Genomic DNA, 46369 nt, shown 5'->3' on the forward strand with positions numbered 1-46369 from the left:
GTGTAGAGCACCGGTGGGGGCAGCGTCGCGACGACGGGCAGGTGCTGCCCGGCCAGCTGCACATCCACCCCGGCATCTGCGGTGACGGTCTGTTCTGACACCCACACCGGACCGGTCGTCGGCCCGTTGATGGTCAGCGCATCGACGTGTGGGATCGTCTGATCGGCGTTGAGCTTGGTCCACACGTCGAGCTCTTGAGGCGTGGGAAACCGCTTCGCGGTCTTGATGTCCGCGGGGTGCTGCCTGCCCGCGCCGACCGTCCAGTCGCCGCCGGCGAGCCCGGGGAACCGGGCAGCCAATGTTGTCACCGTGGCCGTCACCGCGGTGTAGTCGGCGGTGTCCGGGAGGTCGATGGCGCCGCCGCTGAGATGGCCGCCGTCGCGGTTGGCACTCGGGTCGGTGCCGTGGCTGACCGTCGCGTGCAGTCGGACCGTCGATCCGGGAAACTGCGTGCGCATTGCCACCCAGTCGCGCGCCTGCTGAACGATCTGGTCGCCGTTGGTGATCGCGCGGTCGTTGTTGTCGATCGCGAACACGTTCCAGCCGCTGCGGGCGTCGAATTCGGTCTGGTATCCGCGGTAGTCGACGCTGCGGAGATGATCCAGATACCGGGAGGTGATCGCGGCGAGCTGGTCGCCGGTGATGTGGTCGGCCACGTCGACATCCAGTTCGACGTAGACCCGTCCCTGCGCCACGTCGTCGGCCGTGGTGCCGGTGGCCGCGACCACGCCGGGCATGCCGCGAATCTGCCTGGTCAGCGCGTCGACCTGTGCGCGGCGGTCCGGGGGGTTCGCGTTACACGCGGCGGCCACCAGGGCGGCGGCCAGGACGAAGGCCAGGACGAACAAGACACCAAGCCGCGGCCACCGCGACACGACTACTGTGAAACCCGGCAAAATTTCAGGCGTCGAGTTCTCGGGCGACGGCCTTGACGACCTCGGAGACGCGACGCGCGGTCTTGCGGTCGGGATAGCGTCCCTTGCGCAGCTCCGGCTGCACCGCGGACTCCAGCAGCGTGATCATGTCCTCGACCATGCCGTGCAGTTCGTCGGGCGAGTGCTTGTGCTCGGCCGGCCCGGTGTCGCGCCGGGTCCGCAGCGGTGACGGCGGCGGGTCAATCAGCTTGAGACTGAGCGCCTGCGGGCCGCGCCGGCCCGACGCGACGCCGAACTCGACGCGCTGACCGGACTTCAGGCCCTCCACACCGGAAGGCAACGCCGACGACCGGACGTAGACGTCCTCGCCGTCTTCCTGAGACAGGAAGCCGAAGCCCTTCTCCGCGTCGTACCACTTCACCCTGCCGGTCGGCACTGGTCTCACCTGCTTGCCTTGATGGTTCCTCGAACAAAACGCGCCCCGCAGCGCAGGACGCGATCCAGGTGATCCTACTCGGCTCGCTCCCCGTCGAGCACCCCTGTTTACTCGGTAGGCTGAGCCAATCGCTGGAGGAACAATGCGCCTGATCCTGAACATCATCTGGTTGGTCTTCGGCGGCCTCTGGCTGGCACTGGGCTACCTTCTGGCCGCATTGGTGTGCTTCGTCCTGATCATCACGATCCCGTTCGGGTTCGCCGCGTTGCGCATCGCCTCCTACGCACTGTGGCCGTTCGGCCGCACGATCATCAGCAAGCCCGGAGCGCGTCCGGGCGCGTTGATCGGGAACATCATCTGGGTCGTGCTGTTCGGTGTGTGGCTGGCGATCGGGCACCTGGTGACGGCGGTGGCGATGGCGATCACCATCATTGGAATACCGCTCGCGCTGGCGAACTTGAAGCTGATACCGGTCTCGCTGGTGCCGCTGGGCAAGGAGATCGTGCCGGTCGACGAGACGAAGGTGGCCGCATGACGGTAACGGCGCTGGGTCTGCCGTCGGTGCTGCGCCGCACCAACGGGACGGAGCCCGCCGTGCCCGCCGACGGTCCGCTGGTGGACAGCTACGGACGGGTCGCCACCGACCTGCGGGTCTCGCTGACAGATCGCTGCAACCTGCGCTGCACCTACTGCATGCCCGCCGACGGGCTGGACTGGTTGCCCACCGACCAACTGCTGCGCCCCGATGAGCTGACCCGGTTGCTGCGAATCGCGGTCACCCGACTGGGCATCACTAGCGTGCGGTTCACCGGCGGCGAGCCGCTGCTGGTCAAGCGTCTCGAGGAGATCGTCGCCGCGACCGCGCGGCTGCGCCCCCGGCCGGAGATCGCGCTGACCACCAACGGGGTGGGCCTGGCGGTGCGCGCCGCCGACCTGGCACGAGCCGGGCTGGACCGGGTGAACGTTTCGCTGGACAGCGTCGACGCGGCCCGGTTCGCCGCGATCACCCGGCGCGACCGGCTGACCGACGTTCTCGAAGGCCTGGCGGCGGCCCGTGCGGCGGGCCTCGGCCCGGTCAAGGTCAACGCTGTCCTCGACCCGTTGACCGGCCGTGACGACGCGGTCGCGCTGCTGCGCTTCTGCCTGGAGGCCGGGTATCAGCTGCGCATCATCGAGCAGATGCCGCTGGACGCCGAGCACCGCTGGCGCCGCGGCGAGGCGCTCACCGCCGACGACGTGCTCGCGGCGCTGGCGCGCCACTTCTCGTTGCAGCCGGACAAGGCGCCGCGCGGCTCGGCGCCGGCCGAGCTGTGGCAGGTCGACGGCGGACCGGCGACCGTCGGGGTGATCGCGTCGGTCACCCACGCCTTCTGCTCGGACTGCGACCGCACCAGGCTGACCGCCGACGGCCAAGTCCGCAGCTGCCTGTTCGCCACGGAGGAGACCGATCTGCGCGGGCTGCTGCGGGCCGGCGCCGACGACGGAGCCGTGGAAGCCGCGTGGCGGGCCGCGATGTGGGCCAAGCCGGCCGGCCACGGCATCAACGCTCCGAACTTCGTCCAGCCGGCCCGCCCGATGAGCGCGATCGGCGGTTGAGATGGCCCGCGGGCGATGACGGATCTGTCGACGCGACTGTGGGTGACGGTGCGATACTTCGCGGCCGCGCGGGCGGCCGCGGGATCCGAGGCGCAGACATTGGTCCTGGGGCCCGGCGCAACCGTGTCCGACCTCGTCGGCGCGCTCGGCGAGGCAAATCCCCGACTGGCCGAAGTACTCACGCGATGCTCGTATCTGTGCGACGAAGTGGCGGTGCGCGACACGTCGATGCCGCTGAGGTCGGGCCAGACGATCGATGTGCTTCCACCCTTTGCCGGCGGCTGAGAGTGATTTGCATCACATAACGGAATGGTCACAAGCTGGCTACAGACCGGTGGAGTAGCAGCGACACCTGCGAAAACACGATCCCTTCTTGGGCTTTTAGAGCCCTTTTAGAGTTTGCCGTGAGCCGAAACGCCGTGTTTGGCAAAAGGTGACGGATGTGACCTGAACCATTACGGTCATCCATCAAGCCATCCGGCCCCATAACGGTTGGCCTTCCTTGCCTTTCGCGCCTAACTCCATCCGTTGGGCAAGGACAACCACGAACACCATGGATGGAGGCGGGGGACCCAACCCGGTCCACCGAACCAGGAACGACCAACCTGGGGCCGCTTTGCGGCTCCTCGGGGTGAAGCCGTGCTGAATTCACCCAGTGTATTCAGCCGGCCGGGCGGCCTCTCGTGCCCGAACCCGACAGCTGACCTCGCGGGCGCATACAGAGAGGACAGAGCAGACGTATGAGTGGACGGCATCGAAAGCCCACTACATCCTCGGTAAGCCTATCAAAACTTGCCTTCACCGGCGCGGTCATCGGGGGCGGTGGGCTCGCGCTGGCCGGCCACGCCAGCGCGGCCTCCGACGGTGAATGGGACCAGGTGGCCCGCTGCGAATCCGGCGGCAACTGGGCGATCAACACCGGCAACGGCTATCAGGGTGGCTTGCAGTTCTCGCCGGGCACCTGGGCCGCCCACGGCGGCGGCGCATTCGCGCCGGCCGCCAACATGGCCTCCAAAGACCAGCAGATCGCCATCGCGGAGCGCGTGCTCGCCACGCAGGGCCGCGGCGCCTGGCCGGTCTGCGGCCACGGGCTGAGCTCGACCACGCCGCGCAACGTCCTGCCGTCGGACACACCGGTCGGCAACCATGACGCACCCGCGCCCCCGCCAGACGCTCCGCTGCCTCCACCAGCCGACCAGGGCGTGGTCGAAACAGCAGCCCTGGACACACCCGCGCCCGACGCGCCGCCGCCGGCGCCGGACGCACCTCCCGCGCCCGCCCCGGACGCGCCTCCCGCGCCCGCCCCGGACGCACCGGCCCCGGATGACGTGGTGGTTCCGCCGCCCGCCGACGACCCCACGGTTGCACCGCCCGCCGGCGCGGTGATCGTCGACACCTCCGCTGCCGTGGACGCCCCGTTGGCGCCAGCGCCCGATGACCCGGCCCAGCCGCCTCCCGGGGCGCCCGCGCCCGACCCGGCCGGCGCGGTGGCGAACGCGCTGCCGAACATCCCCGGCCCGGTGTACGACGCCGCGAGCCAGGCGGCCACGACCGGCCAGGTGCCGAATCTGCCGAACGGTGTCCCGCACCTGCCCAGCCCGAACAACCTGCCACCCGGCACCACCGAGGACAATCCCAGCCAGGAGCCAGGTGGGGGTCCGAACATAACCTACCTGCACGAACTGTGGCAGGCGCTCAAGACGCAGCAGATCAGCCCGCACGACGCACTTCTAGGGATCAGTCAGCGGCCACTCGACTCGACGCCGCCTCCCGGTGAGGCCGCGGGTCCGCCGGAGGGCGGCCCGGCTCCGGGGACGGCGCCGGCTGCTGCGCCCGGGCAGTAGTCGCCGGGTCAGCCGATCGCGGCGTCGGATGCCCGTTGCCGGCCTTTGGCGGTAGTGGTTGCCGGCTGCCGTTGGCGCGACTGGCGGTAGTGCGCGAGCGGAGCAGCGCCGAGCGTGAACACACTGCGAGATTTCGCGAGAAATTTCGCAGTGTGTTCACGCTCGCGCGGGGTGAAGCCTTCACTTGAGCTCGGTCGAGGATGCCGTCGTCACAGCAGGCGCATCGTGCGTGCCTCGGGGTGCCGCGGCGTGCCAGCGACACGGTAGCTCGTACGCTGACCCACCTGGGGCACCCGGAGGGTGCCATTGGAGACCTCGGAGATGTGAAAGAAAACATCGGCACCGTCGTCATCGGGCGTAATGAACCCAAAGCCATAGTCCCTGTTGAACCAGGTGACGATCCCGTGGTCGATCGCGCCGAGCGATGGCCCCGGCTCGCCGACTTTCCTGCCCACTGCGCCCGTGGCTGCCCCGGCGGTCGTCATGGGTTGCACTCCTTGCCGGCCTGAGGCGCTCGACGCTGTTGAGCACCAACGTAAGTCGGCCGGGTACGAGGCGGTAGGGCCGTTAGGCCCATCCGGGTCACCATTGGACCCGGGCCGGCCCGGCGCCGCGGTCTTGATCGCGCGAGGTCAGCGTCGGCGCGGCCGCCGGGCGACCGGTGGGGTGGGCACCGCTGCGCCGATCGTGCCGAGCAGCCGCTTGAGCTGGCAACGCTGAGGCGATGTCAGGTTGGCCAGCACTTGGTCTTCGGCGCTCGCCACCGCTGTTTCGGCGCGCTTGAGCAGCGCGAGGCCCTGCCTGGTCAGCTGCGCCGGCAGGGAGCGACCCGAAGAAACCGACGCCGGCCGGGTCACCACGTCCATCTCCTGGAGGTGCTGCAGCACGTTGTTCATCGCCTGCGGCGAGACGTTGTTCGCACGCGCCAAGTCCGCGTTCGACAGTCCCGGAAACGCGAACAAGATCTTCATGCAGACCAATTCGGGCAAACTCAGCCCGAATGGTCGCAGCGCCGCGGCGACGGCGGGCTGCAGCACCGCCCCGGCCCGGTACAGCAGGTACCCCAGGGGCTGGTCCGCATCGTCAGACATGTCACACATCTTGACATATATCAGCCAGGTTGATCCAGTTGGCGCAATTGGCTCAGAGGACTTGCGGCTCATCGCGCGCTCGACGAAATCGCCAACGCGCACCGTTATTCATCATCGATGCCCAGGCCGGGAGGGCAGTGGTGACGGTTGGGAACCAAGCGAGGCATTCGCCTACGCCGAGCCGACCCATTCGTCGGTGCCGTCGGCGAAGAACTGGCGCTTCCACACCGGCAGCCGCGCCTTGACGGAGTCCACCAGACGCCAACAGGTTTCGAACGCCGTCCCGCGGTGATCGGCCGCCACGGCCGCCACCAGTGCGGCCTCCCCGATGGCGAGGGTGCCGACGCGGTGGCTGGCCGCCACCGCACGAACACCTTCGGTTGCCGCGACCTCCTGCAGGACCTCGGCGAGAACCTGCTCAGCCGCGGGGTGCGCCGAGTACTCGAGCCGCACCACCGACCGGCCGACGTCGTGGTCGCGGATCACGCCCGCGAACCCGACGACAGCACCCGCGGCGTCGCGAGCCACCAACGCCTCGTGCTCGGCGAGGTCGATCGGCTGCTCGGTGATCTCGGCCCGCAACACCACACTCATCTCGGGTTGTCGGCTCATCCGCGGTGGTCCTTGCCGCTGAGCTGGTCCAGCGCATGGTCGAGCACGCCGGCCAGCACGGTCAGCCCGTCGCGGACGCCACCCGGCGAACCGGGCAGGTTGACGATCAGCGTGCGCCCGGCGACGCCGCACAGGCCGCGGGACAGCACGGCGGTGGGGACTTTCGGCAGCCCGGCGCGGCGGATCGCATCGGCGAGGCCCGGAACCTGGTAGTCGAGCACGCGCGCGGTCTGCTCGGGCGTGGCGTCGGTCGGCGACAGGCCGGTGCCGCCGGACGTGACGACGAGGTCCGCGTGGTCGACGATTGCCCGGCGCAAGGCCAGGCCCACCGCGTCGCCGTCGGCGACGACCACCGGATCGGCCACCGCGAAATCGCGTTCGATGAGCCAGTCGACGAGGATCGGCCCGCAGCGGTCCTCGTATTGCCCGGCGGCCGCGCGCGTCGACGCGATCACGACCCACGCCGAGCGCGTCATCTCGTCCAAAGCCCGGCCTTGCCGCCCTCTTTGCGCAGCACCCGGACGTCGTCGATCCGGGCGGCCGGGTCGACGGCCTTGACCATGTCGTAGAGCGTCAGCGCCGCGACGCTGACCGCGGTGAGGGCCTCCATCTCGACCCCGGTGCGGTCGGTGGTGCGCACGGTTGCGGTGATCGCGACCTCGGCAGCGCCGACCTCGAAGTCGACGTCGACACCGGTCAGCGCGAGGTGGTGGCACAGCGGGATCAAGTCGCTGGTGCGCTTGGCGGCCAGGATGCCGGCCACCCGGGCGGTGGCCAGTGCGTCGCCCTTGGGCAGGCCGCCTGCCGAGATCAGCTCGACCACGTCCGGTGTCGTCAGAAACGTCCCGGCCGCTTGCGCGGTGCGCTTCGTGGCCGCCTTGCCGGTGACGTCGACCATGTGGGCCGCTCCCCGTTCATCGAGGTGCGAGAGCCGGCCGCTGTCGGACACCGGAAGCTACTTGTTGACTACCGTGACCGGGTGGGTGTACGGCAAGTCTTCGGCGGGAAGGGGGAACGTGATGTCCCCGTACGGCGACAACGCGCCGGTGCGGTCGGCAGCAAGTTCGCTGATGGCGTGCTCGTCGCCCTCTTCGTGCACGGGCCAGCCGTTGTCGACGTATCGACGCTTTTCTGATTTGTTGTCAGCCACGAGCACATTCTGACAGGCGCCGCGACCGGCCGCGAGCAGGCCCGACTGCTTTACGCTGGTCAGCGATGACCGCACACTCTCCGGGCACGTCGTTTCATGCCTGGCTGGCCGGCCTACCCGACGATCGGCTGGTCCGCCTGCTGGAGCTACGACCCGACCTCACCCAGCCGCCGCCGGGCAGCATCGCGGCGCTGGCGGCGCGCGCGCAGGCCCGCCAGTCGGTCAAGGCCGCCACCGACGAGCTGGACTTCCTCTCCCTCGCGATCATCGACGCGCTGCTGGTGCTGCACGCCGACACGACCGGGGTGCCGGTGGCCAAGCTGGTCGCGCTGATCGGCGATCGCGCACCGGAGGCCTTGGTCACGTCCGCGCTCGACGACCTTCGGGAGCGGGGCCTGGTGTGGGGTGACGCCGCGGTTCGGGTGGTTGCGGAGGCCGCCGCCGGGCTGCCGTGGCACACGGGTCAGGTCGTGGCCGAGGACACCCGACGCAGCCCAGAAGAGATCGCCGCGCAGATCGAGGCGGTCGACGATGCGCAGCGGGTGCTGCTGGACCGCCTCGTCGCGGGCTCCCCGGTCGGGCGAACCCGCGACGCCGCGCCCGGCACCCCCGCCGACCGTCCGGTGCAGCGGCTGCTGGCCGCCGGCCTGCTGAGGCAGGTCGACAACGAAACCGTGATCCTGCCGCGGCAGGTCGGGCAGGTGCTGCGCGGCGAGCAGCCCGGCCCTGTCAGCCTGGTGGCGCCGCAACCGCACACGACGAGCACCACGGCATCCAACGCCGACGACGCCGCCGCCGGCGCGGTGATCGATCTGCTGCGTGAGACGGAGCTCGTCCTCGAAACCCTCGGTGCCGCACCCGTTCCGGAGCTGCGCAGCGGGGGCCTCGGAATCCGCGAGCTCAAGCGGCTGGCCAAGCTCACCGGGATCGACGAGCAGCGGCTCGGCCTGATCCTGGAGGTCGGCGCCGCGGCCGGTTTGATCGCCGCGGGCGCACCGGATCCGGAGCCGCCCGACGTCGACGGGCCGTACTGGGCGCCGACCGTCGCCGCGGACCGCTTCGTCGAAACGACCGCCGCCGCGCAGTGGCAGCTGCTCGCGGCCACCTGGCTGGACCTGCCGGCGCGGCCCGGCCTGATCGGCCGGCGCGGACCCGAGCGCAAACCGATGGCCGCGCTGTCGGACGCGTTGTTCTCCGCGGCGGCGCCGCTGGACCGCAGGCTGCTGCTCGGCGCGCTGGCCGAGTTGCCACGCGGCGCGGGGCTCGACGCCGCCGAGGCCTCGCGGGTGCTGCTCTGGCGGCGGCCGCGCTGGTCGATGCGGCTGCAGCCGGCGCCGGTGAGCGACCTGCTCCACGAGGCGACCGTCCTGGGCCTGGTCGGCCGCGGCGCGGTGACCACGCCGGCGCGGGTGATGATCTCCGGCGCGGACGCCGACGCGGCGTCGGCGGCGATGGCCCGGGTGCTGCCCGAGCCGATCGACCACTTCCTGTTGCAGGCCGACCTCACCGTGGTGGCGCCGGGGCCGCTGAACCGCGAGCTGTCCGAGCAGCTGGCCCGGGTGGCGACCGTCGAGTCGGCCGGTGCCGCGATGGTGTACCGGATCAGCGACGCGTCCATCCGGCGCGCGCTGGACGCAGGCCGCAGCGCGGGCGCGTTGCACGCGTTCTTCCGGACGTACTCAAAAACTCCGGTCCCGCAAGGGCTTACGTATCTCATCGACGACGTGGCGCGCCGACACGGACAGCTGCGCGTCGGGGCGGCCAGCTCATTCGTCCGCTGCGAAGACCCGGCGCTGCTGGCGCAGGTGGTCGCCACGACGGTCGCCGAGGCGCTGGAGTTGCGCCTGCTGGCGCCGACGGTCGCGGTGTCACAGGCGCCGATCGGCGACGTGCTGGCGGGGTTGCGCGACGCCGGGTTCGCCCCGGCCGCCGAGGACGCGTCGGGGACGATCGTCGACCTGCGAGCGCGTGGCGCGCGCGTAGCCGCCGCGCCGCACCGGCGGTTGCAGCGGCTTCTCACCACACCCAGCACCCAGACGCTGGGGGCGATCGTCGCGATGCTGCGCCAGGTCGCCGCGGCGCCCGTCACGCGGGTCGACCCCGCGACCGCGGTTTTGCTGCTGCAACAGGCGGTCCGGGATCAGACCTCCGTGGTGATGGGTTATGTCGACCCCGCAGGCGTTGCCACCCAGCGCGTCGTCTCACCGATCGGCGTGCGGGGCGGCCAGTTGACGGCGTTCGATCGGGCGGCCGGGCGGGTGCGCGACTTTGCCATTCATCGCGTCACCTCGGTGGTGTCGGTCGACGACGGATAACGGTGTGCCACGTCGCACGTCTCCGGTGACCGATCAACTGCAATTTCAACTGGTCAAACGACAGGTCCAGTGGGCCGAGTGCTGACACGATGTGGCTGGCTCGTTTGTTCAGGCGGTGATGAAAATGGGTCATCGGGTACGGTCGGGGACGGCCGTCGCAGTCATCGTGGTGCTCGTGGCAGCGCTGTCGGCCGTCGCCACGATCGACACGGCGGCGCTCAGCCGGGCAGACGTGTGTGCGGACGCGGGCGCTCGACAGTTCGAGGCGGTTGGTGGGTGCGCGGGGGCGCCAGACGCTGTGCCACCCCCCGAATACGTTCCGCCGCCACCCGAATATCCGGCGCTGCCACCACGAGCACCGAAAAACATTCATCCCCGGGCCAATCCCGGCATTCATCCTGCTACCAATGCCGTATGGAGCACGACGGACCCGTCGAACCCGCAGCAGACCCTTCCATCCGGCGACTCGGGGAACGTTCACTGGGAGGTCGGAACGTACGAATCCGACAACCTTCTGATCTACGGGCTCATCTGCTACCCGGCGTCGGCGGGCCCCCACCCGGTGCTCATCGTCAACCACGGAAGCGCTCCGGGCGTGTCGACGGTGCCGGGCATGCCACCGGGCATTGTCACCGCCACCTGGAACGGGTGCATCACGATGGCCGAGAACGGGTGGGTCGTCGCGACGTCGACCTACCGGGGCTGGTCGATCTTCGGGACACAGGCCGGCGAGCAAGCTCCCGTCCCGTACCAAGGCTTCACGAGGCTGTCGGAGGGTCAGTTCGAATTGTGCGGCGGGGAGGTCGATGACGTGCTCAATCTCCTCTCAGCCGTGAAAGCGCTTCCCAACGACGTGGCCAAGGCGAATCAGGTTGTCATGTACGGTCATTCCCACGGTTCGTGTATTACCGAGCTGGCGATCGAGCGAGGAGCCGCGCCGCAGATCGCCGTCTCGGTGGACGGCCCGACCGACTTCACCCAAACAGCGTCGTGGACGTGGGGGGGACTGCTGCCGCAGACGTCCCCCGGCCCGGCCTACCCCGGCGGGCCGGTGTGGTGCCCCAGCTGCGGGTCGACCTTCCACGCCCAGGAATACGCACGGTCATCGGCGTTGTCGGACACTTCCATCGGCAAAAATGGACCGAGTTTGCTCGCCAAGGTGTCGTTTCTGCGGATTCACGACGAAGGAGATGGAATCGTCGCGCCCCAACACGGCTGTGAGCTTGCGGGTGCCCTCGGTCCTGGAAGCTCCAATTACTTTCTGTACCCGGACACCTCGCCTCCGGGAACATACTTCGCGCCGCCGAAAGAGTGTGGCCAGTGGCTGCCGAACCCCTGCTACGCCGACAAGACCGGCTCGCATTGCGGGCCTTGGAAGCTCGGGCGGCTCCTGCCCGACACCGGAAAAGGGGGGCCGTGGACCTCGCCGACGTTCCTCATGTACGCCTGCCCGCAAAGTGTTTGTACCGGTCCCGATCGATCCCCTACCGGCAACGAGGGGGCCGCCGAACACGGCCTGATACTCAACCAGTCGTGGCCCGAAGTCGCAAGCTTCGTGAACCAATTCGCGTCCGGGTGGAGCGCCGAGTTCCCCGCGCAGTTCCCGTTCGAGTAACTCCGGGCTTTTCATTGATGCCCACAACTCTGCTGAACTACGCTGATGTCTTTTCGCAGCCAGAGTCACTTTCAGGCCGGTGGCCGGGGGCCGAAATACAATGACGGGATGACCAACGGCCCCCTGATCGTGCAGTCCGACAAGACGGTGCTGCTCGAGGTCGACCACGACCTCGCCGGCGAGGCGCGGGCCGCGATCGCGCCGTTCGCCGAACTCGAACGCGCGCCCGAGCACATCCACACCTACCGCATCACGCCCCTTGCGCTGTGGAACGCCCGCGCCGCGGGCCATGACGCCGAGCAGGTGGTCGACGCGCTGGTCAGCCATTCCCGCTACGCGGTGCCCCAGGCGTTGCTGGTCGACATCGTCGACACGATGGCCCGCTACGGGCGCCTACAGCTGGTCAAGCACCCGGCGCACGGCCTGACGCTGATCAGCCTGGACCGCGCGGTGCTCGAGGAGGTGCTGCGCAACAAGAAGATCACGCCGATGCTGGGTGCCCGCATCGACGACGACACCGTGGTCGTGCATCCCAGCGAGCGTGGCCGGGTGAAGCAGATGCTGCTCAAGATCGGCTGGCCCGCCGAGGACCTCGCCGGATACGTCGACGGCGAAGCGCATCCGATCAGCCTCGCGCAGAACGGCTGGCATCTTCGCGACTACCAGGAGATGGCCGCCGCGTCATTCTGGGAGGGCGGTTCCGGTGTGGTGGTGTTGCCGTGCGGTGCGGGAAAGACGCTGGTCGGCGCGGCGGCGATGGCGAAAGCCGGCGCGACGACGCTGATCCTGGTGACCAACACGGTGGCGGGACGGCAGTGGAAGCGAGAGCTCGTCGCCCGCACGTCCCTGACGGAGGACGAGATCGGCGAATACTCCGGCGAGCGCAAGGAAGTCCGGCCCGTGACGATCGCCACCTACCAGGTGATGACCCGCCGCAGCAAGGGCGTGTACCGGCATCTCGAGTTGTTCGACAGCCGGGACTGGGGGCTGATCATCTACGACGAGGTTCACCTGCTGCCCGCGCCGGTGTTCCGGATGACCGCCGACCTGCAGTCACGGCGCCGACTCGGGCTCACGGCGACGCTGATCCGTGAGGACGGGCGCGAGGGCGACGTGTTCTCCCTCATCGGGCCGAAGCGGTACGACGCACCGTGGAAGGACATCGAGGCGCAGGGCTGGATCGCACCGGCCGAATGCATCGAGGTACGGGTGACACTGACCGACAACGAGCGGATGATGTATGCCACCGCCGAGCCCGACGAGCGCTACCGTATCTGCTCCACCGCGCGCTCCAAGCTGGCGGTGGTCAAGTCCATCCTCGAAAAGCATCCGCAAGAGCCGACTTTGGTGATCGGCGCCTATCTCGACCAGCTCGACGAGCTCGGCGAGGAATTGAACGCACCGGTGATCCAGGGCTCGACGAAAAACGCCGAGCGGGAGGCGCTGTTCGACGCGTTCCGCCGCGGCGAGGTGCCCACGCTGGTGGTGTCCAAGGTCGCCAATTTCTCCATCGATCTGCCCGAAGCCGCGGTGGCCGTGCAGGTTTCGGGAACCTTCGGCTCCCGGCAGGAGGAGGCGCAACGGCTGGGCCGGCTGCTGCGGCCCAAGGCAAGTGGCGGCGGCGCGTACTTCTATTCGGTCGTGGCCCGCGACACGCTGGACGCCGAGTACGCCGCACACCGGCAGCGCTTCCTCGCCGAGCAGGGCTACGGCTACGTCATCAGGGACGCCGACGACCTGCTGGGCCCGGCGATATAAACGTCGGCCGCCGGGGCGTGAAAGCTGCAGCTATTTCTCTTTGCTAACTAAGCAATTAGTCGCGGTATCCGCGGCCTACCGGAGCCGGTCGGGGCGCGCGAAGTGGCGGACAAACCCACGAAACAGCCCTGCGAGTGGGTGATTTGGCGGCGCTCCGGCGAAACTGACGTACCAGATAATTTTTTGCCCGATTTTCCGGCCAGGTTTTGCCGCCCGGTGTAGGTTTCCTCGATTATCGCGGTCATCGATGGGCGCAACCCGCGTGTAATCGGCAACAACAAGCACAAGCCGTGATCGGCCGGGTTAAGAGGGGTAAACCCGGGTGGCATCGCCGGCTGCGTCCGGTTCGGCGACGGTGACCGGCTGAGGCCCGCGCGCCGGTGGACTCAGCTGAGCGCGGGGATGATCGACCGCTCGAACAGCTCGATGCCCGAGCGGTCGTATGCGGCCTCCGGGAAATAGCAGATCGCATATCCGCACCCGAGATCGGCCATGTGCTTCAGCCGCTCGACGACCTGATCGGGTGTGCCGCTCGCCGAGTCGGGGCTGCTGGTCATGGTCAGCATCGCGTCGGCGGCGGCCTCGGGGACGAAGCGGATCATGCGGTCGCGGACCCGCTCGAGCCGATCTTTGACCTCGGCCTCCGACTCGCCGACCACCGCGTTGAAGTTGGCCGACCGAACGATCGCGTCGAAGTCGGTGCCGACGTCGCGGCAATGCCCGGCCAGGATCTCCGATTTGCGCGCGAAGCCTTCCGGCTCGGCGGTGTAGTTGGTGTACTGCGCGTACTTCGCGGCGATGCGCAACGTCCTGCGCTCACCGCCGCCGGCGATCCACAGCGGAATGCCGTTATCCTGCAGCGGCTTCGGCTGCACAATCGCCCCGCTGACCTGGTAGTACCTGCCGTCGAGTGTCGCCGTGCCGTGCTGCCACGCGTCGCGCATGATCTGCACACCTTCGTCGAGCCGGCCCAACCGCACCCCGGCGGGGGGAAACCCATACCCGTAGGCGCGCCACTCGTGCTCGTACCACCCGGCGCCAATGCCCATCTGCAGCCGCCCACCGGAGATGATGTCAACGGTGGCCGCGATCTTGGCCAGCAGCGCGGGATTGCGGTAGCTCATCGCCGTGCACATCTGGCCGAGCTTCACGCGCGAGGTCGACGCGGCGCAGGCCGACATCAGCGTCCACGCTTCGTGGGTGGCCTGGTCGGTCGGCATCGGCACGGTGTGCAGGTGGTCGTAGACCCAAATCGAGTCCCACGCGCTGTGGTCGGCATATGCCGCCAGCCCGTGCATGACCTCCCAATGCCGCGCCGGCGGGATGTCGACCAGATCCAGACGCCAACCCTGGGGAATGAACAAGCCGAAGCGCATCCCTCAGACCCTAGGGCCCTAGAGCCCGGCCAGGGCGCGACGGGCCCGGGTGGCGAGCAACGCGTCGCGCGCATGCATCGGGACGACCAGGCCGATCGCCATCCCGGCCACCACCAGCGCCGCGACGGCGCCGTCCGAGGCCGTCGCCGCGAGCAGCGCGGGAGACGCGGTGCCGGGCAACTGGACCAGACCGCTGAGCATCCGGAAGACGTAGACGCCCGGCACCAGCGCGACCACGGCCGCGAACCCGATCGCCGCGAACGGCATGCGAAGAAGGTGGGCCACCGGGACCAACGCCACACCGACCAGCAGGCATGCCAGGAAGGCGGCCGTCGCCAGGCTCACGTGCCATGCCGACATCGCCCACCAATGCAGCCCGTGCGCCACCATCCCCACGGCGACCGGCCAGCCGATCATCCGGTACGGCATCGAGAAGTAGACCGGGTAGGAGGCGGCGGCCACGCCCGCGGCCAGCACGTCGGCATACAACGGAACGTAGGTGTCGGTGCCGGACACCGACAACGTCTGTCCGCCGAGGCGCAGCCCGATGATCAGGCCGGCCGCTATCGCGGCGAGGACCAGCACCGCATAGCCAAGCCGGGCGATCCCGAGCGTGATCCGCAGGGCCAGCAGATCCAGCGCCCCGTTGAGGACGTGCGGCCCGGGAACCAGCACCATGGCCGGGCAGACGGCCACCAATCCCGCCGCGGCTCCGAGGCTCAGATGCATGGCCACCGCACCGACAAGCCCGGCCACCGTGGCCGCGGCGAAGGCCTGGACGAGCATGCCGACGCCCAAGCGACCCAGCGCACGCCGGATCACACCGCCGACGGCGGCGCCCGCCGCCGCGAGCAGCACCACCTTAGGGTCGGCCGCGCCGAACACCACCGCCAGCGCGGCCGCACCGGTGGCGCACGCGACCGTGAAGGCGACTGTGTTGGAGATGCTTTCGGCGGCGGCGCCCGCCAGCTCCCGGTTGACGTCGTCGCGGTCCAGCGGGCCGTCCTCGGCCCGGTCGACGGTCCGCATAGCCGCCGACACCCGGCGCATGTTCACCGCGACCGGGGTGGCGGCCGCCACCCGCACCGGTGCGAGCGGGCCGCCACCGACCAGCAGCAGCGACGCCCACGACGGGATCAGGGTGGTGCGCACACCAAGGCCCTGATTAAGGCGATCCACCGCGATCATGGTCATCCCGGTCGACTGCCCGTTCTCGTGCAGCAGCGCAGCCGCCTTGATCACGGTGTCGAGGTCGTCGGCGTCGGGTTGCCTCACGGGCTCCATTGTCAGCCGGGCGGGCGCGTCCTCACTCGATTTGGGGCGGCAGGGCGGCGACCAGCGGCGTGTCGACCCCGACACGGCCCAGCTTTTCCGCGCCGCCCGGCGAACCCAGCGGTGCGTCCCGGCCCGGCAATGTCTCGCTGAAGAATGCGGCGTTGTCGGCACGGTACTGCCGTTGGTCTTCCGGCAGATCGTCTTCCCAGTAGATCGCCCCGACGCGGCACTCGAGCCGGCAGGCGCCGCAATCCACGCATTCGTCGGGATTGATGTACAAGGCGCGCGCACCCTCGTAGATGCAGTCGACCGGGCACACCTTCACGCAGGATTGTTCCGCCACGTCCACACAGGCCTTGCCGATCACATAGGTCATGGACCGCAATGTACCGGGCGGCGGCGGTCGAGAGCGGGAGCTGAAAGTCCCGTTTTCGGCGGGACTTATGGCCATGCGGGTCTCAGAGAATCGCTCCGAGGTCCTTTGCCTGTGAGATGTGGTCCCAGTCGACGCCGAGCTCGAGCAGGATCTCCTCGGTGTGCTGCCCATGCTCCGGGGCGCGCGCCGGGGCGGGCGGAGTTTCGCCGAATTGAACGGGCGCGGCAACTATCCGGTATTCCTCGCCGTGGTCGTCGACATTCGTCACCACATATCCGTTCGGCTCGACCTGCGGGTCATGAAGGGTTTCCCGCGGCGTCGCCAGCGCGCCCCACACACCCGGTTCGTCTTCGAGCACCTTCTGCCAGTGCGCGAGGTCACGGCCGGCGAACACATTCGCGATGATCGCCGTCGCCTCGGCGGCGTTGGCGATCAGGTTGCCCGACGGGACGAACCGCTCGTCGGTGGCCAGCTCGCGGAGACCGATGCGCTCGCAAAAGCCGGCCCAGAACTTGTCGGGCTGCAGAAAGACCAGCTGAATCCACCTGCCGTCCCTGGTTTTGTACCGATTCACGAGTGGGTTGATGGCCAACCCGGGCGGTGCCCCCGGAATGCCGTCGATGCCGAAGAAGTCGGCCGCCGAAATCGACGGGGCGATGGCCCACATCGCCTGGGCGAGCAGCGAGGAGTCGACGATGGTCGGCTCGCCGGTGCGTTCGCGGTGAAACAGCGCGGCACACACCCCACCGGCGAGTGTCGCGCCGCCCTGCAGGTCGCCGAATCCCGGACCCTGGACAGCGGGAACCTCGCTCCCGAACGGTGTGAGCGTGTATGCCACCCCGCCGCGCGCCAGGTACGTGGCCGCGTCGAACCCGCCCCGATCGCGATCCGGGCCGCGCACCCCCAGGCCGGTTCCCCGCGCGACGATGATCCCGGGGTTGAACGCACGGATGTCCTCGACGGTCAGCCGCGCCCGCTCCAGCGCGCCGGGCAGCCAGTTGGTCAGGAACACGTCCGCGCTGGCCAACAGCCGCCCGAAGAGGTCTCGACCCGTTTCGGATTTGATGTCGATCGCGATGCTGCGCTTGCCGCGGTTGCCCAGCTCGAGGATGAAGTCGGCGTCGACGCGGGCCGCGTCGCGGGTGAAGCCGCCGATGACCAGCGCCCGCCCGGGATCGCCCGAGCTCACGCCCTCCACCTTGATGACGTCGGCGCCCCAGTCGGACAGTGCGGCACCAGCCGACGGCACATATGTCCACGATGCCAGCTCGACAACCCGGACGCCGCTGAGCACGCCTGACATCGCGATCCTCCGTTTCTTGCTATTTTAGATATTCTAGCTACTCTCAGGGATACGGTTAGCCGGGCTGCCGCCACCGCGCAGTTTTTCGTGGAAGAGATGCGATGGAGCCGAACGTTCGTCCGGTCCCGATCCCCGACGCGGTGAGCGCGTTCTACTGGGACAACGCCAAAGTCGGTCGATTGACCGTCCAGGGTTTCGAGGGAACCGACGTCCTGCAGCATCCGCCCAGCCCGGTGCCGGAGGTGCCCGGCGGTGCCGACGCGAGACCCGTCGCGGTGGAGGTCAGCGGCCGCGGGACTCTGTTCGCGTTCACGATCCTGCGTCAGCCGTTTCACCCCGGCTTCCTGGATGCGATGCCGCTGATCATCGGGCTCACCGAACTCGACGACGCACCCGGGGTGCGGATCCTGACCAACGTCGTCGACGCCGAGCCCGGCGAACTGCGGTGCGGGCTGCCGATGGAAGTCGTGTTCGAACGCCGCGGAGACTTCGCGCTGCCGCAGTTCCGGCCGGCTCGCGAGGCGACTGGGGCGGCTGAATGACCACGCCGGCCGTGGTGGGTGTCGGCTATTCGCAAATTCGCCGGGATAAGGGCATCGACGGGCGACCACTGGCGGTCGGGGCGTCGCGGGCCGCCATCGCCGACGCCGGCCTGACCGTCCGCGACATCGACGGGGTGTTCGAGTACGCCGGCGACGAGTCGGCCAACGACATGGCCCGGCTGCTCGGTATCGAAAACCTGGCGGTCTACAGCGATTACACGCCGCGCGGCCCGTCCGGTCTCGCCGCGGCCCTCGGCGCGCACATGGCGGTGCTGTCCGGAGCGTGCGACGTGGCGCTGGTGGTGCGTTCGGTGACCCGGGAATGGGGCCAGATGAGCGGGCGGGCCCTGCCCCAGGCGGCGGGTCCGTGGCAGTGGGAGTTCCCGTACGGCGTCGCCGGCGGAATCATCCCGGTGATGGGGATGAAAAAGCAGCGGCGCATGGCCACGCTGGGCACCAAAGACGAAGACTACGGCCGGATCTCGCTCAACGGGCGACGCTGGTCGTCGCTCAACGATCGTGCCGTCATGCGGGAGCCATTGACCATCGACGACTACCTCTCGTCCCGCTACGTCTCCGAGCCGCTGCGGCTGCTCGATTGCGACTATCCGGTGACGGGCGCGTGCGCGGTCGTCATCACCACCGCCGACAGGGCCGCGGACGCGCCGAAGCGCCCGGTCTGGATCGATGCGATCGCGATGGGGACCGGGTGGAAACCGGATTTCACCTACACCGACGACTTTCTGTTCGGCGGCACGCTGCGGTGCGCGGAAACGATGTGGAAGCGCTCGTCGGTCACCGTCGCCGACGTCGACGTCGCCGAGCTGTACGACGGCTTCACGCACGTCGCCATGGCGTGGGTGGAGGCGATGGGCTTCTGTCAGGTCGGGGAATTCGGGCAGTGGGTCGACGGCGGCACGACCATCGGTCCCGGCGGGGCCTTACCGATGAACACCAGCGGCGGACAGCTCGCCGAGGGACGGCTGCACGGCCTGGGCTTCCTGGCCGAGGGTGTCGCGCAACTGCGCGGTGAGTGCGGGACGCGTCAGGTGCCCGATGCGCGGGTCGCGGTGGTCGCGAACGGCTTCGGGCCCCAGTGCGCGTCGTTGGTGTTGACAGTGTGAGAAAGGACCGGCCATGGGCAGGGTGACGGGCAAGGTGGCGCTGATCAGCGGGGCCGCGCGCGGTCAGGGGCGTTCGCACGCGCGGATGCTGGCCGCGGAGGGCGCCGACATCATTGCGGTGGACATGTGCGCAGACATCGAAACCAACGAGTACCCGCTGGCCCGGCCGGAGAATCTCGACGAGACCGGCCGGCTCGTCGAGAAGGAGGGCCAGCGCGCGTTCACGGCGGTCGCCGACGTTCGCGACCGCGCCGCGCTGGCCGCCGCGATCGATCAGGGCGTCGCCGAGTTCGGCCATCTCGACGTCGTGGTCGCCAACGCCGGCATCGCCCCGCTGACCGCGGGCCTGCCGCCACAGGCGTTCGCCGACGCCGTGGACGTCGACCTGATCGGGGTGATCAACCTCGTGCACGCGAGCCTCAAACACCTGCAGGCCGGCGCCTCGATCATCGCGACGGGATCGGTGGCGGCGTTCATGGCGTCGATGAACACCAGCGGTATCGACGGCGGCCCCGGCGGGGCCGGGTACGCCTTCGCGAAACAGGTTGTCGCCCACTATGTCAACGACTTCGCGTTGCAGCTGGCCCCCAAGTTCATCCGGATGAACGCGATCCACCCGACGAACTGCAACACCGACATGTTGCACAGTCCGCCGATGTACCGAGCCTTCCGGCCCGACCTGCCGAACCCGACCCGCGACGACGCCGAACTGTCGTTCCCGGTGATCCAGGCGATGCCGATTCCCTACGTCGAACCCGAAGACATCAGTGAGGCCGTGGTGTTCCTCGCCTCGGACGCCGCCCGCTACATCACCGGCCAGCAGCTCCGCGTCGACGCCGGAGGCTTTCTCAAGGTCAAGCCCTGGTCGGGCGCGTGACGCGGGAGCAATTGCACTGCCGGGGAGGTGAGCATGCCCAGAGGGATCATGTACGTGGAGACGATGCCGGTGTCGGGCGATGAGGAGGCGGACTACCACGAGTGGTACAACGACACCCATCTGGCGGAGATCGTCTCCGTCGAGGGGATCGTTTCCGCGCGCCGCTTCGCGCCGATAGACGGGAACGGGCCGTTCATCGCGATCTACGAGCTCGATTCCGACGATCTGGCCGGCGCCGTGGCGCGCCTGGCAGCGCTGGGCCGAAGCGGGCAGATGTCCTCGTTGGAGCACCTGCAGCTCGACCCGCCACCCGTCACCCGCGTCTACCGGGAGATCGCTTCGTACCCACCGGAATCCGCGCAGTGAACGCCACCGGGGCCACTGCGCCGCCGGACGTTGCGCGGCGCATCTACGCGTTGATGGTGCTGATGAAGGCCGCGGACGACCGGCTCAGCAAGGGCATAGCCACCGGCGAGTTCATGTGCGTGTACTGGCCCTCTCGTGGGCAGGAGGCGATCGCCGCCGCGATGGGTGTCTCGCTGCGCGACGACGACCAGCTGGTGACGACCTACCGCGGGCTGCACGACCTCATCGGCAAGGGCGTCCCGCTCGAAGAGATCTACGGCGAGATGATGGGTCGCAGCGTCGGCGCGAGCCGCGGCAAGGGCGGCACCATGCACATCGCCAAGCCCGACAAGGGGGTGATGCTCTCGACCGGGATCGTCGGCGCCGGACCCCCGGTGGGCGTCGGGCTGGCAATGGCGGCGAAACGCAAGGGACTCGACCGCGTCACGGCGGTCAGCTTCGGAGACGGTGCGACCAACACCGGCTCCTTCCACGAAGCGGCCAACATGGCCGCGCTGTGGGATCTGCCGATCGTGTTCGTGTGCCAGAACAACCTCTACGCGGAGATGACGCCCACCAAGGACACGATGAAGCTCGAGCACGTCGCCGAGCGGGCGGCCGGCTACGGCATGCCGGGGGTTCGCGTCGACGGCAACGACCCGCTGGCCGTGGCATCCGCGCTCGACGACGCGCTGCGGCGGGCACGCCACGGCGACGGCCCCACATTCATCGAGTGCGTGACGTTCCGCTTGCGTGGCCACTACTTCGGTGACCGGATGCGCTACATCCCGAAGGACCAGCTGGCCACCGCAATGGCGGCCGACCCGGTGCCGCGGTTCCGCAGGCAGGTCGCCGCCGCCGGCATCTGCGCCGAAGACGAACTCAACCGCATCGAGAACGACGCCCTCGACACGGTGGAAGCGGCGTTGACGGCGGTCATCAGCGCAGATCCGCCGCCGATCGAGGAACTCGATCGCGACGTCTACGCACACCCGATCACGTTCCCGGGGTGAGGGAGCCGCACATGGACGAGAAAGAGATGACCATGCGCGAGGCGCTGAACCTCGCGCTGGATCAGGCCCTTCAGGCCGACGAGAGGGTGTTCCTGCTCGGTGAGGACATCGCCGATCCCGGCGCGTCCGGCCCGACCGCGGGGCTGTCGACCAAGTACGGCTGCGACCGGGTGCTGGACACACCCATCTCGGAAGCCGCGATCGTCGGCGCGGCGATCGGCGCGGCGATAGACGGTCTCCTGCCGGTGGCCGAGATCATGATCATGGATTTCATCGGCATCGCCGCCGACCAGATGATCAACAACGCCGCCAAGCTGCGATTCATGACGGGCGGGCGGACAACCGCTCCGATCACCGTCCGCACCCAGGTGTACGGCGGGCTTGCCACCGGTGCGACACACTCGCAGACCCTCGAGGCCTGGTTCATGCACATTCCCGGGATGAAGGTGATCGTGCCCTCCACCCCGCGCGACGGCAAGGGGCTACTGACCTCGGCGATCTTCGACGAGGATCCGTGCCTGTTCGTCGAGACGATCCGGCTGCAGAGCCAACGCGGTTGCGTTCCGACCGATCCCGGGTTCTCGATTCCCCTCGGTCGCGCCGACATCAAGCGGGCGGGCACCGACGTGACCCTGATCAGCTACGGGCGCAGTGTGCACGACGCACTCGCGGCGGCGACGACGCTGCAGGAGCAGGGCGTGAACGCCGAGGTCGTCGATCTGCGCACACTCGTGCCACTCGACGTCGAGACGATCGTCGGGTCGGCCCGCCGTACCCGACGAGTCGTGGTGGTGCACGACGCGGTCCAATTCGGCGGCCCGGGAGCCGAGATCGCCGCGATACTGCAGTCCGAGCTGTTCGGCGACCTCGCCGCCCCCATCGAACGGGTGGGCGCCAGGTTCGTCCCCGCCCCGGCCGCGCCGGCGCTCGAGGCGCAGGTATACCCGTCGCCGGCACGGATCGTCACGGCCGCCCAACGCACGTTCCGACAACCCGCGGCAAGCACGCATGGGTGAGTTCGTCATTCGCATCCCGCGGGTCTCGGTCGCCGTGTCGGAAGCCGAACTCGTCGAACTGCTCGTCGAGAACGGCCACCACGTCGCGGAAGGCACGCCGCTCTACGTCATCGCCACCGAGAAGGCGGAACAGGCGGTCGAGGCCGGTGCATCGGGCACCGTGCAATGGACCGGCGAAGTCGGCGCCAGCTACGACATCGGCGTCGAGATCGGCGTGATCAAGTCATAGGAGAGGGTATGGATCTGAACGAGACCCGCGAGCGGACCATCTACGAAAAACGCGGAGCGATCGCGCGCGTCACGCTGAACTGGCCCGAGAAGGCCAACGCCCAGGACCAGAAGCTTGTCGAGGAGGTCGACGCCGCACTCCTGGACGCCGACCGCGACTACGACATCAAGGTCCTGATCCTGAAGGCCAACGGCAAGGGCTTCTGCTCGGGACACGCCATCGGCGACAACGCGCGCGACTATCCGGCGTTCGTCGAGGGCTTCAAGGCGATGGGCACGCCGTGGAAGCCGCAGACCGACCTGTTCGTCAAGCCGACCATGAACCTGTGGGAGTTCTCCAAGCCGACGATCGCGCAGGTCCACGGCTACTGCGTCGGTGGCGGCACCCACTACGGGCTGACCACCGACATCGTCATCGCGTCCGACGACGCCTACTTCCAGTACCCGCCCCTGCAAGGGTTCGGCATGCCGTCGGGTGAGTGCTCGATCGAGCCGTGGGTCTTCATGAACTGGCGGCGTGCCGCCTATTACCTCTACCTCGCGGAGGTCATCGACGCCCAGAAGGCGCTGGCCGTCGGCCTGGTCAACGAGGTGGTTCCGCGCGCGGAACTCGACGCGCGCGTCGATGCGATCGCCCGCCACATCGCGCAGGCCCCGTTGACCACGCTGCTGGCGACCAAGGCGAACCTCAAGCGGGCGTGGGAGCTGATGGGCATGCGCGTGCACTGGCAGAGTTCCAACGACCTGGTCGCCCTCGCGTCCGTAAGCTCCGACGTGCAGGCCCTGGTACAGCAGGTGCTGCAAGGCAAGATCAAGCCCGCGGAGATGGCGCGCCGCCAGGCCACGGCGGCTGAGTCCGCCGACGCGTAGGGCCCGCGGGTGAACATCGCCGACCACGCGAGAGGCGCGGCGCACACCCCGGTGCTGATCGCCGGGGACGGGCAGGCCATCTCCTACGGCGAGTTGCACACCAGAAGCCAACGTGTCGCCGCGTTCCTGCACGAGGCGGGGCTGCGCCGAGGCGACGGCGTCGCCATCGTGCTGCCGAACCGGCCCGAATTCCTGGAAGTCGCCTGGGGGTGCCAGCTTTCCGGCCTGTACTACACGCCGGTCAACACGCACCTCACCGTCGAGGAGGTCGCCTACATCGTCGCCGACTGCGAGGCGCGGGCATTGTTCGTCGACTCCTCGATGGCCGAGCTGGGGTCGCTGATCCCCGACGGCCCGGGGTCGCTGCGGGTTCTCGTCGGCGTCGGCGGGCCACTGCCGGGGTGGCGCTCATACGAGGACGCCCTGACCGCCGCCGGCCACGCTCCGCCGGCGTCCGACGGCAGCGAGATGCTCTACTCGTCGGGCACCACCGGGAGGCCCAAGGCGGTGCGCCGCCCCCTTCCCGCCGAGAACGGCTCGTGGGCGCAGGCGGTCCTGGAGTTGGCGCTAACACGCCGCTACGGCATGAACCGGTCGAGCGTGTACCTGTCCCCCGCGCCGCTCTACCACGCCGCCGGGGTCAACTACACGATGGCCGTCAACCGCGTCGGCGCCGCGTCGATCATCATGGGCAAGTTCGACGCCGAGACCGTCCTTGCGCTGATCGAGGCCCACCGGGTCACACACGCCCAGTTCGTGCCGACGATGTTCGTGCGAATGCTCAAGCTGCCCGAGGCGGTCCGCCAACAATATGACGTCTCGAGCCTCGAGTGCGTGCTGCACGCGGCCGCTCCGTGCCCCGTTGACGTCAAGCGCCGGATGATGGAGTGGTTCGGCCCCATCATTCACGAGTATTACGGGGGGACAGAGGGTTTCGCCGGCACCACGATCGGCCCCGAGGAGTGGCTCGCCCACCCCGGATCGGTCGGCAAGCCCCTCACCGCGGTGCAAATCGCCGGCGACGACGGAACCGAGCTACCCGTCGGCGAGTCGGGTGAGATCTACTTCGAGGGCGGCCCCGACTTCGAGTACTTCAAGGATCCCGCGAAGACCGCGTCGGTCCGCAACGAGCGCGGCTGGCGGACCCTGGGGGACGTGGGCTACGTCGACGACGACGGCTACCTCTACCTCACCGACCGGTCGACGTTCACGGTCGTCTCCGGCGGGGTGAACATCTACCCCCAGGAGGCGGAGAACCTCCTCGTCATGCATCCCAAGCTCACCGACGCGGCGGTGTTCGGCGTTCCGAACGACGAGTTCGGTGAGGAGGTCAAGGCTGTCGTGCAACCGGTTGACGGCATCACGCCCGGACCCGCCCTCGAGGCGGAGCTCATCGACTACTGCAGGGCTCACCTCGCCGCATACAAGTGCCCGCGCACGGTCGAGTTCGACCCGGAGTTGCCCCGTGACCCCAACGGCAAGCTCTACAAGCGGCGCATCCGCGAACGCTACTGGCAGGGACGGACGTCGCGGATCTTGTGACGTCGGGTGAATTGAGAGAGGTTGGCGACATGAGTTCACCGGTGCCGTGGGCGGTGGACACTCCGGACCGGATCCCGAAGCAGCGGTACTTCAGCCCGGAGTTCTACGCGCTGGAGACCGAGCTGTTCTGGCCACGCGTGTGGCAGATGGCATGCCGGCTCGAGGAGATCCCGAAGCCCGGCGACTTCGTGGAGTACGAGATCCTCGACCAGTCGATCGTCGTCGTGCGACTCGACGCCGACAACGTTCGCGCGTACCACAACGCATGCCGCCACCGCGGGGTAAAGCTCGTGGAGGGCAGCGGATCCCGGCGCAGCTTCGTGTGCCCGTTCCACGGGTGGTGTTGGGGCATCGACGGAGGCAACACCTTCGTCGCGCGCCCCGAGGTGTTCGCCGAGCACAACCTCTGCCCGGACGACCTTCGTCTGGTCTCCGTGAGGTGCGAGCTGTGGGGCGGGTGCGCGTGGATCAACCTGGATGACGGCGCTCCCGCGTTGCGCGAGTGCATCGAGCCGTTCGCGTCGGTCTACGACGCATGGAAGGTGGAGTCGCTGCGCACCGAGTGGTGGCAGTCGTGTCTGCTTCCGGTGAACTGGAAGCTGGCGACGGCGGCATTCATGGAGGGCTACCACGTCCCGCAGACCCATCCGCAGCTGCTGCCGTCGCGCGGGGGCTCGTCCGCGGCACGGGACGTCATCCAGGCAAGCCTGTACTTCATGCGGACGCTCGGCGAGGGGATGGGCGGCATGACCCACGAGAACGACATCCGCATCGCCGAGGGCCTGCAGAACATCGAGCTGCCGGCCGATCCGGGCGCCGCCACGGCCGCGTGGCGCGCCACCCTCAACGACGCGATCGCCGGCTGGCACCGGGCCCGCGGCTGCGACATGCCCGACCTCAACGACCTGGATCGTCGCGGCATCACCGACGCGATCGGGTTCTGCTTCCCGCACTATTTCCTGCTGCCCACGTTCAGCAGCGCCTCCTCGTACCGGATCCGTCCGCTCGGCCCCGAGGAGACACTGTTCGAGATCTGGTCGCTGACCCGTTTTCCGCCGGACCGTGCCCCGGGAAAGCCCACGCCGCCACAGCCGATGGCGCCGGACGACCCGCGCTGGCCACCCATCCCCGCACAAGACTTCTCCAACCTGCCGCGACAGCAGAAGGGGCTGCACTCCAGGGGATTCGAGTACATGCGGCTGTCGAACCAGATCGAAGGACTGATCTCGAACTTCGAACGCGTCGTCGACGGCTTCCTCGCCGGCTTGCCCCACGACACGCTGGTGCCGGCGATCCAGAAGACCAACACCACCATCGACGTGCCCGTCGCCGACCTCGGACTCAGCGAGCGCGTCACGCCGGAGGCCCGGTGACCGGCGGGTGGGACAAGTCCGTCGACCTGCTGATCGCGGGAAGCGGCGGAGGCGGAATGGTCGCGGCGCTCGCGGCGCTCGACTCCGGACTCGAACCGTTGGTCGTCGAGAAGCAACCCCTGGTCGGCGGGTCGACGGGGCTCTCCGGCGGAATCGTGTGGATACCCAACAACCCGTTGATGCGGGCCGAGGGCATAGCGGACTCGCACGAGGACGGTCTTGCCTACCTTGCCGACGTCGTCGGCGACGTCGGCGCACCGTCGTCACCGGAGCGGCGCGAGATGTTCCTCACCGCGGGCTACGAGATGATCAACTTCCTGCTCCGCAAGGGTGTTCGGCTCCAACGCTGCGCGGGCTGGAGCGACTACTACCCGAATCGCAAGGGCGGCAACGAGGCCGGCCGCGCCGTCGAAGGAATCCCGTTCGACGCCGCCGGGTTGGGGAGCTGGAGCGAGCGGGTCCAGCCGCCGCTGGCCAGGAACTACGGGTTCGTGGTGAAGACGAACGAGTTGCGCTCGGTGCAGTATTTCAACCGTGCGCCGCGGGCGTTCGCCGTGGCGTCGCGGGTGTTCCTGCGCACGGCGGCGGCGCGGATCCGGCGCCGTCAGGTCCTCACCAACGGTGCATCACTCATCGCTCAGATGCTCAAGGCGCTGATCGACCTCGGCGACGGCGAGCCCGCCCTGTGGACCAATGCCGCGATGGAGGACCTCATCGTCGAGGATGGCCGCATCGTGGGCGCGCGCATCGTCCGCGACGGCGCACCGCTTTGCGTCGAGGCACGAAAGGGAGTCCTGCTCGCCGCCGGTGGCTTCGGCCACAACGCGGACATGCGGCGCCGTTACAGCGGCGACCAGCCCAATGAGGCGCAGTGGTCGATCGCGAACTCCGGAGACACGGGCGAGGTGCTGCAGACCGCGATGCGCCTCGGCGCGAAAACCGACCTGTTGGACGAGGCCTGGTGGCTGCCGTCAGTTTTCATCGCCGGCGGCGGCACCGCCGCCGCGTCACTCGGCGTGGGGCGGCAGCGACCGGGGGCCATCTACGTCGACTCGGCCGGCCGGCGGTTCTGCAACGAGTCGAATTCCTACGTCGAGGTCGGCAAGGCGATGTACGCCAACAAGGCGGTGCCGTGCTGGATGATCTTCGACGAAGGCTACGTGCGCAGGTACGTGGCGGGCACCAACCCGCTGCGGCGTGGCCTGCCCGCCGACCTGATCGGAGGGGGCGGCGTCAAACGCGGCGACACCATCGGCGACCTCGCACGGCAGATCGACCTTCCGGCCGACGTGCTGGCGAGCACGGTCCGGCGCTTCAACCAGTTCGCGGTCAAGGGCCTGGACCCCGACTTCGGGCGCGGCCAGTCGGCCTACAACGACTGCCTGGGTGATCCCGGTCATCGGCCGAACGCCTCGGTCGGGCCGCTCGACCGTGCGCCGTACTACGCAACCAGGATCTACCCGGCCGACGTCGGAACGTGTGGCGGTGTGGTCACCAACGAGCACGCACAGGTCCTCGACGAGCACGACCGGGTGATCGACGGTCTCTACGCGACCGGCAACACCACCGCCACGGTGATGGGCCGAACGTATCCGGGCGCCGGCGCGAGCATCGCAAGCTCGATGGTGTTCGGCTACGTGGCGGCCCGCCACGCCGCGGGCCGGAAGGTCGCCGGCGAGATGAGCCGCCGAACCGACTAGCCGTCGGAGTCCGCGGGTTCGTCGCGACCGACGAAATCGCGTGGCTTCAAACCCGACTGCATCAGCTCCGCCCGCCGTGCCCGGACATCGGACGCCGCGCCGACCAGGTTGGTCAGGATGTGGCTGACCTGCAGGTGAACGCGCATTCCCATCAATTCCCAGGCCCGCTTGACGTTGTTCTTCACCGCCAGCAACGTGGTCAACGGGATCTGGGCGATCCTGCGCGCCATCTCCTCGACGACATCCTCGAGGTCGTCTCGCGGGACGACCCTGTTGAGAAGTCCCCAGTCGAGCGCTTCCTGTGCGCTGAGCGTCGGCGCCAGCAGGAGCCAGTCCATGGTGCGGTGCCAGTTCATCAACAACCACGGCTCGATCATGGTGTGCCCGCCGGGCTCGCCGAGGCTCTGCGCGAGCGGCATCTGGAAATACGCATCGTCGGACGCGACGCAGAAGTCCGTCAACAGGCCCAGATAGATCCCGCCCCCCACGCAGTAGCCATGGATCTGGGAGATCGTCGGCTTCGGGAACTCCCACAGGTACAGCGTCGGCCACAGGAACAGGTCGGCGGTGCCCTTGTAGAGCTCCTCGAACGTGGTGCCGAACTCCGGATAGGGGTTCTCGTCGGGACCCCAGCGCGCCACGTGCCCGCCGCAGAAGCCGTTGCCGTTGGCCTTGAGGATCACGACCTTGATGTCGCCGTCGCGGTCGGCCTCGTGCAGACAATCGTCGACTTCCCGCACCAGCTGCGAGTCCTTGGTGTTGGCCTTGTCGGCGCGGTTGAGGACGATCCGCGCAATCGGCGGTTCGCGCTCGTAGATGACCGCTTCGAGGATGCGCCGCTCCATGCCGGTGACCATACCCGCGGCCTCCGGTTACGCGCCCATCTCCGATCAGGAGGTCAGCGACTCCGGTGGGTTGAAACGGTCGCCGTACTTGGCGGCGAGCTCGCGGGCGCGGGACACGAAGCCCTGCTTGCCACCGGGGTAGCCGACGATGTACTGGGCCGTGCCACCCGTCCACGGCGGGAACCCGATGCCCATGATCGAGCCGATGTTCGCGTCGGCGGTCGACGTCAGCACACCCTCGTCGAGGCACTTCTGGGTCTCCAGCGCCTCCGCGAACAGCATCCGGTCGATCATGTCCTGCAGCGGCGGCTGTGAGGCACCCGACTTGAACGTCTCCCGCAACCCGGGCCAGAGCCGGGTGCGCCTGCCGTCGACGTACTCGTAGAAACCCTTGCCGCTCAACTTGCCCGGCCGGCCGAGTTCGATCATCTTGTTGACGACCTCCTCGGCGGGGTGAGGCACGTAGGTGCCGCCCGCGGCCTCCACGCCCTGGCGAGTGGCCTTGGCGATCTTCGCCATCAGCTCCATGTTGAGCTCGTCGGACAGCTGCAGCGGCGGCGCCGGGTAGCCGGCCTGGCTGCCGGCATGCTCGATGCTGGCCGGCTCCACGCCCTCGCCCAGCATCGCGATCGCCTCGTTGATGAACGTGCCGATCACCCGCGAGGTGTAGAAGCCGCGGCTGTCGTTGACGACGATCGGCGTCTTGCCGATCTGCATGGCCAGGTCGATCGCCTTGGCCAGCGCGGCGTCCGACGTCTTCTCGCCGCGGATGATCTCCAGCAGCGGCATCTTGTCCACCGGCGAGAAGAAGTGCAGGCCAATGAAATCCTCGACCCGCTGCACACCAGTGGCCAGCTCGGTGATCGGCAGCGTGGAGGTGTTGCTGCCCAGCAGCGCGTCGGGCGCCACCACCGGCTCGATCTCGGCGAACACCTTGTGCTTGAGCTCGACGGACTCGAACACCGCCTCGATCACCAGATCCGCACCGGCCGCGTCGGCCGCTTCGGCGGTCGGGTGGATGCGCGCAAGCAGCGCGTCGGAACGCTCCTGCGTCGTCTTGCCCCTCGAAAGCGCTTTGGCCTCAAGGTTTTCGGCATACTTCCTACCCTTGTCGGCCGCTTCGGCGCTGACGTCCTTGAGCACCACCTCGATGCCGGCCTTCGCGCAGACGTACGCGATCGCGGCGCCCATCATGCCGGCGCCGAGCACGGCAACCTTCTTGAACGTCGTCTTCTCGTAGCCCTGCGGGCGCGAGCCGCCGGAGGTGATGTGCTGCAGGTCGAAGAAGAACGCCTGGATCATGTTCTTGGCCACCTGGCCGGTGACCAGCTCGGTGAAGTAGCGGCTCTCGATGCGGCTCGCGGTGTCGAAGTCCACCTGGGCGCCCTCGACGGCGGCGTCCAGAATGGCCCGCGGTGCCGGCATCGGCGCACCCTTGAGCTGCTTTTTCAGCAGCGCCGGGAACGACGGCAGGATCGAGGCCAACCCCGGCGAACTCGGGGTGCCACCGGGCATCTTGTAACCCTTGGCGTCCCACGGCTGGGTGTGCGCGTCCGGGTTGGCCTTAATCCACGCCTTGGCGGCCGGCACGAGTTCCCCGACGGTCGGCACCACCTCGTCGATCAGGCCGATCTGGATGCCCTGCGCCGGCTTGAATCGGGTGCCCTGGCTCAGCACATTCATGAAGGCGTTCTGGATGCCGAACATCCGCACGGTGCGGGTGACACCGCCGCCGCCGGGCAGCAGACCCAACGTGACCTCGGGGAATCCGACAACCAGACCCTTGACGTCGGCCGCGATGCGGTGGTGACACGCCAGCGCGATCTCCAGGCCCCCGCCGAGGGCGGCGCCGTTGATGGCGGCGACCACCGGCTTGCCCAGCGTCTCAAGCGTGCGCAGATCCTTCTTCACCCGCTCGACAAGATCGAAGGCCTCCCCGGCGTTTTCGGGACCGAGGTTGATCATGCTCTTCAGGTCACCGCCGGCGAAGAAGGTGTTCTTCGCGCTGGTGATCACCACACCGGTGATCGAATCCTTCTCGGCGGCAAGGCGTTGCACCGCCTCGCCCATCGACTCGATGTAGTGCTCGTTCATCACGTTGGCCGACCCGGTCGGGTCGTCCAGCGTCAGCGTGACGATGCCGTCGGCGTCTTTGTCCCACTTGATCGTGTTCTCTGCCATTGGATCTCTTTCTCAGACTCGCTCGATGATGGTCGCCACACCCATGCCGCCGCCGATGCAGAGCGTGACCAGCGCGCGCCGGGCGTTGCGCCGCTCGAGCTCGTCGACCATCGTGCCGGTGATCATCGCGCCGGTGGCGCCCAACGGATGGCCCATCGCGATCGCGCCGCCGTTGACGTTGAGCTTCTCGTCGGGGATGTCGAGGTCCTTCTGGAACTTCAGCACCACCGAGGCGAACGCCTCGTTCAGCTCGAACAGGTCGATATCGTCGACGGTCAGACCCGCCCGATCCAGCACCTTGCGGGTGGCGGGGGTGGGCCCGGTCAGCATGATGACCGGGTCGGAACCGCTGGTGGCGGTGGCCACAACCCGCGCCCGCGGGGTCAACCCCTGCGACGTCCCCGCTCTTTCACTGCCGACGAGCACCAGCGCGGCGCCGTCGACGATGCCGGAACTGTTGCCGCCCGTGTGGACGTGGTTGATCTTCTCGACCCAGTGGTACTTCTGCAGCGCCACGTCGTCGAATCCGCCCATCTCGCCGATGCCGTCGAACGCGGTCTTGAGCTTGGCCAGGCCTTCCATCGTGGTGTCGGGCCGCATGTGCTCGTCGTGGTCGAGGATCACCAGGCCGTTCTGGTCTCGAACGGGCACGACCGATTTCGCGAAGTAGCCGCCCGACCAGGCCGCGGCCGCGTTCTGCTGCGACCGCAGCGCGTAGGCGTCGACGTCCTCGCGGGAAAAGCCCTCGATCGTGGCGATCAGGTCGGCCCCGATGCCCTGCGGGACGAACCCGATCGCGTAGTTGGTTTCCGGGTCGGTCGCCCACGCGCCGCCGTCGGAGCCCATCGGCACCCGGGACATCGACTCGACGCCGCCGGCGAGCACCAGGTCGTCCCAGCCGGAGCGCACCTTCTGCGCGGCGGTGTTGACGGCCTCCAGGCCGGACGCGCAGAACCGGTTGAGCTGCACGCCGCCGGTCGTATCGGGCAGGCCCGCGGCCAGCACCGCGGTGCGCGCGATGTCGCCGCCCTGATCGCCGACCGGCGAGACCACGCCGAGGATGACGTCGCTGATCAGGGTTTCGTCGAGATCGGGGTAGCGGCGACGGAGTTCGTCGATCAGGCCGGTGACGAGGTTGATCGGCTTGACCTCGTGCAGTGAGCCGTTCTTCTGCTTGCCGCGGGGTGTGCGGATCGCCTCGTAGATAAAAGCTTCTTCGGACATGACATTTCCCTCTTGGTCCGTTTTGTCTGGCGGTACGCCAGCCTAACAGGACCACAAACCAACCTGTTGGTTGGGCGCCGACATTTTACTCGCCGGGCTGCCCTGCCGAGTCGGAATTCGCCAAAGCTTCCTGCAGCCGGTCCAGCGGATTCCCGGCGCCGGGATCGAGCCGGAGCTCGGGAGCCGGCCCGCTGCCCGGGAGCTTGTCGGGGTTGATCTCAGGGCCAACCGCCGCGGATGGTGGCGGCGGAGGAGGTGGTGGGGGTGCAACAGGCTGCGGGGCCGGCGGCGGCGCGTGCAGGGCACGGATCTTGTCCGCCAGCCGGCCCGCGGCGTCGTTCCTGATCGCGCGGCGGGCCGGGTCGGGGTCGTTGTTCTGATCGAAGCAACCCACCGGAGCGTCCCTGACCAACGCGAGCGCGGCCAGGTAGCGCTGTTCGGCCTGGTCCGGCTTCCCGTCGCGGACGGCGAGATCGCCCTGCGTCTCCCGCACAAGCTCCGCGTTGACGCGCACCGGGCAGGATCGGGACGCCTCGGTGTGCGACAACAAGTCGCCGAAACGCGAATCCGCCTCGCTCAACGTGCCGTCCAGCGCGGCCAGATCACCCTTCGCGAACGCCGCGTTGTCAGGCGCGATGACATTGAGAAAAGACGTGGCCGAAATGTCGTCGCGCAGCGCGCCGACGTCGTGGCGGCCGAAGTCGGACACCGCCGCGTTGCCGGCGACCACGACCGAAATCATCTTGCAGGCGACCAACAACGCGACGATGACCATCGGCGCGGAGAGCAACAGCAAGCGTCGCCGCAGCCGGCGCCTCACGGCTCCACCACACGACTGGAGCGGAACTGCCGAATCGTCAGGCAGATCTCGATCAGGATCAGGGCCGCCGCGGCGAGGGAGAACACCCAATACAGTTCGACGGCTCCACCCGGGGCGGTGGCCGCCGGGGCGGTGGCCGACGGGACGGTCCCGCCGGCGTCGACTCCGGTGATCATCGGCGCGAGGCCCTGGGCGTTTTCCCGGTGGATGTACGGCACCCCGAGTTGAGCGGCGATCGCTTTCAGCGCCGGTTCGTTGATCGCCGAGTTCAGGGCACCGCCGGTCTGCGCATCGGCCGCATAGACCACCTCACCGTTGAGGACCGCCTGTGGGATCGGCCCCCCTGCCGGTGTTCCGTAGCCGAGCACGGCTCCGCCGGCCACCTTGGCGGATCCGAGATCGAAGCCGGCTTGCGGCGCCCGTGAGCCGCCGGCTCCCTCACCGAGATAAAACACCAGGCTCTGGGACCGGGGGAACTGGAACTGGGCCTGCTGCAGCTTGTAGCGCAGGACGTCGCTCGCGGCGGCGGCGTCGACTTGATACGTCGCGTCCGGTGAATCGGAGGTGTACGCCTGCAGCCCCGCGACCATCGCCCGGAGGCTCCACACGTCGTTCGACAAGGGCCAATCCAACGACGCCCGCGACGAGAACGAGATCAGCGCGAATCGGGCACGCGGGTATCGGTCGACGAGCGCGGCGATGTCGGTGCGGATGCCGGCCATCCGGGACGTGTCGGCACCGAAGTCCCCGACACGCGAATCGACCGACCGGTCGACGACGAGGAACACGTTGGCATCCGAGCCGCCGGCGGATGTCGCCGGCACCGGCCGGGCCTCGGCGGCCCCGAGACCGGGCCGTGCGGCGGCGATCACCAGGAGCAGCACGGCCGCGGTCAGCCCGGTCCAGCGCAGCACGCGGACGTAGCGTCTGGAACCGACGTGCCTGAGCGCCTCCCGCAGGGTCACCGCCCGGATCGCGGTCAGCGCGACCGCGACGCCGATCAAGACCACCGCGGGAAGAACGGGTTGGAAGCTCACCGCCGCAGCACCGCCAGCGATATGCACAACAGCACGGAAACCACGATGCCGCCGATCAGCGGCACATCCGGAGCGTCCACCGGGCGGTCCGCCCCGGTGACGACGGCCCTCGGCGGAGCGGCGCGGATCTCGTCGAGCGCGGCACCGACGCCGGGACCCGCGGCGTCATATGTCTCGAATCTGCCGCCGGTATCGGCGGCAATCGCGTGAAGGTCGGGGGCGTAGGCCTGGGTCACCACGTTGACCTGGACGCCGGCCGCCGCGGCCATGTCGCCGACCTGCTGAGCCGAGAACAGCGACGGGCGTTGCTCATCGGGTTGACGAATTTCGTTGGGGCCGAGATAAATCAACGACCGCCGATGATTGTTCCCGTCCTCGTTGGGCGGGAAGCCGGCCAGGCACAGCGCGAGAACATCGGCCGTGCTGCGTGCGTAGTCGACATAGTCCAGCGGTCGGGAGAACTCGCCGACCCCGGTCCGCAACTCGGCGAGCCGGCCCTCGTTGTCGGCGTCGACGTCCTGCTGCAGCGCAGCGAGCTTGGCGTAGCGGCTGAACTCGTCGGCCGCATACTGGTAGTCGCGGGTCAGCGGGACCACCCGCAGGCTCGGCGACGTCAACCCGATCCGCTGGGTGTCGAAGTTGACGGTGCGCCGGGAGAAGTAGTTCAGCAACCCGGCGGTGGCCGGGTCGGTGACCGGTGCGCCGACGCACAGCATGATGTCTTCGGGATGCGCCGCATCGAAGCTGCGAAGCCCGGCCGGGCGGGAGCTCGTCAGCAGCGCCTGCAGAAAGAGAATCACCAGCAGCACGACCATCAACAGCATCGAGAGGAACTGAAGGCGCACAGCGCGGACGTATTCCGGCAATCGGGTGAGCCGGTCGACGTGCGCGAGCGGACGCAGGCGACGGCGGAGGCTGCCCATCGGCAACAATGCGGCCAGGGCGACACCGATTGCCAGACAAACCAATCCAGCCAGCGCAACCGGCCACCATGTCAACTCCACGACCGGATCAACTCCTCGGCCTCTTGGCCAACGCCGTTGACGTCGACGCGGGAGCCGGTGTTGAACCGGGCGTCGTCGAGAGCACACAACACCGGCGCGACCGATGCCAGGTCGCTGTCCTGCATCTCGGTGACGTGCAGGTAGTGCGCGCGCGCACCGGTCGTCACGGCAAGGAAGCTGCGCAGGGTGCGTCTCATCACCGCGGCGGACTGCGCCGCCGACAGCTCACCGGCCCGGTAGCCCTCGCGGGCCGCGCGGATGGAGCCGGCGAACTTGCGCCGGACCAGCCGGCCATGGAGGGTCCGAACCAACGGGATCCGCCGCAATCGCTGCGGCGGCATGGTCCAGACCACAACGCCCGCGCACCAGACGACGACCGCCACCGCAACCGCCACCCCGGCGACAAGCCACCACCACGAGTAGGGGTCCGGGCCGCCGAGGTAGCGGAGCAGGTCACCCGGCACGGCTGAAAACCTCCGTCATCTCAACGATTCTGGTGCGGATCTCACTGCTGGCGCGGATCTTCGTGTACGGCACCGCATGGGACGTCAGCAAGGCGTCGAGTCGCCGGGCACGAGCCTGTTCGGCACGGCGATACGCGGCGACGACGCGCTTGTCGAGGGTCGCGCCGCCGAGCACGAATCTGCCGGTGCTCACGTCGTAGCCGTCCAGTTCACCCTCGCCGGAGCCGACGGCCGGGGTGTCCGAAACCATCGCCCACATCACGTCGTGGCGCCCCGACAGCTGCTGGAGCGCGGCTTCGAGGCGACGGTCGACGTCGGGCTCGTCGGAGACCACGACAATGAGCATGCGTTGTCGGTGCCCGGTTGCGGCATAAGCCAATTGAGCGACGATATCGCTGGCACCGGGGCGCGAGAGGGTGTGGCGGTAGAAGCGGTCCAGCAGGCTTTCGATGTGGCTTTCCCCGCGCCGGTTGCGGATGTTGACCGACCCGCGGGAATCGCCGTAGACCATGCCGATCTGGTCGGAGCGGCCCAGCGTGATCAGCCCGATGGCGCCCATCACGGCGACCGCGACGTCGCGTTTGACTTCTCCGCCCGGCGCCAGCGCCGACATGTTGCGCCCGGCGTCGGCCACCAGCAGGACCTTGTGGTGCTTCTCGGTGACGAACCGTTTGATCAGCACCGTGCCGGAGCGAGCCGACGCCTTCCAGTCGATGTCGCGAACGTCGTCGCCGGGTACGTACGGCCTCAGCTCGTCGAAATCGAGCGTGCGGGTGTGCAGCAGCGCGTAGCGGCCGCCCTCCAACAGTCCGCGCGTCTCGGTGCCGAAGTAGGTCTTGGCCCGGTTGAGGTGCTTACCCACGACCGCCTCAGGGCACCCGGACCGCCTGCAGCACGGCGTCGACCACCGCGTCGGTCGTGACCTTCGCGGTCGCTGCTTCGAAGCCGAGGATCAGCCGGTGGCGTAGCACCCGGTGGGCCAGCTTGCGGATGTCGTCGGGAATGACGTGGCCGCGGCCGGACAACACCGCCAGGGCGCGGGCGGATCTGCAGAACGCGATCGTGGCGCGCGGGCTGGCGCCGTACTCGATGAGCCGGGCCAGCTGCGCGGGCAGGGCCTGATGCGGGCTGCGCGTCGCGGCGACCAGCTCACTTGCGTACTGCATCAGCGCGGGGTCCATGTGCACGCCGCGGACGAGCAGCTGCAGCCGCCGCACGTCCTCGAGGCCCACCACCGGATAGCCGCGGCGGTTCTTGTCGTACACCCCCGCGTCGATGCGGGCCATCACCTCCACCTCCTCCCGGGCGGAGGGGTAGTGCAGGATCTCCTTGAGCATGAAGCGGTCGGTCTGGGCCTCCGAGAGCGGATAGGTGCCCTCCTGGTCGACCGGATTCTGGGTGGCGATCACCAGGAAGGGTTCCGGAATCGGATGCACCCGGCCGGCGACGGTGGTCTGGCGCTCCTCCATCGCCTCCAGCATCGCGCTCTGGGTCTTGGCGCTGGACCGGTTGATCTCGTCGAGCAACAGGATGTTGGTGTGGACGGGACCCAGTTGAGTGGCGAACGAATGCGTCTGGGCTTCGTACACCTGGGTCCCGATGATGTCGCTGGGCAGCAAATCGGGGGTGCACTGGATGCGCTGGAAACCGCCGCGGATCGACTCGGCGATCACGCGGGCCGCGGTGGTCTTAGCCAGGCCGGGAACGCTCTCGAGCAGGATGTGTCCCCCGGCGAGCAGCCCGATCAGCAGCGACTCGCGAAGGTTTGCCTGCCCCACCACCTTGGCGGTGAAGGCGTCCGACACCGCATCCACGATGCGCCGAGCTTCCTGCATGTCGCCGCGGTTGGGCTGTACTCGTGCTGCTGTCATCGATACCTTTTCGACCGGTGGCGGAACCGGAACATGGGCCGGCGCAGCTCCGACGCCGCCGGTTTGCTCGAGCGGCCACCGGAACCCAGGTTGCCGGGGAGCGTCGCCGCCATTGTAGGCGGTTGGCCGGGGATGCCGCCTACGCTGGAACGGCTATGACGGTTTCGCGGCTGAAGCCCTTCACGACCACGGTGTTCGCCGAGATGTCGGCGTTGGCCGCCAGGATCGGCGCGGTCAACCTGGGGCAGGGCTTCCCCGACGAGGACGGGCCGCCCGCGATGCTGCGGGCCGCGCAGCAAGCGATCGCCGACGGCGTGAACCAGTACCCGCCCGGGCCCGGCATCGCGCCGCTGCGCGAGGCGATCGCCGCCCACCGGCTGCGGCACTTCGGCGTCGACTACGACCCGGAAACCGAAGTGCTGGTCACCGTGGGCGCCACGGAGGCGATCGCCGCCGCGGTGATCGGTCTGGTCGAGCCCGGTGCCGAAGTGCTGCTGGTCGAGCCGTACTACGACTCCTATGCCCCGGTGATCGCGATGGCCGGCGCCGAGCGCACGTCGGTGCCACTTTCCGCGGAGGCGGGCGGGTTCGTCCTCGACACCGACGCGCTGCGGCGGGCGGTGACACCGAAAACCGCCGCGCTGATCGTGAACTCGCCGCACAACCCGACCGGCATGGTGCTCGGCGACGCCGAGCTGACCGCGATCGCCGGGATCGCGGTCGACGCCGACCTTCTCGTGATCACCGACGAGGTGTACGAGCACCTGGTGTTCGACGGCGCGCGCCACATCCCGCTGGCCACCTACCCTGGGATGGCCGACCGCACCGTCACCATCTCCAGCGCGGCCAAGATGTTCAACTGCACCGGCTGGAAGATCGGATGGGCCTGCGGGAATGCCGAACTGATCGCCGGAGTGCGCGCCGCCAAACAATTCCTCAGCTATGTCGGCGGGGCGCCGTTCCAGCCCGCGGTGGCGCTGGCGCTGGGCACCGAGGAGGAGTGGGTGGCGGCGCTGCGCGAGTCGCTGCAGGCAAAACGCGACCGGCTGGCCGACGGGCTGGCGCGGCTGGGCTTCGACGTGCACCACAGCGGCGGAACGTATTTCCTGTGCGCCGACCCGCGGCCGCTGGGCTATGACGACAGCACCGCGTTCTGCGCGGAGCTGCCGGCCAAGGCCGGGGTCGCGGCGATCCCGATGTCGGCGTTCTGCGAGCCGGGCGGCGAGCACGCCGCCACGTGGAATCACCTGGTGCGCTTCGCTTTCTGCAAGCGCGACGATGTCCTGGACGAGGCCCTTCGCCGCCTCGAAGTGCTACGTCGCTGACCCGTCCCCGAGTGCCTCACGGGCGGCGTTGTAGCCGGGGATGAACGTGATGCCGGGTCCGCCGTAGCAGCCCGCGCTGGCCAGGTACAACCCGTCGATGCCGATCGGCTGGTCGACGAATCCCCTGGGCCCGGGCCGGTTGATGCCGATCTGGTCGGGATGCAGCAGCCCGTGGCAGTAGTCGCCGCCCGGCGCCCCGAACATCGTGCTCATGTGCCGCGGCGTGAAGGTCGTGTGCTTTGTGATGAGACGCTCGAAGTTCGGTGCCACCCGGGTGATCTTGTCGATGACGCGTTGCGCCATTTCGGCCTTCATGCGGCCGTAGTCGGCCTGATCCCCTTCGATCGGGAACCACAGCGCGAACGCGGACGCCGCGTGCTTGCCGGCCGGCGCCAGGTCGGGATCGTGAACCGACGGGATCTGCAACCCGACGGCCGGGTCGCCGGGAACGATCCCCCGCCGGCAATCCTCCCACTGCTGTTGCAGTTCTTCGGGAGTGCTGAAAAGCCCGATGGTCGACTGCATCGCCGGATCGTTGAGCAGTTCGTACGGCACCGCGAATTCCGGTGTCCCGTCCAGCGCGAAGTGCATCTGCAGGTAGCTGCCGCGGTGGTCGATGCGCGAGAACCGCTCGCGAACGTCGGCTGCGAGCGCGTTGGGGTCGACGAGCCGGGTCAGGGTGAGATCGGGTGCGATCGCCGAGATCACGATCGGCGCGTGAACGGTCGAGCCGTCGGAAATGCTGACCCCCGCGACCCGTCCGTCGGCGACCAGGATTTCGTCCACCTTGGTTCGCAGCCGCAACTCGCCGCCGGTGGAGACGAAGAGCTCCAGAAGATGCGTGGTGAGCGCGCCGATGCCGCCCCGCAGCTTCTTGGTCAGCACGGCATTCTCGGTGGGGACGGCCAACCCGAACGCGAACGCCGCGGCGGTCCCCGGCGTTTCGGGCCCGCGGTATGTGGTGTTGACCGCGAGGAAGGCGAGCATCCCCCGCAGCGCGCCGTGCTTCTCCTTGTCCGGCAGGTACCTGTCGAGCACGTCGCTGACCGAACCGAACAGCATGTCGGTGATCGCCGATCGCTCGAACTCGTTGGTGGCGCACGCGTACATCTGATCGAGGGACTTGGGCGGCTGCCCGGCGTCGAATCGCCCCAGGGCCCGCGCGGGAGCCTGGCTCCAGGCCAGCAATCCGGCCATGCCGTTGACCGCTTCGGCGCCGTGTACCTCATTGAGATGCGTCAGCAGTTTCATCGGGTCGGTGTAGTAGACGACCGGGTCGTCACCGACGCCGCGCAGCGACACCGACATCACGTCGAGATCGACGGTGGGCAACGTGTCGAGGCCGAGTTCCCGGCTGACCGTCGCCGAGGTCGAAAGCTGCAGGGAGCCGGCGATCTCGAACTTGTAGCCGTCGAACAGGTCCACCGTCGAGGCCATTCCGCCGGCGTAGAGCTTTGCTTCCAGGCACAGGGTGTGCAGCCCGGCCCGCTGTAAGAGCGCCGCAGCGGTCAGGCCGTTGTGCCCCGCGCCGATGACAATCGCGTCGTAACCCGCCATCGCGCGAGGCTGACACGGCGCGTCCAGTTTTGTCAATATTGACGAAACGACTGACAGGCTATCAGATCTATTCGATGCCGCCGCGCTGCAGCGAGGCCAGCGCGGCGTGGCTCAGCCGCGCAAGTTCGGCCAGCGACCTGTCCTCGCCGAGCATCCAGACCTCCATCGCCCCGAACACCGCTGCCGCGATGCAGCGGGCGGTGACGGTGACGCGCAGGCGCTCATCGGGCGTCGCGGGCTGTCGCCGGCGATCGAGGTGTTCGGCGACCGCGTGGGCGAAATCGGCCTCGACCTGACGAATGTGACGCACGATCCGCATGGGCTCGAGCTCCCGGGCCCGCAGCGCCGCGATTTTCGTCACCGCCTCAACGTCATACGGGAACGCGAAGATCGCCGACTGCACCGATTCGATGATCGACTCCTGGGGCGAACGCACCTGAAGCGCGGAGCGAAACCAGTGCAGGCCGGCGTCGTAGTCGGCGAACAGCAGGTCGTGCTTGGACGTGAAGTGCCGATAAAACGTCCGCAGCGAGACCCCGGCGTCGGCGGCGATCTGCTCGGCCGACGTGTCCTCGACGCCCTGGGCGAGGAAGCGGACGAGCGCGGCCCGCCGCAGCGCCTCGCGGGTGCGCTCGCTGCGTGCGGTCTGCGCGGGCCGGACCATGCGGGCAAACGTACCGCACTGCCGTGATGTCAATATTGACAAAACTCGGGGCGCTCGGTCAGGCTGACGCCATGGTGTCGCTCATCGTGCACGCGGTGCTGGGCCTGACCGTCATCGGCGTGATCGTCGCCTCGAATCCGGCGATCTTCCGCCAGCCGGTGACCCCGAAGGTGTCGGTTCTGGAAGCCGTCTACTACGTCGCAGGGGTCGCGTCGGTCATCATCGGCTACTACTTCAACATCCGCTACGTCAGCGAGTACGCACACGGCGGCCACAACCCGTTCTGGGGTCACGGCAGCTGGGCCGAATTCATCCGGCTGGGCTACGCCAACCCGGCCGCCGGTTCGGCGAGCGAGGACTACACGATTTTCAGCCTGATCCTGCTGCCGGTGTGGACCATCGTCGACGGCCGCCGTCGCGGAGTGCGCCGGCCATGGCTGTACTTCCTGCTGGTCCTGTTCGCCAGCACCGCGTTCGCGTGGGCGTTCTACCTGGCCACCGCCGAGCGGCAGCGCAGGCTGACCCGCGCGTCGTCGCGTGAGACGGCGTCGCTGTAAGGGTTTTCCGGGGCATCAGCCGCCCGCCACGTCGCCAAACTGAAGCTGCTGCGGGCTGCGCCGGCGTGTCGCCGCAGCCAGTTGAGTGTCGCGGTGCAGCGGAGTTGTGATGCAGATCACTTTTCTGGTCTTGACGTTCCCACATGATCAAGCGTAAAACAACACATAACAAATTTAATCGGGCAGGAAGCCACATCGCCACGGGGCACCACCCCATCCCAGAACGGAGCACAGAAATGACCTCGATCACCCGCACCAAGATGTACGCCGCCACCTTCGGCGCCGGAGTCGTCCTGACGATGGGCGCCCTGACCGTCGCGGCGGGCAACACCGAGGCCCACGCCACCTCGCCGACCAGTAACGGCGCCAGCGTCACGTCCGTGCAGGCCACCCCGCCTTCGGCACCGGCGACACCGGTGGCGGTGCCGACCGTGCTCGCGAAGAAGTTCGCGGGTAAGGACTGGAACGGAGAGTGATCGCGACTTCCCGGGCCAGCACTCCGCCGCCTTCGGCCGTGATGCCGGGGCGGCGGATTACTGCATCCGGGGATTGGCGCGGTCCGCCGACTCGGCACCAAGCACGCGCCGGCGCAGGCCTTCGGTCGCCGCGTTGAGAACGGTCTTCTTGGCCCGCTTGATCAGGAATTCCGGCAGCGGCGCCCGTGGCTCCAGGGTGATGTCGAACCGCACCCGGGTCTTGTCCCCGGCCTCCGGCGTCAGGTTGTACTCGACGTGCTGCGCGTGCTGCTGAAACGTGTCATCGGCATCCCAGACCACCCAGTCCCGGCCCCAGTGGTACTCGAGCACTTCCTGGTCGGTGATTCCCAAGACCCGCACCGTCACCCTCACGTGGTGCGGGCGGCCGTCGTCGTAGCTGTCGATCACCTCGGCCGACTTGTGCACCGGGGACCAGGACGGCACCGCCGCGACGTCGGCAAGCGCCTCCAGGATCGCCTCCAGTGGGGCGTCGATCAGCACTTCGCGTGAGGCTCTGACGGCCACATCCAAAAGCTAGTGCGCTTGCCCGTGGATCACCAGCCGATCTCGTCAACCGGCGTGGTCGCGGTCGGTGGCGGCTGGATTTCGCCGGGCGGCGTCCGGGAGAACCGCGGCGCCGGCGCGGCCTGGTCGAACCCGTTGCGGTGCACGATCGTGGAGCGCGCCGCGAGGTGCTCGCCGGCGGCGGCCTCGGTCCAGGTCAGCACCGGCGTGACGCACGCGTCGGTGCCGGCGAAGATCTCCGTCCACTCGTCGCGGGTCTTACCGGCGAACCGCTCGGTGAAGAGCTTGCGCATCTGCGGAAATCCGTCGGGGTCCATCTGGTTGGGGACGTCGTCGGCCGACAACCCCAGCCCCGCCAGCAGCTGCGCGAAGAACTGCGGCTCGATCGCGCCGACGGCCATGTACTTGCCGTCGGATGTCTCATAGGTGCGGTAGAACGGCGCACCGCCGTCGAGCAGGCTCGACTCCCGTTCGTCGGACAGCGTGCCGACGGCCTTCATCGTCCACTGCATCTGCGCGAGCAGGCTGACGCCGTCGACCATCGCAGCGTCAACCACCTGGCCCCTGCCGGACTTCTCCCGCTCGTAGAGCGCCGCGACGATGCCCAACAGCAGCAGCATCGATCCCCCGCCGAAGTCGGCGACGAGGTTCATCGGCGGCAGCGGGGGCCGGTCGCGGTACCCCATCGAGCCCAGCGCGCCCGTCTGGGACAGGTAGTTGATGTCGTGGCCCGCGGTGACCGCCAGCGGACCGTCCTGGCCCCACCCGGTGATCCGGGCGAAGATCAGCCGTGGGTTGACGGCGGCACAGTCGCCGGGGCCGACGCCGAGGCGTTCGCACGTGCCCGGCCGGAACGGGTCGATGAGCACGTCGGCCGTGGCCACCAGGTCCAGCAGGGCTTGCGGGTCGTTCTTCACGTCCAGGTCGACAACCCTCTTGCCGCGGTGCATCAGGTCGCGGTCCTCGCGCGGCATTCCCAGCCCACCGCTGGGCCGCCGCACGCGCACCACGTCGGCGCCCAGGTCGGCGAGCACCATCGCGGCGTGCGGCCCGGGCCCGATCCCGCCCAGTTCGATTACCTTCACCCCGGCCAGGGGCCCGTTATTCGTCGTCACCTGAGGAAGACTAACGACCGCTCTTCCGGCTCAGCACGCGCTTGCGCAATCCGTCGGTGGCGGTGTTCATCACACCCTTGGTGGCCCTGCGCAACACGAAGCCGGGCAGCGGCACCAGCGGGTCGATCGTGATGTCGAACTTCACCCGCGTCTTGTCGCCCTCGGGAACCAGCGTGTAGCGGGCATCCTGCGAGCGCTGCTGGTTCGCGCTTTCCAGCGTCCAGCTCACCCCGTCGTCATGCCAGGTGTACGAGACGACCTGCTCGTCGGTGATCCCGGCGGACCTGACCTTCATCCTGGCGCGAAGCGGCCGGCCCTCGTCGTCGCTCTCGAGCACCTCGGAGGCCTGGTGGGCGTCGGACCACTCGGGCAGCGACTCAACGTCGGCGATCACGTCCATGACCTCCTCAGGTGCGGCTTCGATGACGACTTCTCTGGACTCGCTGACGGCCATGGTCACCGACCATACGGTGCCGGGTTTCGCGACGGAACGCTTCGGCCGGTTTACGCGGGTACCGTCGTGGGTGTGGGTGTGCCACCTGAGTCGCCCTACACCGTCGGCGACTATCTGCTCGACCGGCTGGCCGAGTCGGGCGTAACCGAGGTGTTCGGCGTGCCCGGCGACTTCAACCTCGAGTTCCTCGACCATGTCGTGGCGCACAACAAGGTTCGGTGGGTCGGCAACGCGAACGAGCTCAACGCGGGCTACGCCGCCGACGGCTACGGTCGCCTCCGCGGCATGTCGGCGCTGGTCACCACGTTCGGGGTCGGCGAGCTGTCCGCGGCCAACGCGGTCGCCGGCAGCTACGCCGAGCACGTGCCGGTCGTGCACATCGTCGGCGCCCCGTCGAAGGATGCGCAAGGGGCCCGCCGGGTGGTGCACCATTCCCTCGGTGACGGCGACTTCGAGCACTTCCTGCGCATCGCCCGTGAATTCACCTGCGCCCAAGCCAATCTGGTCCCTGCCACCGCGACCCGTGAGATCGACCGCGTGCTGTCGGAGGTGCGGGAGCAGAAACTGCCGGGCTATCTGCTGCTGGCAACCGATGTGGCCCGCTTCCCCGTCGAACCGCCCGCCACACCACTGGCCAGGTACACCGGCGGCACCAGCCCCCGCGCGTTGTCGTTGTTCATCGACGCCGCAACCGAACTCATCGGTGACCACCAGCTGACGGTGCTCGCCGACCTGCTCGTGCACCGGTTGCAGGCGGTTCCCCAACTCGAGGCGCTGCTGGCCGCCGACGTGGTGCCGCACGCGACGCTGATGTGGGGCAAGAGCCTCGTCGACGAGACGTCACCGACGTACCTCGGGATCTATGCCGGCGCCGCGAGCGACGAGCGGGTGCGCAAGGCCATCGAGGAGGCTCCCGTGCTGGTGACCGCCGGGGTGCAGTTCACGGACATGGTCAGCGGTTTCTTCAGCCAGAACATCGACCCGGCACGGACCATCGACATCGGGCCCAACCAGAGCGTGGTCGCGGGACAGGTGTTCGCACCGCTGGACATCGACGCGGCGCTGGAGGCGTTGACGTCGATCCTCGAACGCCGCGGCATCCGGTCCGAGCCCGTGCCGGCGACATCGGCGGATCTGCCGTCCGCGCCGCCGGGACGCGACGAGCCGTTGACGCAGAAAGCCCTGTGGGACAGGCTTTCCGCCGCCCTCACACCGGGCAACATCGTGCTCGCCGACCAGGGCACGTCGTTTTACGGGATGGCCGGGCACCGGCTGCCAAGTGGGGTGACGTTCATCGGGCAGCCACTGTGGGCGTCGATCGGCTACACCCTGCCCGCGACGCTCGGTGCCGGGCTGGCCCACCCGGACCGGCGGCCGGTCTTGCTGATCGGCGACGGGGCCGCTCAGCTGACGATCCAGGAACTGGGATCGTTGCACCGCGAGGGCCTGACGCCGGTGGTCGTGGTGGTCAACAACGACGGCTACACCGTGGAGCGCGCCATTCACGGACGCGACGCGTACTACAACGACATCGTCGCGTGGGACTGGCTCGAGGTGCCGAAGGCGCTCGGGGTCCGTGACCATCTGGCCTTTCGCGCCGAGACATACGGCGAACTCGAGGACGCGTTCACCGCCGCGGCGGCGCACCGCGACAAGATCGTGCTCGTCGAAGCGGTGGTGTCGCGATCGGACGTGCCACCGCTGCTGGCGGAACTGGCCGAGTCGGCGGCCGCGGCCAACGCGAGCCAGATACCCACGGTCGGAAAGGGAAGACGATGAAGCCGGCGGCAATCAATCCGTCCGTCCCGCCCAGCGGCACCGGCTGCGTCGAGTGCGACGCCGTCGGCGGCTGGTGGGTCCACCTGCGGCGCTGCGCGGCGTGCGGGCACATCGGCTGTTGCGACGATTCGCCGGCGCGGCACGCGACCGCGCACTGGCGCGAGACCGGGCACCCGGTGATGCGGTCGTTCGAACCCGGCGAGGACTGGTTCTGGAACT

The 46369-nt window shown here is 68.6% G+C and carries 49 protein-coding genes and 1 riboswitch; of the genes, 23 read left to right on the top strand and 26 right to left on the bottom strand.

Annotation, left to right across the window (positions count from 1 at the left end; all coding sequences use genetic code 11):
- Positions 1-875: hypothetical protein (locus VKG81_RS15310; RefSeq protein WP_324397325.1), on the bottom strand; the 875-nt coding region annotated here is incomplete at its 3' end.
- 25 nt (positions 876-900) lie between these two features.
- A complete protein-coding gene (locus VKG81_RS15315; RefSeq protein ID WP_324397327.1) occupies positions 901-1311 on the bottom strand; it encodes a cold-shock protein in 411 nt (136 codons plus the stop codon).
- Between the two features lie 142 nt (positions 1312-1453).
- Here VKG81_RS15315 and VKG81_RS15320 point away from each other — a divergent pair, with 142 nt between their 5' ends.
- From VKG81_RS15320 to VKG81_RS15335, 4 genes are all read left to right on the top strand, one after another.
- Entirely contained in the window at positions 1454-1846 is a 393-nt protein-coding gene (locus tag VKG81_RS15320) for a YccF domain-containing protein (protein ID WP_324397329.1), read from the top strand.
- Complete coding sequence (moaA, locus tag VKG81_RS15325) at positions 1843-2907, top strand: GTP 3',8-cyclase MoaA (protein WP_324397331.1); 1065 nt, start codon at positions 1843-1845, stop codon at positions 2905-2907. Before VKG81_RS15320 ends, moaA begins: the two co-directional genes overlap by 4 nt.
- A gap of 15 nt (positions 2908-2922) precedes the next feature.
- Positions 2923-3192, top strand: a complete 270-nt coding sequence (locus tag VKG81_RS15330; RefSeq protein WP_324397333.1) for a MoaD/ThiS family protein — start codon at positions 2923-2925, stop codon at positions 3190-3192.
- Positions 3193-3439: 247 nt separating this feature from the next.
- Positions 3440-3638: riboswitch (cyclic di-AMP (ydaO/yuaA leader) on the top strand.
- A gap of 9 nt (positions 3639-3647) precedes the next feature.
- Complete coding sequence (locus tag VKG81_RS15335; protein WP_324397335.1) at positions 3648-4751, top strand: transglycosylase family protein; 1104 nt, start codon at positions 3648-3650, stop codon at positions 4749-4751.
- A gap of 209 nt (positions 4752-4960) precedes the next feature.
- Here VKG81_RS15335 and VKG81_RS15340 read toward each other — a convergent pair whose 3' ends face one another.
- The 6 genes from VKG81_RS15340 to VKG81_RS15365 form a co-directional block, all read right to left on the bottom strand.
- Positions 4961-5236, bottom strand: a complete 276-nt coding sequence (locus tag VKG81_RS15340; protein ID WP_324397337.1) for a cold shock domain-containing protein — start codon at positions 5234-5236, stop codon at positions 4961-4963.
- A gap of 147 nt (positions 5237-5383) precedes the next feature.
- Positions 5384-5842, bottom strand: a complete 459-nt coding sequence (locus VKG81_RS15345) for a MarR family transcriptional regulator (protein WP_324397339.1) — start codon at positions 5840-5842, stop codon at positions 5384-5386.
- Between the two features lie 171 nt (positions 5843-6013).
- Complete coding sequence (locus VKG81_RS15350) at positions 6014-6436, bottom strand: molybdenum cofactor biosynthesis protein MoaE (protein WP_324397416.1); 423 nt, start codon at positions 6434-6436, stop codon at positions 6014-6016.
- 14 nt (positions 6437-6450) lie between these two features.
- Positions 6451-6930 carry a MogA/MoaB family molybdenum cofactor biosynthesis protein gene (locus VKG81_RS15355; protein ID WP_324397341.1) on the bottom strand — a complete coding sequence of 160 codons (480 nt, stop codon included), beginning with the start codon at positions 6928-6930 and terminating at the stop codon, positions 6451-6453.
- Positions 6927-7352 carry a cyclic pyranopterin monophosphate synthase MoaC gene (moaC, locus tag VKG81_RS15360; RefSeq protein ID WP_324397418.1) on the bottom strand — a complete coding sequence of 142 codons (426 nt, stop codon included), beginning with the start codon at positions 7350-7352 and terminating at the stop codon, positions 6927-6929. Before moaC ends, VKG81_RS15355 begins: the two co-directional genes overlap by 4 nt.
- A 57-nt stretch (positions 7353-7409) precedes the next feature.
- The gene (locus tag VKG81_RS15365) at positions 7410-7604 is read right to left on the bottom strand and encodes a hypothetical protein (RefSeq protein ID WP_324397344.1); all 195 of its coding nucleotides are present in this window, start codon (positions 7602-7604) and stop codon (positions 7410-7412) included.
- Positions 7605-7669: 65 nt separating this feature from the next.
- On the opposite strand from VKG81_RS15365, the gene VKG81_RS15370 reads away from it, so the two are divergent.
- The 3 genes from VKG81_RS15370 (at position 7670) to VKG81_RS15380 (ending at position 13292) form a co-directional block, all read left to right on the top strand.
- A complete protein-coding gene (locus VKG81_RS15370; protein WP_324397346.1) occupies positions 7670-9919 on the top strand; it encodes a helicase-associated domain-containing protein in 2250 nt (749 codons plus the stop codon).
- A gap of 124 nt (positions 9920-10043) precedes the next feature.
- Positions 10044-11534: a hypothetical protein gene (locus VKG81_RS15375; protein WP_324397348.1), complete on the top strand. Its 1491-nt coding sequence runs from the start codon at positions 10044-10046 to the stop codon at positions 11532-11534.
- A 108-nt stretch (positions 11535-11642) separates the two neighbouring features.
- Complete coding sequence (locus VKG81_RS15380; RefSeq protein WP_324397350.1) at positions 11643-13292, top strand: DNA repair helicase XPB; 1650 nt, start codon at positions 11643-11645, stop codon at positions 13290-13292.
- A 386-nt stretch (positions 13293-13678) separates the two neighbouring features.
- Here VKG81_RS15380 and VKG81_RS15385 read toward each other — a convergent pair whose 3' ends face one another.
- The 4 genes from VKG81_RS15385 to VKG81_RS15400 form a co-directional block, all read right to left on the bottom strand.
- Positions 13679-14668, bottom strand: coding sequence for an LLM class F420-dependent oxidoreductase (locus tag VKG81_RS15385; RefSeq protein WP_324397352.1), 990 nt, complete (start codon positions 14666-14668; stop codon positions 13679-13681).
- 18 nt (positions 14669-14686) lie between these two features.
- Positions 14687-15943: a threonine/serine exporter family protein gene (locus tag VKG81_RS15390; protein WP_324397355.1), complete on the bottom strand. Its 1257-nt coding sequence runs from the start codon at positions 15941-15943 to the stop codon at positions 14687-14689.
- 31 nt (positions 15944-15974) lie between these two features.
- Complete coding sequence (fdxA, locus tag VKG81_RS15395; RefSeq protein WP_324397357.1) at positions 15975-16319, bottom strand: ferredoxin; 345 nt, start codon at positions 16317-16319, stop codon at positions 15975-15977.
- 82 nt (positions 16320-16401) lie between these two features.
- Positions 16402-17622: a CaiB/BaiF CoA-transferase family protein gene (locus tag VKG81_RS15400; protein WP_324397359.1), complete on the bottom strand. Its 1221-nt coding sequence runs from the start codon at positions 17620-17622 to the stop codon at positions 16402-16404.
- Between the two features lie 101 nt (positions 17623-17723).
- On the opposite strand from VKG81_RS15400, the gene VKG81_RS15405 reads away from it, so the two are divergent.
- Genes VKG81_RS15405 through VKG81_RS15455 form a run of 11 tightly spaced genes read left to right on the top strand, consistent with a single transcriptional unit; the run spans position 17724 to position 28252 of the window.
- Positions 17724-18164 carry an OB-fold domain-containing protein gene (locus VKG81_RS15405; RefSeq protein WP_324397361.1) on the top strand — a complete coding sequence of 147 codons (441 nt, stop codon included), beginning with the start codon at positions 17724-17726 and terminating at the stop codon, positions 18162-18164.
- The gene (locus tag VKG81_RS15410; RefSeq protein ID WP_324397363.1) at positions 18161-19288 is read left to right on the top strand and encodes a thiolase family protein; all 1128 of its coding nucleotides are present in this window, start codon (positions 18161-18163) and stop codon (positions 19286-19288) included. The genes VKG81_RS15405 and VKG81_RS15410 overlap by 4 nt, the downstream gene beginning before the upstream one ends.
- A 13-nt stretch (positions 19289-19301) precedes the next feature.
- Complete coding sequence (locus VKG81_RS15415) at positions 19302-20165, top strand: mycofactocin-coupled SDR family oxidoreductase (RefSeq protein ID WP_324397365.1); 864 nt, start codon at positions 19302-19304, stop codon at positions 20163-20165.
- Between the two features lie 33 nt (positions 20166-20198).
- Positions 20199-20531: a hypothetical protein gene (locus tag VKG81_RS15420; protein ID WP_324397367.1), complete on the top strand. Its 333-nt coding sequence runs from the start codon at positions 20199-20201 to the stop codon at positions 20529-20531.
- A 53-nt stretch (positions 20532-20584) separates the two neighbouring features.
- Positions 20585-21523 (top strand): thiamine pyrophosphate-dependent dehydrogenase E1 component subunit alpha, encoded by a 939-nt coding sequence (locus VKG81_RS15425; RefSeq protein WP_324397420.1) that lies wholly within the window; start codon positions 20585-20587, stop codon positions 21521-21523.
- 11 nt (positions 21524-21534) lie between these two features.
- Positions 21535-22539 (top strand): alpha-ketoacid dehydrogenase subunit beta, encoded by a 1005-nt coding sequence (locus VKG81_RS15430; protein WP_324397369.1) that lies wholly within the window; start codon positions 21535-21537, stop codon positions 22537-22539.
- Complete coding sequence (locus tag VKG81_RS15435) at positions 22532-22768, top strand: lipoyl domain-containing protein (RefSeq protein WP_324397371.1); 237 nt, start codon at positions 22532-22534, stop codon at positions 22766-22768. The genes VKG81_RS15430 and VKG81_RS15435 overlap by 8 nt, the downstream gene beginning before the upstream one ends.
- Positions 22769-22776: 8 nt before the next feature.
- On the top strand, positions 22777-23637 hold the full coding sequence (locus tag VKG81_RS15440; RefSeq protein ID WP_324397373.1) for an enoyl-CoA hydratase-related protein: 861 nt from the start codon (positions 22777-22779) through the stop codon (positions 23635-23637).
- Between the two features lie 9 nt (positions 23638-23646).
- A complete protein-coding gene (locus tag VKG81_RS15445; protein WP_324397375.1) occupies positions 23647-25179 on the top strand; it encodes an acyl-CoA synthetase in 1533 nt (510 codons plus the stop codon).
- A gap of 29 nt (positions 25180-25208) precedes the next feature.
- Positions 25209-26552, top strand: a complete 1344-nt coding sequence (locus VKG81_RS15450; RefSeq protein WP_324397377.1) for an aromatic ring-hydroxylating dioxygenase subunit alpha — start codon at positions 25209-25211, stop codon at positions 26550-26552.
- Positions 26549-28252: an FAD-binding protein gene (locus VKG81_RS15455; protein ID WP_324397378.1), complete on the top strand. Its 1704-nt coding sequence runs from the start codon at positions 26549-26551 to the stop codon at positions 28250-28252. Before VKG81_RS15450 ends, VKG81_RS15455 begins: the two co-directional genes overlap by 4 nt.
- Here VKG81_RS15455 and VKG81_RS15460 read toward each other — a convergent pair.
- The 9 genes from VKG81_RS15460 to VKG81_RS15500 form a co-directional block, all read right to left on the bottom strand.
- Positions 28249-29097, bottom strand: coding sequence for an enoyl-CoA hydratase-related protein (locus VKG81_RS15460; RefSeq protein WP_324397380.1), 849 nt, complete (start codon positions 29095-29097; stop codon positions 28249-28251). The two genes, VKG81_RS15455 and VKG81_RS15460, sit on opposite strands and share 4 nt — an antisense overlap.
- A gap of 45 nt (positions 29098-29142) precedes the next feature.
- Positions 29143-31278, bottom strand: a complete 2136-nt coding sequence (locus VKG81_RS15465; RefSeq protein WP_324397382.1) for a 3-hydroxyacyl-CoA dehydrogenase NAD-binding domain-containing protein — start codon at positions 31276-31278, stop codon at positions 29143-29145.
- Between the two features lie 12 nt (positions 31279-31290).
- A complete protein-coding gene (locus VKG81_RS15470) occupies positions 31291-32502 on the bottom strand; it encodes an acetyl-CoA C-acetyltransferase (RefSeq protein WP_324397384.1) in 1212 nt (403 codons plus the stop codon).
- An 85-nt stretch (positions 32503-32587) separates the two neighbouring features.
- Positions 32588-33322, bottom strand: coding sequence for a hypothetical protein (locus tag VKG81_RS15475; protein ID WP_324397386.1), 735 nt, complete (start codon positions 33320-33322; stop codon positions 32588-32590).
- Entirely contained in the window at positions 33319-34359 is a 1041-nt protein-coding gene (locus VKG81_RS15480; RefSeq protein WP_324397388.1) for a VWA domain-containing protein, read from the bottom strand. Before VKG81_RS15480 ends, VKG81_RS15475 begins: the two co-directional genes overlap by 4 nt.
- Positions 34356-35363, bottom strand: a complete 1008-nt coding sequence (locus tag VKG81_RS15485; protein ID WP_324397390.1) for a hypothetical protein — start codon at positions 35361-35363, stop codon at positions 34356-34358. Before VKG81_RS15485 ends, VKG81_RS15480 begins: the two co-directional genes overlap by 4 nt.
- On the bottom strand, positions 35354-35827 hold the full coding sequence (locus VKG81_RS15490) for a hypothetical protein (protein WP_324397392.1): 474 nt from the start codon (positions 35825-35827) through the stop codon (positions 35354-35356). The genes VKG81_RS15485 and VKG81_RS15490 overlap by 10 nt, the downstream gene beginning before the upstream one ends.
- Positions 35817-36689, bottom strand: coding sequence for a DUF58 domain-containing protein (locus tag VKG81_RS15495; RefSeq protein WP_324397394.1), 873 nt, complete (start codon positions 36687-36689; stop codon positions 35817-35819). Before VKG81_RS15495 ends, VKG81_RS15490 begins: the two co-directional genes overlap by 11 nt.
- 7 nt (positions 36690-36696) lie before the next feature.
- Positions 36697-37698 (bottom strand): MoxR family ATPase, encoded by a 1002-nt coding sequence (locus VKG81_RS15500; RefSeq protein ID WP_324397396.1) that lies wholly within the window; start codon positions 37696-37698, stop codon positions 36697-36699.
- Positions 37699-37853: 155 nt separating this feature from the next.
- On the opposite strand from VKG81_RS15500, the gene VKG81_RS15505 reads away from it, so the two are divergent.
- Positions 37854-39023: a pyridoxal phosphate-dependent aminotransferase gene (locus VKG81_RS15505; RefSeq protein WP_324397398.1), complete on the top strand. Its 1170-nt coding sequence runs from the start codon at positions 37854-37856 to the stop codon at positions 39021-39023.
- On the opposite strand, the gene VKG81_RS15510 is transcribed toward VKG81_RS15505, so the two are convergent.
- Together VKG81_RS15510 and VKG81_RS15515 are read right to left on the bottom strand one after the other, a co-directional pair.
- Complete coding sequence (locus VKG81_RS15510) at positions 39012-40580, bottom strand: NAD(P)/FAD-dependent oxidoreductase (RefSeq protein WP_324397399.1); 1569 nt, start codon at positions 40578-40580, stop codon at positions 39012-39014. The two genes, VKG81_RS15505 and VKG81_RS15510, sit on opposite strands and share 12 nt — an antisense overlap.
- A gap of 67 nt (positions 40581-40647) precedes the next feature.
- Complete coding sequence (locus VKG81_RS15515) at positions 40648-41244, bottom strand: TetR/AcrR family transcriptional regulator (protein WP_324397401.1); 597 nt, start codon at positions 41242-41244, stop codon at positions 40648-40650.
- A 71-nt stretch (positions 41245-41315) separates the two neighbouring features.
- Here VKG81_RS15515 and VKG81_RS15520 point away from each other — a divergent pair, with 71 nt between their 5' ends.
- The gene (locus VKG81_RS15520; RefSeq protein ID WP_324397404.1) at positions 41316-41801 is read left to right on the top strand and encodes a DUF2834 domain-containing protein; all 486 of its coding nucleotides are present in this window, start codon (positions 41316-41318) and stop codon (positions 41799-41801) included.
- A gap of 236 nt (positions 41802-42037) precedes the next feature.
- Complete coding sequence (locus VKG81_RS15525; RefSeq protein ID WP_324397406.1) at positions 42038-42277, top strand: hypothetical protein; 240 nt, start codon at positions 42038-42040, stop codon at positions 42275-42277.
- A 57-nt stretch (positions 42278-42334) separates the two neighbouring features.
- Here the strand turns inward: VKG81_RS15525 and VKG81_RS15530 are convergent, their stop codons facing one another.
- From VKG81_RS15530 to VKG81_RS15540, 3 genes are read right to left on the bottom strand one after another with little or no spacing between them, the layout of a single operon-like run.
- Positions 42335-42802 carry an SRPBCC family protein gene (locus tag VKG81_RS15530; protein ID WP_324397408.1) on the bottom strand — a complete coding sequence of 156 codons (468 nt, stop codon included), beginning with the start codon at positions 42800-42802 and terminating at the stop codon, positions 42335-42337.
- Between the two features lie 29 nt (positions 42803-42831).
- Positions 42832-43917: a CaiB/BaiF CoA-transferase family protein gene (locus VKG81_RS15535; RefSeq protein WP_324397410.1), complete on the bottom strand. Its 1086-nt coding sequence runs from the start codon at positions 43915-43917 to the stop codon at positions 42832-42834.
- A gap of 10 nt (positions 43918-43927) precedes the next feature.
- Positions 43928-44371, bottom strand: coding sequence for an SRPBCC family protein (locus VKG81_RS15540; RefSeq protein ID WP_324397421.1), 444 nt, complete (start codon positions 44369-44371; stop codon positions 43928-43930).
- Between the two features lie 66 nt (positions 44372-44437).
- On the opposite strand from VKG81_RS15540, the gene VKG81_RS15545 reads away from it, so the two are divergent.
- Together VKG81_RS15545 and VKG81_RS15550 are read left to right on the top strand one after the other, a co-directional pair.
- Entirely contained in the window at positions 44438-46150 is a 1713-nt protein-coding gene (locus VKG81_RS15545; protein WP_414685292.1) for an alpha-keto acid decarboxylase family protein, read from the top strand.
- The coding region (locus VKG81_RS15550) for a UBP-type zinc finger domain-containing protein (protein WP_324397414.1) at positions 46147-46369 on the top strand (223 nt) is incomplete at its 3' end. The genes VKG81_RS15545 and VKG81_RS15550, both read left to right, overlap by 4 nt.

Origin of the sequence: Mycobacterium sp. (genome assembly GCF_035314905.1) — a bacterium.
Lineage (GTDB): Bacteria > Actinomycetota > Actinomycetes > Mycobacteriales > Mycobacteriaceae > Mycobacterium.

Excerpts from the sequence above, each read along its gene's own strand:
- VKG81_RS15320 (WP_324397329.1), top strand. The coding sequence starts at position 1,454 with ATGCGCCTGATCCTGAACATCATCTGGTTGGTCTTCGGCGGCCTCTGG.
- moaA (WP_324397331.1), top strand. The coding sequence starts at position 1,843 with ATGACGGTAACGGCGCTGGGTCTGCCGTCGGTGCTGCGCCGCACCAAC.
- VKG81_RS15330 (WP_324397333.1), top strand. The coding sequence starts at position 2,923 with ATGACGGATCTGTCGACGCGACTGTGGGTGACGGTGCGATACTTCGCG.
- VKG81_RS15335 (WP_324397335.1), top strand. The coding sequence starts at position 3,648 with ATGAGTGGACGGCATCGAAAGCCCACTACATCCTCGGTAAGCCTATCA.
- VKG81_RS15340 (WP_324397337.1), bottom strand. The coding sequence starts at position 5,236 with ATGACGACCGCCGGGGCAGCCACGGGCGCAGTGGGCAGGAAAGTCGGC.
- VKG81_RS15345 (WP_324397339.1), bottom strand. The coding sequence starts at position 5,842 with ATGTCTGACGATGCGGACCAGCCCCTGGGGTACCTGCTGTACCGGGCC.
- VKG81_RS15350 (WP_324397416.1), bottom strand. The coding sequence starts at position 6,436 with ATGAGTGTGGTGTTGCGGGCCGAGATCACCGAGCAGCCGATCGACCTC.
- VKG81_RS15355 (WP_324397341.1), bottom strand. The coding sequence starts at position 6,930 with ATGACGCGCTCGGCGTGGGTCGTGATCGCGTCGACGCGCGCGGCCGCC.
- moaC (WP_324397418.1), bottom strand. The coding sequence starts at position 7,352 with ATGGTCGACGTCACCGGCAAGGCGGCCACGAAGCGCACCGCGCAAGCG.
- VKG81_RS15370 (WP_324397346.1), top strand. The coding sequence starts at position 7,670 with ATGACCGCACACTCTCCGGGCACGTCGTTTCATGCCTGGCTGGCCGGC.
- VKG81_RS15375 (WP_324397348.1), top strand. The coding sequence starts at position 10,044 with ATGGGTCATCGGGTACGGTCGGGGACGGCCGTCGCAGTCATCGTGGTG.
- VKG81_RS15380 (WP_324397350.1), top strand. The coding sequence starts at position 11,643 with ATGACCAACGGCCCCCTGATCGTGCAGTCCGACAAGACGGTGCTGCTC.
- VKG81_RS15385 (WP_324397352.1), bottom strand. The coding sequence starts at position 14,668 with ATGCGCTTCGGCTTGTTCATTCCCCAGGGTTGGCGTCTGGATCTGGTC.
- fdxA (WP_324397357.1), bottom strand. The coding sequence starts at position 16,319 with ATGACCTATGTGATCGGCAAGGCCTGTGTGGACGTGGCGGAACAATCC.
- VKG81_RS15400 (WP_324397359.1), bottom strand. The coding sequence starts at position 17,622 with ATGTCAGGCGTGCTCAGCGGCGTCCGGGTTGTCGAGCTGGCATCGTGG.
- VKG81_RS15405 (WP_324397361.1), top strand. The coding sequence starts at position 17,724 with ATGGAGCCGAACGTTCGTCCGGTCCCGATCCCCGACGCGGTGAGCGCG.
- VKG81_RS15410 (WP_324397363.1), top strand. The coding sequence starts at position 18,161 with ATGACCACGCCGGCCGTGGTGGGTGTCGGCTATTCGCAAATTCGCCGG.
- VKG81_RS15415 (WP_324397365.1), top strand. The coding sequence starts at position 19,302 with ATGGGCAGGGTGACGGGCAAGGTGGCGCTGATCAGCGGGGCCGCGCGC.
- VKG81_RS15420 (WP_324397367.1), top strand. The coding sequence starts at position 20,199 with ATGCCCAGAGGGATCATGTACGTGGAGACGATGCCGGTGTCGGGCGAT.
- VKG81_RS15425 (WP_324397420.1), top strand. The coding sequence starts at position 20,585 with ATGGTGCTGATGAAGGCCGCGGACGACCGGCTCAGCAAGGGCATAGCC.
- VKG81_RS15430 (WP_324397369.1), top strand. The coding sequence starts at position 21,535 with ATGGACGAGAAAGAGATGACCATGCGCGAGGCGCTGAACCTCGCGCTG.
- VKG81_RS15435 (WP_324397371.1), top strand. The coding sequence starts at position 22,532 with ATGGGTGAGTTCGTCATTCGCATCCCGCGGGTCTCGGTCGCCGTGTCG.
- VKG81_RS15440 (WP_324397373.1), top strand. The coding sequence starts at position 22,777 with ATGGATCTGAACGAGACCCGCGAGCGGACCATCTACGAAAAACGCGGA.
- VKG81_RS15450 (WP_324397377.1), top strand. The coding sequence starts at position 25,209 with ATGAGTTCACCGGTGCCGTGGGCGGTGGACACTCCGGACCGGATCCCG.
- VKG81_RS15460 (WP_324397380.1), bottom strand. The coding sequence starts at position 29,097 with ATGGAGCGGCGCATCCTCGAAGCGGTCATCTACGAGCGCGAACCGCCG.
- VKG81_RS15465 (WP_324397382.1), bottom strand. The coding sequence starts at position 31,278 with ATGGCAGAGAACACGATCAAGTGGGACAAAGACGCCGACGGCATCGTC.
- VKG81_RS15470 (WP_324397384.1), bottom strand. The coding sequence starts at position 32,502 with ATGTCCGAAGAAGCTTTTATCTACGAGGCGATCCGCACACCCCGCGGC.
- VKG81_RS15500 (WP_324397396.1), bottom strand. The coding sequence starts at position 37,698 with ATGACAGCAGCACGAGTACAGCCCAACCGCGGCGACATGCAGGAAGCT.
- VKG81_RS15505 (WP_324397398.1), top strand. The coding sequence starts at position 37,854 with ATGACGGTTTCGCGGCTGAAGCCCTTCACGACCACGGTGTTCGCCGAG.
- VKG81_RS15510 (WP_324397399.1), bottom strand. The coding sequence starts at position 40,580 with ATGGCGGGTTACGACGCGATTGTCATCGGCGCGGGGCACAACGGCCTG.
- VKG81_RS15515 (WP_324397401.1), bottom strand. The coding sequence starts at position 41,244 with ATGGTCCGGCCCGCGCAGACCGCACGCAGCGAGCGCACCCGCGAGGCG.
- VKG81_RS15520 (WP_324397404.1), top strand. The coding sequence starts at position 41,316 with ATGGTGTCGCTCATCGTGCACGCGGTGCTGGGCCTGACCGTCATCGGC.
- VKG81_RS15525 (WP_324397406.1), top strand. The coding sequence starts at position 42,038 with ATGACCTCGATCACCCGCACCAAGATGTACGCCGCCACCTTCGGCGCC.
- VKG81_RS15540 (WP_324397421.1), bottom strand. The coding sequence starts at position 44,371 with ATGGCCGTCAGCGAGTCCAGAGAAGTCGTCATCGAAGCCGCACCTGAG.